This window comes from Pseudomonas sp. F01002, assembly GCF_004402115.1.
In the GTDB taxonomy this organism is placed as follows: Bacteria; Pseudomonadota; Gammaproteobacteria; order Pseudomonadales; family Pseudomonadaceae; genus Aquipseudomonas; species Aquipseudomonas frigoris.
Map to the genome: position 1 here is coordinate 1 of NZ_SOPU01000081.1, position 57,671 is coordinate 57,671.

At 61.2% G+C, this 57,671-nt stretch carries 30 protein-coding genes and 2 pseudogenes (1 of these 32 running past the window's edge); 19 read left to right on the top strand and 13 right to left on the bottom strand.

What is annotated here, in order from left to right:
- Positions 1-171: 171 nt before the first annotated feature.
- Complete coding sequence (locus E3W21_RS30260) at positions 172-1,095, bottom strand: TIGR03571 family LLM class oxidoreductase (protein ID WP_134423363.1); 924 nt, start codon at positions 1,093-1,095, stop codon at positions 172-174.
- Positions 1,096-1,368: 273 nt separating this feature from the next.
- On the opposite strand from E3W21_RS30260, the gene mrdA reads away from it, so the two are divergent.
- Positions 1,369-3,261 carry a penicillin-binding protein 2 gene (gene mrdA / locus E3W21_RS30265; RefSeq protein WP_134423365.1) on the top strand — a complete coding sequence of 631 codons (1,893 nt, stop codon included), beginning with the start codon at positions 1,369-1,371 and terminating at the stop codon, positions 3,259-3,261.
- A gap of 12 nt (positions 3,262-3,273) precedes the next feature.
- Here the strand turns inward: mrdA and E3W21_RS30270 are convergent.
- Positions 3,274-3,729: pseudogene (locus E3W21_RS30270) on the bottom strand (LysR substrate-binding domain-containing protein); the annotation flags it as partial.
- On the opposite strand from E3W21_RS30270, the pseudogene E3W21_RS30275 reads away from it, so the two are divergent.
- From E3W21_RS30275 to E3W21_RS30300, 6 genes and pseudogenes are all read left to right on the top strand, one after another.
- Positions 3,722-4,714, top strand: a pseudogene (locus E3W21_RS30275) (allantoate amidohydrolase); the annotation flags it as partial. The pseudogenes E3W21_RS30270 and E3W21_RS30275 overlap by 8 nt on opposite strands.
- Before the next feature lie 118 nt (positions 4,715-4,832).
- A complete protein-coding gene (locus E3W21_RS30280) occupies positions 4,833-5,858 on the top strand; it encodes a histone deacetylase family protein (protein WP_134423367.1) in 1,026 nt (341 codons plus the stop codon).
- Between the two features lie 249 nt (positions 5,859-6,107).
- A complete protein-coding gene (locus E3W21_RS30285; RefSeq protein ID WP_134423369.1) occupies positions 6,108-8,012 on the top strand; it encodes a sigma-54-dependent Fis family transcriptional regulator in 1,905 nt (634 codons plus the stop codon).
- Positions 8,012-9,730 carry an ABC transporter ATP-binding protein gene (locus tag E3W21_RS30290; RefSeq protein ID WP_134423371.1) on the top strand — a complete coding sequence of 573 codons (1,719 nt, stop codon included), beginning with the start codon at positions 8,012-8,014 and terminating at the stop codon, positions 9,728-9,730. The genes E3W21_RS30285 and E3W21_RS30290 overlap by 1 nt, the downstream gene beginning before the upstream one ends.
- Positions 9,720-10,397: a S8 family serine peptidase gene (locus tag E3W21_RS30295; protein WP_134423373.1), complete on the top strand. Its 678-nt coding sequence runs from the start codon at positions 9,720-9,722 to the stop codon at positions 10,395-10,397. Before E3W21_RS30290 ends, E3W21_RS30295 begins: the two co-directional genes overlap by 11 nt.
- Positions 10,394-11,683, top strand: coding sequence for a tryptophan 7-halogenase (locus E3W21_RS30300; RefSeq protein WP_134423375.1), 1,290 nt, complete (start codon positions 10,394-10,396; stop codon positions 11,681-11,683). Before E3W21_RS30295 ends, E3W21_RS30300 begins: the two co-directional genes overlap by 4 nt.
- A gap of 142 nt (positions 11,684-11,825) precedes the next feature.
- Here E3W21_RS30300 and E3W21_RS30305 read toward each other — a convergent pair whose 3' ends face one another.
- A complete protein-coding gene (locus E3W21_RS30305; protein WP_134423377.1) occupies positions 11,826-13,316 on the bottom strand; it encodes an aldehyde dehydrogenase in 1,491 nt (496 codons plus the stop codon).
- 287 nt (positions 13,317-13,603) lie between these two features.
- Here E3W21_RS30305 and E3W21_RS30310 point away from each other — a divergent pair, with 287 nt between their 5' ends.
- The gene (locus E3W21_RS30310; protein WP_134423379.1) at positions 13,604-13,858 is read left to right on the top strand and encodes a DUF1652 domain-containing protein; all 255 of its coding nucleotides are present in this window, start codon (positions 13,604-13,606) and stop codon (positions 13,856-13,858) included.
- A 50-nt stretch (positions 13,859-13,908) separates the two neighbouring features.
- Here the strand turns inward: E3W21_RS30310 and E3W21_RS30315 are convergent, their stop codons facing one another.
- Positions 13,909-14,265 carry a hypothetical protein gene (locus E3W21_RS30315; RefSeq protein ID WP_134423612.1) on the bottom strand — a complete coding sequence of 119 codons (357 nt, stop codon included), beginning with the start codon at positions 14,263-14,265 and terminating at the stop codon, positions 13,909-13,911.
- A gap of 343 nt (positions 14,266-14,608) precedes the next feature.
- On the opposite strand from E3W21_RS30315, the gene peaA reads away from it, so the two are divergent.
- The 4 genes from peaA to peaD all read left to right on the top strand — a co-directional run bounded on the left by peaA (position 14,609) and on the right by peaD (position 19,170).
- Entirely contained in the window at positions 14,609-16,189 is a 1,581-nt protein-coding gene (peaA, locus tag E3W21_RS30320) for a quinohemoprotein amine dehydrogenase subunit alpha (RefSeq protein ID WP_134423381.1), read from the top strand.
- An 81-nt stretch (positions 16,190-16,270) separates the two neighbouring features.
- The gene (gene peaB / locus E3W21_RS30325) at positions 16,271-17,701 is read left to right on the top strand and encodes a quinohemoprotein amine dehydrogenase maturation protein (protein WP_111452476.1); all 1,431 of its coding nucleotides are present in this window, start codon (positions 16,271-16,273) and stop codon (positions 17,699-17,701) included.
- A 1-nt stretch (position 17,702) separates the two neighbouring features.
- Positions 17,703-18,026 carry a quinohemoprotein amine dehydrogenase subunit gamma gene (gene qhpC, locus E3W21_RS30330; RefSeq protein ID WP_008145336.1) on the top strand — a complete coding sequence of 108 codons (324 nt, stop codon included), beginning with the start codon at positions 17,703-17,705 and terminating at the stop codon, positions 18,024-18,026.
- Between the two features lie 25 nt (positions 18,027-18,051).
- A complete protein-coding gene (gene peaD / locus E3W21_RS30335) occupies positions 18,052-19,170 on the top strand; it encodes a quinohemoprotein amine dehydrogenase subunit beta (protein WP_134423383.1) in 1,119 nt (372 codons plus the stop codon).
- A 153-nt stretch (positions 19,171-19,323) separates the two neighbouring features.
- Here the strand turns inward: peaD and E3W21_RS30340 are convergent, their stop codons facing one another.
- Genes E3W21_RS30340 through E3W21_RS30350 form a run of 3 tightly spaced genes read right to left on the bottom strand, consistent with a single transcriptional unit; the run spans position 19,324 to position 21,108 of the window.
- Complete coding sequence (locus E3W21_RS30340; protein WP_134423385.1) at positions 19,324-19,725, bottom strand: lysozyme inhibitor LprI family protein; 402 nt, start codon at positions 19,723-19,725, stop codon at positions 19,324-19,326.
- Between the two features lie 59 nt (positions 19,726-19,784).
- Positions 19,785-20,183: a GFA family protein gene (locus E3W21_RS30345; RefSeq protein ID WP_134423387.1), complete on the bottom strand. Its 399-nt coding sequence runs from the start codon at positions 20,181-20,183 to the stop codon at positions 19,785-19,787.
- The gene (locus E3W21_RS30350; RefSeq protein ID WP_134423389.1) at positions 20,176-21,108 is read right to left on the bottom strand and encodes an ADP-ribosylglycohydrolase family protein; all 933 of its coding nucleotides are present in this window, start codon (positions 21,106-21,108) and stop codon (positions 20,176-20,178) included. The genes E3W21_RS30345 and E3W21_RS30350 overlap by 8 nt, the downstream gene beginning before the upstream one ends.
- A 196-nt stretch (positions 21,109-21,304) precedes the next feature.
- On the opposite strand from E3W21_RS30350, the gene E3W21_RS30355 reads away from it, so the two are divergent.
- On the top strand, positions 21,305-21,793 hold the full coding sequence (locus tag E3W21_RS30355; protein ID WP_134423391.1) for an SRPBCC family protein: 489 nt from the start codon (positions 21,305-21,307) through the stop codon (positions 21,791-21,793).
- Positions 21,794-22,331: 538 nt separating this feature from the next.
- On the opposite strand, the gene inhA is transcribed toward E3W21_RS30355, so the two are convergent.
- Positions 22,332-23,027 carry an isonitrile hydratase gene (inhA, locus tag E3W21_RS30360; RefSeq protein WP_134423393.1) on the bottom strand — a complete coding sequence of 232 codons (696 nt, stop codon included), beginning with the start codon at positions 23,025-23,027 and terminating at the stop codon, positions 22,332-22,334.
- A 90-nt stretch (positions 23,028-23,117) separates the two neighbouring features.
- Between inhA and E3W21_RS30365 the strand changes: the two genes are divergently transcribed.
- Positions 23,118-24,101, top strand: coding sequence for a GlxA family transcriptional regulator (locus tag E3W21_RS30365; protein ID WP_134423395.1), 984 nt, complete (start codon positions 23,118-23,120; stop codon positions 24,099-24,101).
- On the opposite strand, the gene E3W21_RS30370 is transcribed toward E3W21_RS30365, so the two are convergent.
- From E3W21_RS30370 to E3W21_RS30380, 3 genes are all read right to left on the bottom strand, one after another.
- On the bottom strand, positions 24,070-24,972 hold the full coding sequence (locus E3W21_RS30370) for an alpha/beta fold hydrolase (RefSeq protein WP_134423397.1): 903 nt from the start codon (positions 24,970-24,972) through the stop codon (positions 24,070-24,072). The two genes, E3W21_RS30365 and E3W21_RS30370, sit on opposite strands and share 32 nt — an antisense overlap.
- Before the next feature lie 35 nt (positions 24,973-25,007).
- Positions 25,008-25,397, bottom strand: a complete 390-nt coding sequence (locus E3W21_RS30375) for a hypothetical protein (protein WP_134423399.1) — start codon at positions 25,395-25,397, stop codon at positions 25,008-25,010.
- Positions 25,398-25,565: 168 nt separating this feature from the next.
- A complete protein-coding gene (locus tag E3W21_RS30380) occupies positions 25,566-27,392 on the bottom strand; it encodes a glycoside hydrolase family 15 protein (RefSeq protein ID WP_134423401.1) in 1,827 nt (608 codons plus the stop codon).
- Positions 27,393-27,727: 335 nt separating this feature from the next.
- On the opposite strand from E3W21_RS30380, the gene E3W21_RS30385 reads away from it, so the two are divergent.
- From E3W21_RS30385 to E3W21_RS30405, 5 genes are all read left to right on the top strand, one after another.
- A complete protein-coding gene (locus tag E3W21_RS30385; protein ID WP_134423403.1) occupies positions 27,728-28,900 on the top strand; it encodes an MFS transporter in 1,173 nt (390 codons plus the stop codon).
- 165 nt (positions 28,901-29,065) lie between these two features.
- Positions 29,066-29,800, top strand: a complete 735-nt coding sequence (locus tag E3W21_RS30390; protein ID WP_134423405.1) for a thioesterase II family protein — start codon at positions 29,066-29,068, stop codon at positions 29,798-29,800.
- Between the two features lie 266 nt (positions 29,801-30,066).
- Positions 30,067-41,055, top strand: a complete 10,989-nt coding sequence (locus E3W21_RS30395) for a non-ribosomal peptide synthetase (protein WP_134423407.1) — start codon at positions 30,067-30,069, stop codon at positions 41,053-41,055.
- Entirely contained in the window at positions 41,055-52,817 is an 11,763-nt protein-coding gene (locus E3W21_RS30400; RefSeq protein WP_134423409.1) for a non-ribosomal peptide synthase/polyketide synthase, read from the top strand. Before E3W21_RS30395 ends, E3W21_RS30400 begins: the two co-directional genes overlap by 1 nt.
- A gap of 179 nt (positions 52,818-52,996) precedes the next feature.
- Complete coding sequence (locus tag E3W21_RS30405; protein ID WP_134423411.1) at positions 52,997-53,953, top strand: alpha/beta hydrolase; 957 nt, start codon at positions 52,997-52,999, stop codon at positions 53,951-53,953.
- A 260-nt stretch (positions 53,954-54,213) separates the two neighbouring features.
- On the opposite strand, the gene E3W21_RS30410 is transcribed toward E3W21_RS30405, so the two are convergent.
- On the bottom strand, positions 54,214-56,691 hold the full coding sequence (locus E3W21_RS30410; RefSeq protein ID WP_134423413.1) for a TonB-dependent siderophore receptor: 2,478 nt from the start codon (positions 56,689-56,691) through the stop codon (positions 54,214-54,216).
- Between the two features lie 285 nt (positions 56,692-56,976).
- Positions 56,977-57,671, bottom strand: the 3' end of a protein-coding gene (locus tag E3W21_RS30415; protein WP_134423415.1) for a cyclic peptide export ABC transporter. The gene runs 955 nt beyond the window's last position; only the last 695 of its 1,650 coding nucleotides appear in the window; the start codon falls outside the window, past its right edge — the gene reads right to left on this strand; it ends in the stop codon at positions 56,977-56,979.

Consider the following 57,671-nt stretch of genomic DNA (forward strand, 5'->3'; position numbering starts at 1 on the left):
TGCATCGCCGATGGTAGTGTGGGGTTTCCCCATGTGAGAGTAGGTCATCGTCAAGATTAAATTCCGAAACCCCTATCTGCGTATGCAGGTAGGGGTTTTGTTTTGTCCGCAGGAAAGTGGCATTACGAAAAAGGGATAGTCCATCGGCCATCCCAGGTTCCAGCAGCATCGTTAGTGAAACTTCGGCAGAACGTATTCAGCAATCTCTTCAATAACCTCGGCAACCGGTCGCTCGCTACGACGCAGATGCAAGCCAACGTGCTGCACACCTGCTTCACGCAAAGCCTGAAGCTCATCGATCAATTCCAGTCTCCCGCAGCTGCCGCCAAAACGAACGCGTCGCATCGGTGCATGAGGATTGGCCGCCAGATCCAAGTGAACGAAGCTGACGTAGGGTTTATTACCACCGACCTCCCGCCACAGTCCCACTCGGCGCCGATGCTCATCCGGAGTGCCAGGGTAGGCGAGCCAGCCGTCCATGTGTTGGCCGATCCACGCAGGGGATTGCTGACCAAGACCTGCAACCAGCAATGGCACTGGCTGATCTCGCTCCGGTAACAGGCGAGCACCTTCCGGCAAGCGGCCTTCACCTTGGCTGCGCAACAACTCAACCGTCTCGCGAAAGATCTCGCCCCGCTGATCGTAGTCCACACCAAACAATGGATACTCCATAGGTCGGTCGCCACTGGCCACACCCAGTAGCAGACGTCCATCACTCAGTTCATCAACACTGTTGGCTGCCTTGAGCGTTAGCCAAGGCTGACGCAACGGCAATACAACCGCCGCTGTACCGAGCATGATGTTGTCAGTGATCCCGGCCAGGTAGCCAAGGTACGAAAAGGTTTCGAACACCTGTGCCGCATCACCAAAATCGGGATCATAAACCGGCACATCGCGTACCCACAGAGCGCCGAAACCAGCCTTGTCTGCGAGGTGCGCCATAGCGGCGTGCTGCTTCAGGTCCGGAACTCCAAACGGCCGCTCCTCGGCAATCCGCAGCCGCTGCCCATCGCTGGACCAATCGTTATCCAGGGGCAGTTCCAGCCCAATGGAAAATCCATTGGAGCCCAGTAATCGTTGAAATCGTGGATGCATGAAAAGACTCCAAAAAAACATAACGGAATGACATGCACCCAGTATCTACAGGCCCTTCTTCAAGAAAAATGCATGAATGGGAATATCAATCTTGAGCAAAACGCACTAGTCATAAAGAAACCGAACGTCGTTTTAATCTTCAAGGACAACCGTTAGAGGAAATCGCACTAAAGTGACCGTCCGGTTTTTGGTATGGTGCAGCTCGTTTTTTAGCGGACTGATTTCAAGCCTACGGATCGGCGCCCCCTTTACAGTCAAAGAGCTGCTGCAGAAATGCCCCAACCGATACCGATCAAGGACCACGAAAAAGAGACGCGCCTGGTCAACAAAAGACTGATGGCTTGCGCCCTGTTCGTTGTCGCCATTACCTGCGCGCTGGTCGTGCGCATGTATGTCCTGCAGGTGGTCGAATTTGACTATCACTCGACGATCTCAGAAAACAATCGCGTCCACGTCCTGCCGATCACCCCCACCCGCGGATTGATCTATGACCGCAACGGTGTAGTTCTGGCGGGCAACCGTCCCAGCTTCAACCTGACCATCACCCGCGAACGCGCCTCTGATGTCAAAGAGGAACTGGATGAAGTAGTCACCCTCCTGCACTTGCCGACAGAAGATCGAGCGCTGTTCGACAAGGCAATGAAGCAGGCTCGACATCCATTCGTGCCGGTCACCTTGTTCTATGAGCTCAGCGAAGAACAAATCGCGGTGTTGGCGGTCAACGAGTTCCGCCTGCCGGGGATCGACGTAGAGCCACAATTCGTTCGCCACTACCCGATGGGCGCGCACTTTGCGCACTCCATTGGCTACGTCGGCCGCATCAACGAGAAAGAATCCAAAGCCCTGGACACGGTGGAATACCGTGGCACTCAATCGATCGGCAAGACCGGCATCGAAAAATTCTACGAGTCGCAGTTGCACGGCCAGGTTGGTTACGAAGAAGTCGAAACCAACGCTCAGGGCCGGGTCCTGCGAGTGCTCAAGCACACCGATCCGATCCCCGGCAAAAACATCGTATTGAGCCTCGACGTCAAACTTCAGGAAGCCGCCGAGGAAGCCTTGGGCGATCGTCGCGGTTCGGTGGTCGCTCTCGATCCGTCGACCGGCGAAGTACTCGCGATGGTCAGCAAGCCGAGCTTCGATCCGAACCTGTTCGTCACCGGGATCAGCTTCAAGGAATACGCAGCGCTGCACGACTCGATCGACCGGCCGCTGTTCAACCGCGTACTGCGCGGCCTCTATGCACCGGGTTCGACCATCAAGCCGGAAGTGGCCATTGCCGGCCTCGACGCCGGCGTCGTTACCCCGCAGACCCGCGTCTTCGACCCCGGTTATTACCAACTCCCGGACTTCGATCACAAGTACCGCAACTGGAACCACAGCGGCGATGGCTGGGTGGACATGGACGCGGCGATCATGCGCTCCAACGACACCTACTTCTACGACCTGGCCCACAAGCTGGGCATCGACCGACTGCATGACTACATGGCCATGTTCGGCCTCGGCGAGAAAGTCTCGCTGGACATGTTCGAAGAGTCTGCCGGCCTGATGCCATCGCAAACCTGGAAGCGTGCCACGCGCCGTCAGGCATGGTTCCCGGGCGAGACCGTGATCCTCGGCATCGGCCAGGGCTACATGCAGGTCACGCCCCTGCAGTTGGCCCAGGCCACTGCACTGATCGCCAACAAAGGTGTCTGGAATCGCCCGCACCTGGCCAGGACAGTGGACGGTGTTGCGCCAGTGGATGAGCATCCAATGCCAAACATCCTGTTGAAAGACCCGCGTGACTGGGAGCAGGTCAACCATGGCATGCAAATGGTCATGCACGACGCTCGCGGGATTGCCCGGGCGGCAGCGCAGGGCGCTCAGTACCGCATCGCCGGCAAGAGTGGTACCGCGCAAGTGGTGGCGATCAAGCAGGGCGAGCGTTACAACCGGGCGAAAACCCTGGAGCGTAACCGCGATAACGCCTTGTTCGTCGGTTTTGCCCCGGCCGAACATCCGAAGATTGTCATCTCGGTGATGATCGAAAACGGCGAGGCCGGCGGTCGCGTCGCAGGTCCCGTGGTGCGGCAGATCATGGATGCCTGGCTACTCGATCAGGACGGTCACTTGAAGCCGCAATACGCTACACCGAGCAAAGCACCGGGCGACCCTCACGTCTAATCGATCAAGGCTTCACAGCACAGGCTCACGAATACTGAGCATGTGCTGGAAGCTTTCGAGGAATACGGTTTCGGCCTGACTCATCTTCTGCTCACGATTCCACAACAGCTGGATATCGAAATCCACCACCCCATCTTCCGGCGGCAAACGCCAGAGCAAACCTTGCTCGACCCCTGCGCACCAAGTGCGTCGGCAGACACCCAATGCGGAACCCCGCGCAAATCAAGCGATAAATTTCTTCGAAACTCGTCGATGATGCGACGATCTTGCCGGTAAAGCCTTGCTGGTCACGGAGCAATGTCAAAGGATGCGAATCTTGCCGACCACGTCGTCGTTACGACTCTCCACCACCGTGCTCAGTCGTGAAATATCGCCGTAAATGTCCGCCGCAATGCGCAGGACTTCCTCCCCGGTTTCCGTCAGATCAAAGCGTCGCCCACTGCGGGCAATCAACACACACTCCAATTGTTACACCCAGCCTGAAGGCGGGCGTTTTCGATGGCGTCTATGGCGTACTCGCCGGCCTGGAAGTGGTCCGTTGCCTGAATGACCTCGGCATCCAGACCCGCAAGCCGCTGGAAGTGGCGGTCTGGACCAACGAAGAAGGCGCACGCTTCACCCCGGCGATGTTCGGCTCGGCGGTGTTCACCGGGATCATGCAACTGGACACGGCGCTGGCGGTGCGTGACATCGACGGCATCAGCGTTGCCGAGGCGTTGCAACGCACCGGTTACGCCGGCGAGGCCCCGTTTGGCGGCGCGGTGGATGCGTACTTTGAAGCGCACATTGAGCAAGGTCCGATCCTCGAAGACAACGCCAAAAGCATCGGCGTGGTCAGCGGCGGCCAGGCAATTCGCTGGCTAGATGTACGCGTCGAAGGCATGGCCGCCCACGCCGGTACAACGCCGATGCCGCTGCGCAAAGACGCCTTGTATGGCGTGGCGCGGATGATCCAGGCCATCGAAGGTTTGGCCACCGATTTGCCCCTGAAGGCCTGACCACTGTCGGCGAGTTGAGCATCAACAAATCCTCGCGCAACACCATTCCGGGGCTGGTGAATTTCACCGTCGACCTGCGTCATCACCGCGACGAAGCCATTGAGGCCATGGAGCAGCAGGTCCGTGCGCGACTCCAGTCGATTGCCGATAGCCGTGGCTTGAACCTGACGATTAGGCCTCACTGGATCAGCCCGGCAACACCGTTCGATGCCGATTGCGTGGCGGCCATGCAGCAGGCGGTGGACGCGCTGGGCTACGCTCAGCAATCGATTGTCAGCGGCGCCGGGCATGATGCGATTCATCTGGCGCGGTACTGCCCGACGGCGATGGTGTTCATTCCTTGCGTCGGCGGCTTGAGCCATAACGAAGCCGAAGACGTGTTGCCCGAAGACGTGCGTCAGGGCACCGATGTGTTGCTCAACGCCGTGCTGTCCCGCGCCGGTAAAGTCGAATAAAACGAAATCCATGTGGGAGCGGGCTTGCTCGCGAAGAGGGAGTGTCAGTCGACATCATTGTTGAATGACACACCGCATTCGCGAGCAAGCCCGCTCCCACACTGACAGGTGATAATCCATGCGCAGTTTTTTCCACCCCGAACAATTGCTTCACCATCCACGCAGCTACTACTCCCGTGGGCAGATGCGCACACCACAGGAGGTGCCCGAGCGCGCTCAGCGGTTGGTGCAGGCGTCTCGTTCATTGGGTTTTACGGTTGAGCAACCGGCCGATGCCGGGCTCGATCTGCTGCTGGCGGTGCACGGCGCGCCATACCTGACATTTTTGCAGGAAGCCCATCAGCGCTGGAAGGAAATTCCCGAGGATTGGGGCGACGAGGTGATGTCGAACATCTTCGTGCGCGAGCCCAATGCTCTGCGCGGGATTCTCGCCCAGGCCGCCCGTTATTTGGCCGATGGCAGTTGCCCGGTGGGTGAGCAGACCTGGCGTTCGGCCTATTGGTCGGCGCAAAGCGCCATTGCCGGCGCTCAGGCGTTGCTCGATGGCGAGCCGGCGGCTTACGCCTTGTGCCGTCCACCCGGTCACCACGCCCGGGCCGAGGCGGCGGGCGGTTTCTGTTATGTGAACAATGCGGCAGTGGCCGCGCAGGTATTGCGTGCCGGTTTTGCGCGAGTCGCAGTGCTCGACACCGACATGCACCACGGTCAGGGGATTCAGGAGATTTTCTACGACCGCGATGACGTGATCTACGTCTCGGTGCATGGCGATCCGACCAACTTCTATCCGAGGATTGCCGGGTTCGCTGATGAGCGGGGTGTCGGCAAGGGCGAGGGGTTCAACGTCAACTTGCCGATGACGCATGGCGCCAGTGAGGCTGACTTCCTGGGTCAATTGGACGTGGCATTGGCGGCGGTGAAAGACTTCGGCGCCGAGGTGCTGGTGTTGTCCCTGGGGTTCGATATTTTTGAGCTGGATCCGCAGAGCAAAGTGGCGGTGACTCGTGAGGGGTTTGCGCGGCTTGGGGAGCGGATTCGCAGCCTTGGGTTGCCGTGTTTGATTGTGCAGGAGGGTGGGTATCACCTGGAGAGTCTTGAGGATAATGCGCGGGCGTTTTTTGTGAACTCCGAGGTGTGGAGCCTCTGAGTTCGAGGGTGCCTGGGAGGCCGCTTTCGCGAGCAAGCCCGCTCCCACATTGGGCCGGTGCTGATCACAAATCTGTGGTTCAACTCGGTCAAGTGTGGGAGCGGGCTTGCTCGCGAAGAACGATAACGCGGTCCCCCGGATGAAACACAAGCGCTGTAAGGCACTTGCCATTGCCCTGACGTTAACGTAAAGATTGCGGCAGGGCGCTGAACTTGAAAAAGCGCAGGGCGGACCGATCCGGAGCGCTTGATGACGCTAATAAAAACAACTCCTCCCAAACTGCACCGCGAAGCCCGGCTGGCCCGGGAAAAACTCCATCTCGAGGGCGAAGTCCCGGATGGCGTGTTGCGGGCGGAAATCGATGCGTCGTGGCGGCGTAGCCTGAGCCATGGCGTGCATTTCAATGCCAAGCACGAGCTGGCGCTGGAATCGAGCGCGAGCCTCGACGTGCTGTTGGCGAGCAATCGGCTGCTGATCGACGCGGCATTGCCGGCCATCGATTACCTGGCCGAACGCCAGGGCAAGGATGGGCTGATCATCCTTGCCAATTCCGACGCCACCATCCTCGCTGCCGAAGGTCGCGCCGACCGCTTCAGGGGCAGCGGCCTGCAAGACATCACCCTCGGCGCCTGCTGGAGCGAAGCCGCTCGCGGCACCAACGCGCTGGGCACCGCACTGGTGGAAGCCCGGCCAACGATGATCGATTGCGGCGAACATTACCTCGATCGCCTGACCGATTTCTCCTGCACCTCGGTGCCGATCCATTGCCCCCAAGGCGACATCCTTGGCGTGCTCGACCTGACCCGCGAAGGCCCGCTGGGCCGCGTGCATGACAGCACCGCGTTGCTGGCGATGGCCGTCAGCCAGATCGAAAGCCGGGTGTTCAACGCCAGTTATCCAGACGAGATCGTCCTGGCCTTCCACAGCCGTCGGCAGTACCTCGAATCCCCTTGGCAAGGTCTGTTGGCGGTGAGCCTTGGCGGGCAGATTCTCGCGGTCAGCGCCCAGGCCTGTCAGTTGCTCCACGCCGAGCGCTCGGCGCTGGTCGGTCGACGCTGTGAAGAGTTTCTGGGCGTCGATGGCTTGCAACTTCTGTCGCGTCTGCATGAGGGCGGTGTTGGCAGTCTGCAAACGGCCAAAGGCGAGTTCTTCTACAAAACCCTGCGTGCGCCGCAGCGCTCAATCAATGTCAGCACGCCGCCGCGCAGCACAGCGAAAACCGCCAAAGCACAACCGGATCTCGAATCCCTGGCCGGCAGCAATGTCCGTTATGCCCGAGCCTTGCGCATGGCCCGTCAAGGCCTGGCCAATGAGCTGCCGGTGTTGCTGCTGGGTGAAACCGGCACCGGTAAGGAAGTCATCGCCCGCGCCCTGCACATGGCCGGAACCCGCTGCGACAAACCCTTTGTCGCGGTGAACTGCGCGGCGATCCCCGAAGGCCTGATCGAGTCGGAACTGTTCGGCTACCGCGAAGGCGCGTTCACCGGCTCCCGTCGCGGCGGCATGATCGGTCGTCTGCAACAGGCCCATGGCGGCACCTTGTTTCTCGATGAAATCGGCGACATGCCGCTGGCCTTGCAGGCCCGTCTGTTGCGGGTGTTGCAGGACCGTAAAGTGGCACCGTTAGGCGCTGGCGAAGAGCAAGACATCGACGTCGCATTGATCTGCGCCACGCACCGCGACCTCAAGCGACTGGTCGAAGAAAAGCACTTTCGTGAGGACCTGTTTTATCGGGTCAACGGCATCAGCGTGATGCTCCCGGCATTGCGCGAGCGTGAGGATTTCAGCGGTCTGGTCGCTCGTCTGCTGGCCAAGCTGGATGCGCCGACGATGGTCCTGCATGACGATTTGAACCGCTTGCTCGGCGGCTATCACTGGCCGGGCAACATCCGCCAACTGGAAATGGTTTTACGAACGGCGCTGGCCATGCGCGAGCCGGGGGACACCGTACTCACCCTCGACCACTTGCCCGACAGCATGCTCGACGAACTGACCGCCACCGAACGCCCTCAGGCCGGCAGCATTCGCGAAAACGAACTGGAGCTGATTCGCCAGTCCCTGGACACTCACCAGGGCAACGTCTCGGCCGCCGCCGACGCCTTGGGCATCAGCCGCGCGACCTTGTATCGCAAGCTCAAACAGTTGCGCTCGTGATGCAGCGCCTGATCGTTCGGCTGATCGACAGCCAGAACCCCGAAGCCCTGCAAGCGGCATTGCGCTGGCTCTACAGCTTCGTGCGACCCCATCGACTGGCGATTGCCGGGCTGCTCGGGTTATCGGTCTGCGCCTCGTTGCTGGTGCTGGTCCAGCCTTGGCTGACCAAGCTGCTGATCGACGATGGTTTGCTTGCACGCAACTTTCCGATGCTGGTGCTGATCGCCGGGCTGATGATCGTGGCCGGGTTGCTCGGAACGGGGTTGTCGGGGATCAATCGTTACCTGCACACGCGGCTGTCCGGGCGGATTCTGTTTGCCCTGCGCGACGACCTCTATCGACATCTGCAAACGCTCTCGCCGAGTTTCTACGGACAGCGCCGAATCGGTGACTTGATGTCGCGCCTCGATGGCGACGTCGCGGAGATCCAGCGCTTTGCCGTGGACTCCTTGTTCTCGGCGGTGTCGAGCGTGATCGGTCTGGTCTGTGCCGTGGCGATGCTGCTGACCCTGTCGTGGAAACTCTCGTTGCTGGCGCTGGTGCTGATTCCCCTCGATGTACTCTGGCTGCGCTGGATGCGGCGCAAGGTCGAGCGCGATGTGCGGCAATTGCGTGAGCGCTCGGCGGACATGTCCTCGTTCATGGTCGAGACCTTGCCGGTGATGAAATTCATCCAGTCTGCCGGCCAGCAACAGCGTGAATCGCGACGCCTGGAGACGTTGGGCCAAGGCTACATGAGCCAGTTGCTGCGCCTGCAAGTCACTGAGTTTTTCACCCAGGCGGTGCCGGGCACACTGACTTCTCTGTCCCGCGCCTGTGCGTTTTTGATTGGCGGTTATTGGGTGGTGCAGGGGACCTGGCAATTGGGCGCGCTGATCGCGTTTTCCACCTATCTAGGCATGGCCGTTGGACCGGTGCAGAGCCTGCTGGGGCTCTATGTCGCGGTCCAACGAATGACCGTCAGCCTCGGGCGCGTGATGGAATTGCGCGGCGAAGAACCAACCGTTCTCACACCGGTCACGCCGCAGCCGATCCCGACCTCCGGCGAACTGCGTTTCGACGATGTGCACTTCAGTCATCCCGGTCGCCCGACAACTTTGCGCGGGATCGAAGCGCGAATTCCTTACGGTTTGAAAGTCGCCCTGAGCGGCGGCTCCGGGGTCGGCAAATCGACCCTGATCGACTTGCTGCAACGGCACCACGATCCGCAGTCCGGCCGCGTATTGCTGGGAGAGGTCGATCTGCGCGAACTGGACCTGTTCCAGTTGCGTCGGCGGATTGCCGTGGTCAGTCAGGACATCGTGCTGTTTCGCGGCAGCCTCGCCGACAATCTGGCCTACGCGGTGCCGGACGCCAGTCGTGAAGCGATTACCGAAGTGGCGCGACTGGCGCAACTCGACAGCCTGATCGAGTCTTTGCCCGAAGGCCTCGACAGCCCGTTGGGCGAACGTGGTCAGCAGTTGTCCGGCGGGCAGAAACAACGCATCGCCATCGCCCGGGCGCTGTTGCAGGACCCGTTGATTCTGGTGCTGGACGAAGCGACCTCGGCGGTGGATGAAGCCACCGAGCGCGAAGTCATCGAAGCCATCGATCGACTGTTTGCCGGACGCACGCGGATCCTCATCAGCCACCGTCCTTCAACCTTGGCCGATGCCGATTTGCGCTTCGAATTGCTCGACGGCGTTCTCACTTCAAAAACGGTGCTGCATGAAGCCTGAGCTGCGGATTGGCGTGGTGGACAGCGGTCACTCGGCGGCGCAGCGGGTGCAAGTAGTCGCCGGGCGGCGCTTCTCGTTGCTGGAGGATGGCCTGGCCGAAGGCGACTTGCGCGACGATCCGCTGGGCCACGGCAGCGCGGTGGTCGAGGCCATCGGTCGGCGGGCGCCTTCGGCGGTATTTTGCGTGGCTCAGGTGTTCGATCAGCGTGGCGTCACCAGCGCGTTGCAGATCGCCACGGCAATTGATTGGCTGGTGGCGCAGGATGTTCGGCTGATCAATTTGAGCCTCGGTCTGCGTCAGGATCGCAGCCTGTTGCGTGAAGCCTGTGCCGCGGCGATAGCGCGAGGTGTTTTGCTCTGTGCGTCCAGCCCGGCGCAGGGCGAGGGCGTGTTTCCGGCGAATTATCCACAGGTGCTGCGAGTCACCGGCGATGCCCGTTGTGCCGAACAGGAATGGTCGTGGCTCAACAGCGCTCAAGCGGATTTCGCCGCGTGTGTGCATGGCACCTATCCGGGGCAGTCTGGCGCCAGTCTCGGCTGTGCGGCGTTGAGCGGGCACATCGCAGGTTTCCTGGTTGCTCATCCTGAGGCGAGCAACGAACAGATCATCGAATGGCTGCGGGAGAATGCCCGTTATCGCGGCCCTGAACGGCGCTTCGGACCATGATTTTGATTCTTGGCGCAGGGCCAGCGGGAGCGGCGGTTGCCTTGGGTTTGCGTCGGCTCGGTTATCCCGTGACGCTGGTCAGCGAATGGCGGCGGTTTGCGGCGCTGGAAGGCGTTTCCATTCGGGTGCTGGAGGCCTTGCATGGCGCGGGGCTTCATCAGGCGCTGGCGGATGCGGCGCTGCCGTCTCAACGGCAGGTGTCATGGAACGGTCAGCAGCATGCGCAGAACATCGAATTTTTACTGGATCGCCCGAGCTTTGATCGTGGTTTGCGCGAGGATCTGCGGCTGGCTGGCGTTGAGCTAATCGAAGGCCGAGTGCTGACGGTGCAGACATCGGCTTCGGGGCATCGGATTGAGGTCGAAGGGCGCGAGGCGCTGCTGGCGGATTTTCTGGTTGAGGCGCGGGGGCGTCAGGCTCCTGCGCTCGGCAAAGGTCTGCGCGGGCCGGAGACGGTCAGCCTGCTCAATCGCTGGCAAGGCACGCCGGGCAGCACCGCCAGTGCGGTGGAAAGCCTTGAGGACGGCTGGGCATGGATGGCCCGGCGAGCCGACGGTCAGTGTTACTGGCAATGGACCGTGGACGTGGCCAGTGCTGAATTGCCGGGCAAGGCGCAGTTGCTCGATTACTGTCGTCAACGGCGCCAAGGCTCGGCGTTGGCGCGTGCGTTTTTCGGTGTCGAGCCTGAGATCGATCTACAGCTGCATGCTCGCAGCAGCACGGCGATTCTATGCCCGCAGGTGTGTGGCGATAACTGGATTCGGGTAGGCGATGCGGCGATGGCGGTGGATCCGCTGTCGGGCAACGGGATTTTTCAGTCATTGTCCTCGGCGTTACAGGCGCCGACCGTGATCAACACGTTGTTGCGTAAACCCGAGCGAGCGGCGCTGGCTCAGCGCTTTCATCAGCAACGGGTGGGGCAGTTGTTTTTGCGTTTTGCGCGGATCGGGCGGGATTTTTATGCCGATGAGCAGCGTTGGTTGCAGCAGCCATTCTGGCAGGCGCGGCGGCAGTGGCCGGATGCTGAAGTGGTGCATGCCGAGGCGGATTTTTCCTCGCTGAGAATCGAGCGCGCGCCAGTGCTGCGCGATGGATTTGTGGATGAGGCTGAGGTGGTGATCACGGCGGATCAGCCGATGGGGATCTGGCATGTGCAAGGGGTTGAGTTGGCGCCGTTGGTGCGGCGGTTGGGCAGTGAGCCTGCGGATCAGGTTTTGGCGGGGTTGACGGTGGAGCAGGGAAGGGTGGTTCGCAGTTGGTTGTTGGCTCAGGGGTTCAAACCCTGAAATTCATGTTGTCCGGGCTGGCCCTATCGCGAGCAAGCTCGCTCCCACAGGGAATTGTTGGTGTGACATAGATAGTGTTCACACCACAGAACTACTGTGGGAGCGAGCTTGCTCGCGATGGCGCCCGTGTGGGCGCCGCAGATCAGAGCTTGATCAACACCGACTTCAACTCGGTGTAATGCTCAATCGCCGCATACCCCATCTCCCGCCCAACCCCCGACATCTTGTACCCACCAAACGGCAACGCCGGGTCCAGTGCGCTGTGGCAATTGACCCACACCGAACCCGACTTGATCCGCGGAATCATCCGGTGCACCGCCGCCAAATCGTTCGACCAGATACTCGCCCCAAGCCCATACGGACTGTCATTGGCCATGCGCAACGCATCGGCTTCATCATCGAACGGAATCGCCACCAGCACCGGCCCGAAGATCTCTTCCTGCACCAATGAGTGTTTCTGATCGACATCGACGATCACCGTCGGTTTGACGAAAAAGCCTGGCCCAAACTGCTCACCACCGCAGGCGATCGTCGCACCACTTTTCCGTCCCTTTTCGATGTACCCGTAAACCCGTTCCTGCTGGCGCGCCGAGATCAGCGGCCCCATCTCGACACTTGGGTCCAGGCCGTTACCGAGCTTCATGGCATTGGCGATGTCGGCGATGTCCGCCACCACATTGTCGAAATGCTTACGCTGCACATACAGCCTGGAACCTGCACAGCACACCTGGCCCTGATTAAAGAAAATCGCGCTGGCGGCACCGGCTGCGGCGGTCTTCAGATCGGCATCGGCCATGACGATGGTCGGCGATTTGCCGCCCAGTTCCAGGGTCACCCGGGTCATGGAGTCCATGGCGATCTTGCCGATCTGCTTGCCCACAGCGGTGGAGCCGGTGAAGGTCAGCTTGTCCACCAGCGGATTGTGGGTCAGGGCGGAACCTGCAGTGATGCCGGTGCCGGTGACCACGTTGAACACGCCTTCGGGGTAACCGGCCTCCAGCACCAACTCGGCAAGTTTCAGCGCGGTCAGCGGGGTTTCGTCGGCGGGTTTGAGCACCACGGTGCAACCGGTGGCCAGGGCCGGGCCGAGTTTCCAGCAGGCCAGCAGCAGCGGGAAGTTCCAGGCAACGATGGCGCCGACCACGCCCACCGCTTCGCGGCGGATGAAACTGTGGAATTGATCGTTGGGCATCAACGGTAGCGACACTTCAACGCTGGAACCTTCGATCTTGGTCGCCCAACCGGCCATGTAGCGCAGGAAGTCGATGGACAGTTGCACGTCCATCACCTGGGCCACGGCCGCGCTTTTGCCGTTGTTCAGGCATTCCAGTTGCGCCAGCAGTTCGGCGTCGCGTTCCATCAGGTCGGCGAGTTTCCACAGCAGGTTCTGCCGCTCCCGAGGTCGGGTGCGGGTCCAGGCCGAATCATCAAAGGCCTGACGCGCAGCGAGCACAGCGCGGTCGACATCCTCAGGTGTGGCCCGTGGCACGACGCACAGCACTTCGCCGGTGGCCGGGTTGTGCAGGGGCATGGTCTGGCCGTCGGCGGCCTCGATCCAGTCGCCGCCGATGAGCATGCGCGGGGCGCGCTGAATGAACGCCGAGGTGGCGGGAAGCAAATAAGGGAGGGGCATTTGTCGAGACCTCTTGTTGTTCGTGAAACGTGGCTTTCTTAACGGCTGGCAATGGCTGTGCCAAGTGCCCGAAAAGGCAGAGCCGCTCTTGGCTGGCGGGGTTTTGGGGCACTCAAGGGAATCGCGAGAACGCTGTGAGATTGTTGCAAATTGCGACAACTATGAGACGACGAGCAACCGGGTTGCGACCTTGAGGTACCCATTATTGAGGACTAGAATTTTCAGGATAGGTGGGTGAAATGACGGACCGTTCATCCGGCAATACATCTGGCGTGAGGGAGGTAACGATGTTTCTTTCAACCCTGGAAATTCAAAACATCATTGAACACAGTTTTCTGCCCTCCGTGTGCACCTGCACCATGGCGGCGGACCAGTCCCTGACGATTCGGGTCTGCGACTGCATGACCGGCAAAGTGGATATAGTGGCCACCCACGTTCCCCTGTGGACACTGGACAGTCCCCATGCGATCGCGTCGCTGGTGGCGGACATGCAGCACGAGATCGACGTACACAAAAGCGTTCACCCCACCTATGACATCTGAACCGGCGTCACGCCGCACCGTGGAAAAACGGTGCGGCCCGCGCCGATTATTCAGGCTGCAAATTTCCGGGAAATTTCTTCGAACGTGTTGCCATCCACGGCAGCTAACAGCTTTCTGTCGTCCTTGAGTGTCGCCAAAAAGGTCACTTCGGTTTCCTTGCCGGCCAGCATGAACCCGGCGATTGCGCCGATGGGCCCCAACAGCATGGCCCCGGCCACGCCAAAGCCGATGGCATCCTTGATGTTGTTGATCGAATCCTCGTTGGCCACTTCCACGCACTTGAACGATGAGAGCGGGAGGGTAATGCCAGGCCATGGGTGAAGCGACGTTCTGAGGGTGAAAACGCCGTCTTTGTACTCTCCATCACCCTGCAGAAAGTCCCCCGCCAGGACAGTGATGCTTGCCATTTTTTTATCCCCTGGTGGCAATCGGTGAACGACCATTTCGCGCTTGCAGGGAGGCGGCGTCAATCGTCGGCCGATGAACTGTTCCGGTCTGGCCATCTATGCTGTCTCAGACTGCAACAACTGTCGCGATATTAGACGCAGGCGATCTCGTTCAGCGATGGCGCAAAGCGGTCATCTACACGCAACGGCTTGATTTAAAAGGTAATCGTCAAGCTGGCACGCTCCGTGTATTGCTCATCGCAGACGTTTCTCTTGCCTCCGTCAGCGGTGCGCCGTCGACGGCAGAAACCATAAAAACGATAAGCCACAAAAATAAGAAAGCACCGTGCGAGGTTCGACGTTGATGAAGAGAAAACTCCGATCAGGCCTGAGTGCCAGTCTGCTGGCCGTGGCCGCTTGTGTGGCGCTGCATTCGCCTTACAGCCTGGCAGCCCGCGACGCTCAGACCATCCTCAAGGAAACCTGTCAGGGCTGTCATACCCCCGAAGCCGATAACGCCCTGAGCCGTATAAGCCACCAGCGCAAAACCCCTGAAGGCTGGCTGATGAGCATCGCCCGCATGCAAACCATGCACGGTTTGCAGATCAGCGATGACGACCGCCGAACCCTGGTCAAATACCTGGCCGACACCCAGGGCCTGGCCCCAAGCGAGACCGATGGCGTGCGTTATGCGCTGGAACGTCGACTCAATACCGTCGAGAAATTCGACGACCAGACCAGCCAGATGTGCGGCCGCTGCCACTCCGGTGCGCGGGTCGCCCTGCAACGGCGTCCGGCCGAGGAATGGGAGCGTCTGGTGAACTTCCACCTCGGCCAATGGCCGTCTCTGGAATACCAAGCCCTGGCCCGTGACCGTGACTGGTTCGACCTGGCCCGCAAAGACATGGTGCCGCTGCTGGCCAAGCGTTACCCGCTGGACAATCCGGCCTGGAAAAAATGGCTGAGCACCGCGCCGAAAGCTGATGTTCTGGTCGGTGACTGGAGCTTCAGCGGCCACTTGCCGGGCAAGGGTGAAGTGGCCGGTGTGATGAGCGTCATGGCCGATGGCAGCGACACGTTCAAGGTCAGCGTCAAAGGCCAATACGCCGACGACAGCCCGTTCAACGGCGACGGCAGCGCGATTCTGTACACCGGTTACGAATGGCGCGGCAACGTGACCATCGACGGCGTGACCATGCGCCAGGTGTTCGCCGCCCAAGGCAATGCGATGCAGGGCCGGATGTTCGAGGCCGAGCACGATGAGCGTGGTCTGGACTTCGTCGCCGCCAAGCAGGGCAGTAGTCGTTTGCTGGCGGTGCAGCCGGGTTATCTGAAGGCTGGCGCTGAAACTGAAGTCACGCTTGTCGGCAGCGGTCTCACCGGCAAACCGAACTTCGGCAAAGGCGTGGAAGTGGTCGAAGTGCTGGAGCAAACGCCAGAGCGCCTGCGCGTCAAGATCAAGGCCGCGGCCAATGCCCAGCCTGGTTTGCGCGCTGTCACGATCGGCACACTGAAAGGCCCGACCCTGTCGGTCTACAGCAAGATCGCCGAAGTCAAAGTCGTGCCCGAGTTCTCGGTGGCGCGGATTGGCGAGGGCGGTGGTTCGACGCCGAAAGTCCAGGGCCGTTTTGATGCCGAAGCCTGGGGCAAGGGCGCTGACGGCAAGCCGTATCGCATCGGCGTGTTCCCGGCGCAGTGGTCGGTCGAAGCCTTCGACGACCGCGCCAAGGAAGACGAGGACGTCAAGTTCGCCGGCACCATGCAGGCTGACAGCGGCGTGTTCACACCGGGCGATGCCGGGCCGAACCCGCAGCGCAAAATGTCCACCAACAATGCCGGCAACCTCAAGGTGATCGCCGCCGTCGACGACGCAGGGAAATCCCTGACCGGCGAAGGCCACATGATCGTCACCGTGCAACGCTGGAACAATCCACCCATTCCATGAGTTGGCTGATTCGTAGGGTTCCAGACACTTTTTCGGAATGACCGCAGGCCCCGTAGAACGGGGTTTGCACAGGAGGTTGCAATGGGCGCTATTTTGAATCTGGTTGAGCGGAACCTGCACGAAGTGCACGTCGATGCCGACCGCATGCTGTTTCACATTCCCAGCAGTTCGCTGTTCGCCAGCGATGAGCTGACGGGCACCATCATCGACACCTTGCGCGGACCTGGCTGTTCCTCGGAGGACCTGATCCAGCGCCTGGCCGCTCGTTTCAACGGCGAAGAAATCACCGAGACCCTCCGTGAGCTGATGGCCCTGGAACTGGTCAGCGACGGCTCGCCGCTGACCCCCGACATCGGCACCAAGCGGGTCGAGCGCACGGCGATCAACACCGTGGTGCTCAACGTCAACACCGGCTGCAATCTGAGCTGCACCTACTGCTACAAGGAAGACCTGGACAAGCCATCGGCCGGCAAGAAAATGGACGTCGAAACGGCGGTCGCCTCAGTGGAAATGCTGCTGCGCGAATCCCCGGACGAAGAGCGTTTCACCGTGGTGTTTTTCGGCGGTGAGCCGCTGAGCAATCGCAAGCTGATCGAGTACATGGTCGACTATTGCGAGAAACGTTTCCGCGAGGCGGGCAAGTTCGTCGAGTTCGTCATGACCACCAACGCGACGCTGCTTACCGAAGAGACCGTCGACTACCTCAACGCCCACCGCTTCGGCCTGTCAGTCAGTATCGACGGACCGAAAACCGTGCACGACCGCAACCGCATCACCGTGGGCGGGCAGGGCACGTACGACGTGGTGCGGCGCAAGGCTGAAATGCTGCTGTCACGCTACAACAGTCGTCCGGTCGGTGCTCGGGTGACCCTGACCACCGGCGTCACCGACGTCGAAACCATCTGGGATCACCTGTTCAACGAACTGGGTTTTGCCGAGGTTGGCTTTGCCCCGGTGACCTCCGGCGACATCAGCACCTTCAACCTGTCCAGCGACGAGCTGATCGAAGTCTTCGCCAACATGAAGAAACTCGGCCGGCGTTATCTGGAAGCGGCGCTGGAGCACCGCAACATCGGTTTCTCCAACCTGCACCAGCTGATCACCGACATCCACGAAGGCCACAAAAAAGCCCTGCCTTGCGGCGCGGGCCTGAAGATGCTGGCGGTGGATCACAAGGGTGAATTGAACCTGTGCCACCGCTTTACCGGCTCATCGTTGCCGACCTTCGGCAACGTCCACAGTGGGGTGAAACAGGTCGAGTTGAACGACTTCCTGTCCCAGCGCCTGGACCGCACCAACACCGGCTGCGAAGACTGCCAGATCCGCAATCTCTGCTCCGGCGGCTGCTACCACGAGAGCTATGCCCGTTACGGCGACCCGACCCACCCGACCTATCACTACTGCGAACTGATGCGTGACTGGGTCGACTTCGGCATCGAGGTCTACACCCGGATCATGGCCCACAACCCTGCGTTTATCAGCAGCTACATCACTCCGCGCAAGGCTCACTGATATGAAACATCTCAAGGCAATCAATAATAAAGCGCTGAAACTCGATGAGGCCGCGGCCGAAAACCGCATCGAAGAAGTGGTGGCGATGAGTTCCGTCGCCGGCTGCGCCTCGACCACCGACCCGGGTTGGGAAATCGATGCGTTTGGCGGTGTGTCGTCGCTGTGCCAGCCGATGGAAGCCGACCTTTACGGCTGCTCCGACCCTTGCTGGTGGCCGGCCCAGGTGCCCGACATGATGAGCACCTACCCGGACTGGAACAAGGATGCCCAGGCGTCCAATGAAAACTGGCGCAACCTCGGGACTGTCTTTCCAAAAGACAAGTAATCGGACAGAGAAGAAGGATTCCAGCATGCATCGCATCAAAGCCTGCGGCCTGACCGCGTTCGCCGTCCTGAGCGTGTGTTCGCTCACTGTTCTGGCCGATGAAAACACTGCTCTACAAGATGGTCACGAGTACATGTTGACCACCAATTACCCGAACAACCTGCACGTCATCGACGTGGTCACCGACACCTTGTTCAAGACCTGCAAAATGCCGGATGCCTTCGGTCCCGGCGCCGTGCAGTTGTCGCCGGACCGCAAGACCGCTTACGTGCTGAACAACCACTACGCGGATGTCTATGGCGTCGAACTCGACAGCTGTAAACAGGTGTTCCACGCCAGCATCACCCAGAAACCGGGGGAGAAAGCGAGGTCCATGTTCGCCTTCACCCTCAGCCACGACGGTAAGGAGTTGTTCACCATCGCCAACCCGACGTTGATGCTCAACGACCGTTATGAAGTGCAGCAGCCTCGGCTTGATGTTTACGCCACCGACGCCGGCATGGACGCCAAACCCGTGCGCAGTTTCCCGGCGCCACGGCAATTGACGATCATGCAGAGCGGTGACGACGGCACGCTGTATGTGGCGGGGGCGGACGTCTACAAGGTCGATGTGAAAACCGGCAAGTTCGACGTGCTGATCCCCAGCCGTCATTGGAAACGCCCGGGCTACAGCGCACCGGACGTGCTTTACGTGTGGAACCAGCAGACTTATCGCCATGACTTCTCGCTGCTCTACACCGCCGCGAAATTCAAGGACAAGAATCAGGACCCGTTGACCGCCGAGTACCTCTATGGGCTGTTCAGCATCGACCTGAAAACCGGCAAGACCGAAACCACCGACTTCGGCCCGCTGACGGAAATCTACTTCAGCGGCATGCGCTCACCGAAGGACCCGAACCTGATGTTTGGCGTGCTCAACCGTTTGGCGAAGTACGACATCAAGGAGAAGAAAATGCTCCAGGCGGCGACGCTGGATCATTCCTACTACTGCATTTCGTTCAACAAGGACGGCAGCAAGATTTATCTGGCGGGGACGTTTAACGATGTGGCGATCTTTGATCCCGAGAGCATGAAGCAGATTGGCAGCATCAAGTTGCCGGGTGGGGATATGGCGATCACGACCGCGCAGATATTTGTTCGATAACCTCGGTGCCTGAACTGGCGCCTTCGTCGGATCGCCGCCCGGAGCAAGCCCGCTCCCACAGTAGGTCGTCGGTGAACACACAATTTGTGTATGACCGAAAACCACTGTGGGAGCGAGCTTGCTCGCGATGAGGCCCTTACAAGCACTGAATCATCAAGCCCCAGGCACCGGACAAGTCAAATCCCCCTCCTGACACTTCAAATAATTCTTGAAAGTCTCCACCCGTGCCTTGGTCAACTCAGTAACACAGTTGCTGTAGATCAGCGGATACACACTCCCGCCTTCCACTCCGACGCTCGAGAACTTGCACTCGGCATCCCGAAACGCAATCCACGAACGCTGCGCCCCGATCAGCAGCTTTTTACTTTCGGGGTTGCTCTTCAAACGCTCGTTGATCTGCTGGTAAAGCGCATTCAACTCCTTGTCCGCCGTCTTGTGCTGTTGCGCCGCGCACTGATTCATCGTCGCCTGATCGGCGGCGTTGTCGCAGTCCACCGCATAAGCGGCAGTAGTGAACAGCAGAGGCGTCAGTGCCAGAAGAAAGCGTGGGTGCATGGGGATTCTCGCTTTGACGTGGAAAGTTGGGGGCAGTGTAGCGCTACGTATTGGCCTGGCTATGCCTGCCATTCAGGGTAATTTTCGATCGAGTCGTATTTGAGCCACGGCACATCATGTGACGTCCAGATATGCGCTTGCGGCGTCATTTTCGGGTCATCGTCCAATGTCGCCACACGAACAATGACGTGGGGTTGGACCAGGCGCTCAGCCATCAAGTGTGAACCGCAAACCGAACAGAAATACCGAAGCTTGCCCGGCGACGATTCGTAGCTATTCAGATGGCCCTGACCTTTGGTCCAGCGAAAATGTTCACGCATGACCCCGGCTGTCGAGGCGAATGCCGCAGCGTGTGCCTTGCGACAGGTTTGGCAGTGACAATGACTGATGGGCATGTCGAGGCTATCGACTTCGTATTCGATGGCTTTACACAAACAGCTGCCATGCAGGCTATTCATCGCGTGCTCCTGATTGCGTGAGGGTGGCTGCCCGCAGTAAAGCGTCAGCCGTGGCTTCGATGTCTTCACGCAAATGTAACTTCTCCAGCCAACTGTCGGGAATGCCCTGCACACCGTAATGAGCCCCGGCCAACTGGCCAACGATGGCGGCAGTGGTATCGGCATCGTCGCCCAGGTTGGCAGCTTTCAGGATGGCGGCTTCAAAGCTGTCAGTCCGATGAAAGCACCACAGGGCCGCTTCCAGTGAAGCCACGCAGTAACCGCTGCCTTGGATATCGGCTTCAGGTTTACCGAGATAATCGCCCCGCGCGATGGCAGCCACTTCAGGTTCCTGGAATGTTGTTTCTGACAATCTGAGCACCTGTGCTTTGGACGCGCCTTGCAAGGCATGGTGGATCAGCTCAGCGAACAACTGACAGCATTCGACCGCTTCCGGTGCGGCGTGGGTGGTTCGCGAGCTGTTGGCGGAAAACGCCAGTATTCGGTCGCGATCGGGAAAGTAATACAGCACCACCGGTACCAGGCGCATCAGCGAGCCGTTGCCTGCCGTGCGGGGATCGGTGGAGCCGGCGAACGGTTCGCCGGTTTCCTGATAACGCGTCAGGGCGTCGCGTACGGTCATGCCAATGTCGAAGCATTCACCCGTTGAGCTCAGATAACCCCATTGCCACCAATTCAAGTAACGACCCATCTGATCGGCCGCCTCGAAGCCGTTTTTGCTCAGCAAGCTTTCGGCCAGGCACAGCGCCATCGAGGTGTCATCGGTCCATTGCCCGGCTTCCAGATTGAAAGGGCCGCCACCCACCATGTCGGTCAGGGGCTTGAACGAGCCGCGTGGCTGGAACTCGACGCTGGTGCCAACGGCATCACCGCAGGCCAGGCCCAGCAGGGCTCCGCGATAACGTTGCTTAAGTGAAAGCTGCATGAATCATCCTTGTCTGAGTCAACTTCGCCCTAACGTTAGCAGTTTCGGTCTTCTGGTTTTTGTCTTCAAACCAGGCGTTACACTTGGACATGCAGCCGAATATTTCAGGTAGGGTTGATTGCGATACCCGATTGATACAACTTTAGGGTTGGTCTTGTGGTCTTACAGGCCTACTGTTCAGTACAGGAGGTGACTTATGAATCCAGCATCAGATCGCATCGAAAGGAAGATCCTGCTCAAAACGCCGCGCTCGCAGGTCTGGCGTGTGCTGGCCAATGCCGAAGCCTTCGGACAGTGGTTTGGCGTGGCGCTGGAGGGCAAGCGTTTTGTCGCCGGTGAATGGACCCAGGGGCAGATTACATACCCGGGTTATGAGCACTTGCTGTGGAACGTACTGGTGGAGCGGGTCGAGCCCGAGCGGGTATTTTCGTTTCGCTGGCACCCGTATGCCGTGGAACCTGAGCTCGATTACTCCCTGGAACCCACCACGCTGGTGAAGTTCGAGCTCGAAGACATGGTTGAAGGCACGTTACTCAAGGTCACCGAGTCCGGTTTCGATCACATCCCTCAGACGCGCCGGCTCAAGGCGTTCCGCATGGACAGCCGCGGTTGGGATGAACAGATGAACAACATCGAAGAGTTTCTCAAAGTCAGTGCCAAGGCGCGCGAGCGTCAGGAAGAGTGATGGCTGCCTGTCTAACCTTGGCTGAAACGGCCTCTATGCGTGATACCTGAGTGACCTAAGGGTTTTCGGAAGGGCTGGTATAGCGAATGTCTTACACGCGATGGTAGCTATGTCTTCTATTGCGGATTGGATCCGAAGCGTAATCTAGCCTCATCAACCGAAGCACAGGAAGTGCTCGGGATCATGGATGATCGACCATAAGCAAGGAATCGCTGCCGACAGGGAGTCGTAATGGTCTTGGGAAAACCCGCTTCGGCGGGTTTTTTTTCGCCTGCTGAAATTCGCTTCAGGACTCGAGTGGCCAAAGGCTTACACCCGTTGACGGGTATGTCGTCTTTTGATGCGTCACCGATGTGTTTAATCTGGCTCCATCAACTGAGTCGCAGGACGCACTCAGGATCACGGATGATCGACCATAGGCCCGGATGGCTGCTGACAGGATGTCGCAATGGTCTTGAGAAACCCGCTTAGGCGGGTTTTTTTGTGGGCGATGGAAAGTCCTCGATGCAGCCGGCCGCTGGCTGCGCCGAGGAATGGATCAACGTACTGACGCCCGGTCGAGTTTCGCCGCTACACGCTCGGTGATTTCCGAGCGCAGTTTCAATGACCCGGCGGCACGTTTGCGGGCTTCCTCCAGCACACTGACCGGAGCCGTCTCAGGGCTGCCCGACGCAAACGGCGGCGCCGGGGCATATTCCAGCTGCAACTGCACCAGCTCTGCCGTGTCCTTATCGAACAACTCCGCGGCCAGGGTCAGGGCAAAATCGATGCCCGCCGTGATCCCGCCACCGGTCAGCAGATTGCCGTCGCGCACCACCCGATCATTCACCGGGATCGCCCCCAAAGGCACCAGCAATTCGTGATAAGCCCAGTGAGTGGTGGCGCGTTTACCTTTCAGCAGACCCGCCGCACCGAGCACCAGCGCGCCGGTACACACCGACGTGACGTAACGCGCTTTGGCGGCTTGCTCCTTGATGAAGGCCAGCGTCTCTTCATCTTCCATCAACGGCCCGACGCCACTGCCGCCGGGAATGCAGATGACATCCAGCGGCGGGCAATCGTCGAACGTGGTGGTCGGTTTCAGCACCAGGCCCGTGCTTGCGGTAACGGGCATCAGGTCCTTCCAGATCAAATGCACCTTCACGTCCGGCAGCGAGGCCAGTACGTCGTAAGGGCCGGTGAGGTCCAGTTGCTGAACCTGTGGAAACAACAGAAAACCGATCTGCAACGCCATGGCATTTTTCTCATGAAGTGGGTGGACGACTTCACTTTAGGCTCGTAGGATTTGGCGTATACGCCAATAACCCCACGAATTACGCCAATCATGCCGAAAACCATTCACGTGCTCGCCTTTGCCAATGTGCAACTGCTCGACGTCACCGGGCCATTGCAGGTGTTCGCCTCGGCCAACGATATTTCCCGCCAGCAAGGTTTTCCGCCACCTTATGCGCCGTCGGTGATTGCCAGCGGTGGCGGGGCGGTGATGTCGTCGGCGGGGCTGGCGCTGTTGGCCGAGCCGTTGCCTGAAGAGGGTAGTGACACCTTGATCATTGCCGGTGGCTGGGGCGTTTACGACGCGGCGCAAGACGAACCGCTGGTGGCGTGGGTACGTGAACACGCGACGGGGTGTCGGCGAGTATCGTCGGTGTGCACCGGGGCATTTTTGCTGGCGGCCAGCGGCTGGCTCGATGGCCGGCGGGTGGTCACTCACTGGACTCGTTGCGAGCAGTTGGCGCAGCAGCATCCGCGGCTGCAGGTTGAGCCCAATCCGATTTTCATCAATGACGGCCCGGTCTGGACCTCGGCCGGGGTCACCGCTGGCATCGACCTTGCGCTGGCCATGGTCGAAGAAGATCTTGGCCGCACGATGGCCCTGGAAGTCGCGCGGCAACTGGTAGTGTTCCTGAAACGCCCCGGCGGCCAGTCGCAGTTCAGCGTCACCCTTTCTTTGCAAAAGGAAGGCAACCGTTTCGACGAACTTCATGCCTGGATCAGTGAAAACCTCACCAAGGACTTGGGCATCCCGACCCTGGCCTTGCAGGCCGGCATGAGCGAACGCAGCTTCGTCCGCCATTACCGCGCTGACACCGGCCAGACTCCGGCCCGGGCCATCGAACTGATTCGGGTCGAGACCGCCCGACGTTTGCTCAGCGATACCGGCGTGCCGATCAAACGGGTGGCGGTGCAATGCGGTTTCGGCAGCGAAGAGACGCTTCGACGCAGTTTTCTGCGGGCCATGGGCGTGACCCCGCAGGCCTACCGCGAGCGTTTCAGCGTCAGCCCTCCAGCAGATCCAGTAGTGCTCTGAGCGTTGCCTCGGGCGCTTCTTCGGGAATGTTGTGCCCGACGCCCGCCAGCACTCGCCGCTCATAACGCCCGGTGAAATGGGCGATGTCTTCGTCTATCTCCGGTGCCGGTCCGACGCCATCGTCGGCCCCGCACAGGGAAATCGTCGGTACGCTGATCGGCGGCTGTCGGGTCAGCGCTTCTTCGATCCACTCCAGCGCCGGGTCGCCGGGCGCGTACATGAACCGGTGGCGGTAGGAGTGAATCACCACCTCGACGAAATCCGGATTATCGAAGGCCGGTGCACTTAACGGATACAACTCAGGGCCTTTGGTCCAGGTGGGTGACCACAACTTCCAGAGCAGTTCGCACAAGGCCCGGCGATTTTTCGTCAGGCCTTCGACCCCGCGTGGCGTGTGGAAGTAATACTGATACCAGAGTCGGTGCTCGGTTTCCGGGTCCAACGGCTCGGTGGAATGGGGAATGTCCTGAAGGTTGTAACCGTCGCCGGTCACCAGGCAACGAACCCGCTCGGGCCATAGCGCCGCCACAATACACGCCGCCCGACCGCCCCAGTCGTAGCCGCACAGGGCGGCTTGTTGAATGGCCAACGCATCCATCAGCTCCAGCAAATCCTGAGCGAGGGCGGCTTGTTGTCCGGAGCGCAGGGTGTCGGGGTGGTTGAAGCGGGTCGGGCCGTAACCGCGCAGGTACGGGACGATGACGCGGTAGCCCTTGGCGGCGAGGGTCGGGGCGATTTCGTCGTAGGCGCGGGGGGAGTAGGGGAAGCCGTGGAGGAGGATGATCGGGTCGCCGGTGGTGGGGCCGTGTTCTTCGTAGGCGAGTGACAAGCCTGGAGTTTGGATGAAGTGGATCAGCGCTTCATTGTTCATTCGACACTCCAGAAAGGGTTGTTTTTGCCTATTTTCTAGGCTTCGACTTCCGCCACTTGATTGAAGTACTTCGACCGATCCGGCGTAAACGTCACCACCATGTTGGTCCGCGAACAGGTCAACGCCCGTTCTTCACCCAAATCAACATCCAGATCTTCCCCGCGTAACCCTTGCCACTGAGCGAGGTACTTGAGGGATCCGTATTTTTCGAGTTTCTTCAGGCTGCGGCTGACGCCACCTTTCCAGCCCAGAACCGGAAGTTCGCCGGCAAGGCAGCGTTGGGTGAGTTCGGGGAAACGGGCGGCGCGTTGGCGGCCGATCTCCCAGCACTTGATCAGGCCCTTGTCCTGGCCTTCCCACAATTCATCTCGGTTCAGACCTGACCGGAGTGGGGCGTCGATGCTGCGGTGGATGCGCTGGGTCATTCTGGTTCCTTGAATTCGGGTTTTGTTGGACAGCTCCGCTGTACCCGTTGACGGTGGATGGTAGGGATGGATGTAACGGCTGGCAACAAAGGATTTTCCGGCGGTGGATGCAGGTTTTGTTTAAGCAGTGCAGGACTTCGGACTACACAAACCTGTGGCGAGGTGCTCTCACGGCTGCCAGAAACTCTTCTCCCCACTCAATTTCCGATCCAGGAAACTGGCCGCACTGATCAGTGCCAAATGCGTCAGCGCTTGCGGCGTATTCCCCAGATGCCGCGCATGGCTGTCGAACTCTTCGGCGTACAACCCCAGTGGGTTGGCGTACCTCAGCAACTGTTCAAATTCCAGATGCGCCTTTTCCACCCGGCCGGCGCGGGCCAGGCATTCGACGTACCAGAATGAGCACGCGGCGAAGGCGCCTTCGGTGCCGTCGAGGCCGTCGATTCGGGTGTCGTCATTGCGATAGCGGTAAACCATGCCGTCGCGTACCAGATTCTTTTCGATGGCGTCGAGGGTCGCGAGCCAGCGCGGGTCTTTGGCGCTGACGAAGCGCACCAGCGGCATCAGCAGCATCGAGCCATCCAGCGCGGTGCCGCCGATGTGCTGGACGAAGTGCCCGCGTTCTTCGTTCCAGAAGTTTTCCCAGATGTCAGCGTAGATCGCCTGTCGGGTCTGGTCCCAGCGGGCGAACGGGGCGGGCAGTGAGCGTTTTGAGGCGAGGCGAATGGCTCGGTCCAGTGCGACCCAGCACATCAGCCGCGAGTGCAGGAAGTGATGCTGCTCGCCGCGCATTTCCCAGATGCCGACGTCCTTTTGCTCCCAGGTTTCGCAGACCTGATCGACCACTTCCACGGTATGTTTCCAGCCTTCGTGGGAGATGGCGTCGCCATATTTGTTGACCAGGTACACCGCGTCCATCAACTCGCCGAAGATGTCGAGCTGGACCTGGTCGTAAGCCTGATTGCCGATCCGTACCGGTGTCGCGTCGCCATGACCGGAGAGGTGCGAGAGTTCGGTTTCCGGCAATTCCTGGCGGCCATCGATGGCATAGAGGATGTTCAGTTTCATCGGTTTTCCGTGGCAATCGCTGACTCTCCCGCGTAGCCAGCGCATGTAATCATTGGCTTCCTGAACGAAGCCCAGGCGCATGAACGCGTAGACGGTGAACGAAGCGTCGCGAATCCAGGTGTAGCGATAATCCCAGTTGCGCTCGCCGCCAGGCGTTTCCGGCAGGCCGAAGGTTGCGGCGGCGAGGATTGCGCCATGCTTGCGCGAGGTCAGCAGCTTCAGCGCCAGGGCCGAGCGATTGACCATCTCCCGCCAGCGGCCGCGATAGTTGGATTGGCCGATCCAGTCGCGCCAGAACTTCAGGGTCCGTTCCAGGCAGATGGTGGCGGCGCCTTCCTTGAATCGCGGATCGTCGATACCGCCAAGCATGAACTCGGCGCTCTGGTCCTGTTCGAGGGTGAATTCGGCGACTGCCGCATGGCCGTCGATACGTAGAACCTGGTCCGAAGACAGGCGCAGGGACGGCTGATTGGCGGCCTCGAAGGTCACGTCCTTTTCATCCATGCGTGCGCGGGTCTTGGCGCGAGCGTAGTCATGGCGCACGGCGCAACGCATATGAAACGTCGCCTGGCCGCTGACTACACGAACCCGGCGCATCAGCACCGACGTGTCATCTTCGCTGTCGCCAATGGGCAGCAGGTCGGTGACTTCGACGACCGCGCGGTCGCTGAGCCAACGGGTTTGCAGCACATTGGTGTCAGGCAGGTAAATCTGCTCGCGGCGAGCGTCGGGTAAATCCGGTGACAGTTGGAAAATCCCGGCCTCGGGCGTGTCCAGCAGCGAGCAGAAGATCGACGGACTGTCGAATTCCGGCCAGCAGAAAAAATCCACGCTGCCCTTGTCATTGACCAGTGCCGCGCTGCGCATGTCGCCGATGATGCCGTGGGCATCGATAGCGCTTTGTCGTTCGGGATGATGATCAGCCATTGCCGCGAAACTCCGGATAAAGGCTCAGGGCTACTTGTTGGGCGAGGGAAATCTGCATGAGGATTAAGGCCTCGAGTAAAGGGCTTAACTAGCTGACTGGTTTGAGCGGTAGAGAGTTCATTTGGCGGAAAAGGAGGTCGTCTCTGCGGGCCCCTTCGCGAGCAAGCCCGCTCCCACAATATATTTTTGGTGTACACAAATTTTATGCATGGCCGAGAACCCATGTGGGAGCGGGCTTGCTCGCGAAGGGGCCTTCACATTCAACCAACAATTAGCCGCTTTCCCCTCTGTCAGCGTTTATGGCAACTTGCAGGCCCTTGTTGAGACCTGCACCTATGGCTAACCCCTACCGCGAGCTGTTCAAAGCCCCAGGCAGCAGCGCTTTTGTGCTGGCCGGGATGATCGCGCGCATGCCGATTTCCATGACCGGCATCGGCCTGATCACCATGCTCTCGCAATTGCAGGGTGGCTATGGACTGGCCGGCGCCGTGACGGCGACGTTTGCCCTGGCCACGGCGTTTTGTGCGCCGCAGGTTTCGCGGCTGGTGGACCGTTTCGGGCAGCGTCGGATCTTGCCGGTGTCGGCACTGATCGGTGGCGGGGCGTTGTTGCTGGTGTTGCTTTGCACTCGCTTGCAGGCGCCGCAGTGGACGTTATTTGTGTTCGCAGCGTTAGCCGGTTGCATGCCGAGCATGTCGGCGATGGTGCGGGCGCGCTGGACCGAGGTGTATCGCGGCCAGCCAGCGCTGCAAACCGCTTATGCGCTGGAGTCAGTGCTGGACGAGGTCTGTTTTATTGTCGGGCCGCCACTGTCAGTGGGGTTGTGCGTGGTGGCGTTCCCCGAGGCTGGGCCGTTGGCGGCGTTGCTGATGCTGGCGATCGGGGTGACGGCGTTTGTGCTGCAACGTGACACCGAGCCGGCGATTCATCCTCATGAAGACCATCATCAGGCCTCGATCATTCGTTCCAGCGAGATTCAGTTACTGATGCTGTTGATGGTCGCCATGGGCACCATCGTCGGCGTGGTGGATGTGGTCAGCGTGGCGTTCGCCCAGCAGCAGGGCCAGCCGGCGGCGGCGAGCATTGTGTTGTCGGTGTATGCCATCGGTTCGTGCCTGGCCGGTTTGGCGTTCGGGGCGTTGCGCTCGAAACTGCCGTTGCCGCAACTGTTCCTGTACGGCGGGGTGGCGACGGCGGTGACCACGCTGCCGTTGCTGCTGGCGACGAACATTCTCGGGCTGTCGCTGGCGGTGTTCGTCGCCGGGTTGTTCTTTGCGCCGACGCTGATTGTGGCGATGGCGTTGGTGGAGCGCATCGTGCCGCCGGCCAAACTCACTGAAGGCCTGACTTGGCTGGTGACCGGGTTGAGCATTGGTGTGGCGATTGGTGCGGCCAGTTCCGGGTGGCTGGTGGATGCATTTGGAGCGCGTAGCGGGTTCTGGGTGGCGATTACGGCTGGTGCCGTGGTCCTCGGATCGGCGGTGCAAAGCTTCCGCCACTTGAAATGATGAATAAATGTGCGGGCTTGCTCGCGAATGCGGTGGGTCAAACAACATCAACGTTGACTGACACACCGCATTCGCGAGTAAGCCCGCTCCCACATTTGGATCTTCGACTAATTCAAGACCGACCTCATCCGTTCTCTTAACAGACAACTTTTCGAGGTAAACCCGGTGACCCAGCTGACATTGCTCTGCCTGCCCTATTCGGGCGCGAGCGCCATGGTCTATAGCCGCTGGCGACGCAAACTGCCGGAGTGGCTCAAGCTGCAACCCGTGGAACTTCCGGGGCGTGGCGCCCGGTTTGGCGAACCCTTGCACACCGACATGCGACGCCTGGCGCTGCAACTCGCGCAAGAACAAAAAGCCACGCTCAAGGCGCCGTATGCGCTGTTTGGCCATAGCCTTGGTGCGTTGCTCGCCTGCGAGATGGCCCATGCGTTTCGCTCGCTCGGCTGCCCGGAACCGGTGGCGCTGTTCGCTTCGGGCACCGCCGCACCGACCCTGCGTGCCGACTACGATCGGGGTTTCGCCGAGCCCAAAACCGATGCCGAACTGATCGAACAATTGCGCACCCTCAACGGCACCAGTGAAGAGGTGCTGGCCAACGAAGAGCTGATGAGCCTGACGCTGCCAGTGCTGCGCGCGGACTTTCTATTGTGCGGACGTTTCGAGTCGCAACAGCGTCCGTTGCTCAAGTGCCCAATTCACGTGCTTGGCGGCAAGGCTGATCGCGCCACCACCGAACAGTTGATCGGCTGGAGCAAGGAAACCCACGGTAGCTTTTCGGTGGACATGCTCGCTGGCGGACACTTCTTTATCCACGAGCACGAAGCCAAGGTGTTGCGGGTGATCAAGGATCAGCTGGACGTTCATCATCGGCGGCATGGGTTGATGGCGGTCAGCTAAACCCGAACATCACTCATCCCCTGTGGGAGCGAGCTTGCTCCGGGCGGCGTTCCGACGATGGCTGCCGGATAGTCAACATCTATGTCGCCTGTCATGGCCCTATCGCGAGCAAGCTCGCTCCCACAGGGGTCATGGGTCACCTCACTATCCTCGCCATACCCTTCCTTTCTGATACTTGTTCTCATTCGCTAATTTTTCCGGTCTGCATTCGTTTTATAGGGACGACGTGCCTTTGTGCTTCCCGCCACTGATCCGGATGCTAAGAAATGAATGCTGAAGACTCCTTGAAACTTGCTCGCCGGTTTATCGGGTTGCCCCTGGAAAAGCGCCAGATGTTCCTTGCGGCCTTGCAAAAGGAAGGCGTTGATTTCGCCCGGTTCCCCATTCCTGCCGGCGTCGAAGCCGACGATCGCCAGGCGCTGTCGTACGCCCAGCAGCGCATGTGGTTTCTCTGGCAGCTGGACCCGCAAAGCGGCGCCTACAACCTGCCGGGCGCGGTGCGTCTGACCGGACGTTTGAACCTGTCAGCGCTGGAGCAAGCGTTCGCCAGCCTCGTTGAACGTCACGAAACCCTGCGCACCGTGTTCCAGCGCCAGGCCGACGACACGTTGCTGCAAGTACCGGCCAGCGCGCCGCTGGTCATCGATCAGGTGGATTTCAGCGCGTTGCCGGTCATTGAACGCGAGCAAGCAGTCGCCCAAGCGGCCGAGCAGCAATCGGTGCTGCCGTTTGATCTGGCAACCGGCCCATTGCTGCGCGTCACCTTGCTCAAACTCGCCGAGCAGGAACACGTCCTCTTGCTGACCTTGCACCACATCGTTTCCGATGGCTGGTCGATGAACGTGCTGATCGACGAGTTCATCCGCTGCTACGACGCCTTTGAAGCGGGCGCACAACCGCAACTCGCGCCATTGCCGATCCAGTACAGCGACTACGCGTTGTGGCAACGCCGATGGCTGGAGGCCGGCGAGCAGGCGCGTCAACTCGACTACTGGCAGACGCAACTGGGCGACGAGCACCCGGTGCTGGAACTGCCCACCGATCATCCGCGCCCGGCGATGCCGAGCTATCGCGGCACCCGTTACGAGTTCGCCGTCGACGGTCAGTTGGCCGAACAACTGCGGGCCACGGCGCAGAAACACAACATCACCCTGTTCATGCTGTTGCTCGGCGCCTTCAACGCGCTGCTGCACCGTTACACCGGGCAGACCGACATTCGCGTCGGCGTGCCGATCGCCAACCGTAACCGCGCCGAAATCGAAGGCCTGATCGGCTTCTTCGTCAACACCCAGGTGCTGCGCACCCAGCTCGACGGCCAGACCCGCGTCGACGATTTGCTGCGCGCCATCAAGGAAACCGCCCTCGGTGCCCAGGCCCATCAGGATTTGCCGTTCGAGCGCCTGGTCGAGGCGCTGAAACTGGAGCGCAGCCTCAGCCACACGCCGCTGTTCCAGGTGATGTACAACCACCAGCCGCAGGTCGCGGACATTTCCTCGGTCAGCACCGCATCCGGTCTGGCGCTGGGGGTGATCGAGTGGGAAGGGCGCACCACCCAGTTTGATCTGACCCTCGATACTTATGACCTCAACACCAATGAAAAGCGCGGCAAGCTGCACGCCGCGCTGACTTACGCCAATGACCTGTTCGACGCCGCGACCATCGCGCGCATGGCGCAGCACTGGACGCATTTGCTGCGCGGGATGGTCAGTGATTCGCAGCAACGCATCAGTGATTTGCCGCTGCTTGAGCGCGCGGAATACAAGCGCATCGTGCATGACTGGAACCGTGCTGACGAAAGCTTCCCGCAAGACCTGTGCATTCATGAGCTGATCAGCCAGCAAGTCGCCGCGAACCCGACGGCATTGGCGGTGACCTTTGCCACGAAGCAGCTGACTTACGCCGAGCTCGACAATCAGGCCAATCGCCTGGCCCACAGGCTGATCGAATTGGGTGTCGGCCCGGAAGTCCGGGTCGGCGTGGCGATGCAGCGTTCCGACAGCTTGTTGGTCGCGTTGCTCGCGGTACTCAAGGCCGGTGGTGCTTATGTGCCGCTGGACCCGGACTACCCGGCCGAACGTGTTGCCTACATGCTCGAAGACAGCCGCGCCCTGGTGCTGCTGACCGAGCAAGCTGTCGCCGCAACATTGACCGACACCGCCGACACCCAAGTGTTGCTGATGGACGATAGGGCGTGGGCCGCTTACCCAGGCAGCGCGCCGGTGACCCGCGTCACGCCGGATAACCTCGCCTACGTGATCTACACCTCCGGCTCGACCGGCAAACCCAAAGGCGTGGCCATTGCCCATCGCAACGTGCTGGCGCTGATCGACTGGTCGAAATCGGTCTACAGCCGCGAAGACATTCAAGGCGTATTGGCCTCGACGTCGGTGTGCTTCGACCTGTCGGTGTGGGAACTGTTTGTCACCCTGGCCAGTGGCGGCTCGGTGATCATCGCCCGCAATGCCCTGGAATTACCGCAGCTGCCGGCCCGGGATCAGGTGCGTCTGATCAACACCGTGCCGTCGGCGATCAATGCCTTGCAGCGCGACAGGCAGATCCCGCCGAGCGTGCGCATCATCAACCTCGCCGGCGAGCCGCTGAAGCAGAGCCTGGTGGACGCGTTGTATCAGCAGTCGACGGTCGAGCATGTCTACGATTTGTACGGTCCGTCGGAAGACACCACCTATTCGACCTGGACCCGCCGCGAGGCCGCTGGCCGTGCAAACATCGGCCGGCCACTCAAGCACACCGCCAGCTATTTGCTCGATGCTGACCTGCAACCGGTGCCGCAAGGCGTGTCCGCCGAGCTGTTCCTGTCAGGCGCCGGCATCACCCGCGGTTACCTGGCGCGTCCGGGCATGACCGCCGAAAAGTATGTGCCAAACCTGTTTTCCAGCAATGGCGAGCGCCTGTACCGCACCGGCGACCTGACCCGTTATCAGGCCGACGGTACGTTGCAATACGTCGGGCGCATCGACCATCAGGCCAAGGTCCGTGGCTTCCGTATCGAACTCGGTGAAATCGAAGCGCGGTTGTTGCAGCAGGACACTGTGCGCGAACTGGCGGTGCTGGCGCAGGACGGTGTCAACGGTCAGCAACTGGTCGCGTACATCGTGCCGGCCGATCCGGCATTGCTGGAAGATGTCGATGCTCAAACGACTCTGCGTGACACCCTGAAAGCTGCACTGCGTCAGCATCTGCCGGACTACATGGTCCCGGCGTTTTTGCTGTTCCTCGAGCTCCTGCCGCTGACCCCCAACGGCAAACTCGACCGCAAGGCCTTGCCGGCGATTGACGGCTCGCAGCAACAACGCGAACACGTCGCGCCGCGCACTGAGATGGAAAAATCCCTCGCGGCGATTTGGCAGGACGTGTTGGCGATCGACAACGTCGGTCTTGAAGACAACTTCTTCGAGCTGGGCGGTGACTCCATCGTTTCCATGCAAGTGGTAAGCCGTGCGCGTCAGGCCGGGATCGTGTTGAGCCCCAAAGACCTGTTTCAGCACCAGACCATTCGCAGCCTGGCCCAGGCCGCCCGCAGCGGCGAGCAGCCACTGATCGATCAAGGCCCGGCGGTTGGCGCGGTGGCGTTGGCGCCGGTACAGCAGTGGTTCTTCGAGCAAGTGATTCCTGAGCGTCAGCACTGGAACCAGTCGCTGCTGCTGGTGCCGCGTGAAGCGTTGAACGTAGAGATGCTGGATCGCGCGGTTGAGCAACTGCTGACCCATCACGACAGCTTGCGTCTGCGATACGAACAGACCGCTGAAGGTTGGCAGCAAGCCTACGCAGCGCCGACCACGGAGTCGGTGTTGTGGCAGCGTCAGGCACAATCGGTCGAAGAACTCAACGCCCTGTGCGACGAAGCCCAGCGCAGTCTCGATTTGCAAAATGGCCCGCTGATGCGCGCGCTGCTGGTCTCGATGGCCGACGATACCCAGCGTTTGCTGCTGGTTATTCATCACCTGGCGGTGGACGGTGTTTCCTGGCGCGTGCTGCTGGAAGATCTTCAGCAGTTCTATAGCGGCAGCCATGCTTCGGTGGCGAAAACCAGCACCTATCAACGCTGGGTCGCCCGTCTGCAAGCTCACCTTCCAGCCTTTGAAAACAGCCTCGGTCACTGGCAAACCCAACTGCGCGACGCACTGAGTGATCTGCCGTGCGACCGCCCAACCGGCGCGCTGGAAAACCGCTTCGAACACAAACTCGAACTCAAACTCGACGCCGAGCAAACCCGCAAACTACTGCAACAGGCCCCGGCGGCCTATCGCACCCAGGTCAACGACCTGCTGCTGACCGCCCTGGCGCGGGCGGTTTGCCGCTGGAGCGGGCAGGGCAGCACGCTGATTCAGCTTGAAGGCCATGGTCGCGAAGACCTGTTCGACGGCATCGACCTGACCCGTACCGTCGGTTGGTTTACCAGCCTGTTCCCGGTCAATCTGATGCCGTGCGCCGATCTATCGGCGTCGATCAAAACCATCAAGGAACAACTGCGCGCAGTGCCGGACAAAGGCCTCGGCTATGGCGCGCTGCGCTACCTCGGCACACCGGAGATTCGCGCCGAACTGGCGGCGTTGCCGCAACCGCGCATCACCTTCAACTATCTGGGCCAGTTCGACCGCCAGTTCGACGATGCCGCGATGTTTGTGCCGTCCACCGAAGGCAACGGCGTGGCGCAGGATCCATCGGCCCCGCTGGGCAACTGGCTGACGGTCGAAGGCCAGGTCTATGGCGGCGAGTTGTCGCTGAGCTGGGGCTTCAGCCGTGAGATGTTCGACACCGCGACGATTCAGCGTCTGGCGGACGATTACGCGCTGGAACTCAACGCGCTGATCGATCACTGCTGTGCCGTTGAAGTGCCGCAAGCCACACCGTCGGACTTCCCGTTGGCGCGCATCAGTCAGGCGCAACTCGATGCACTGCCGGTTGCTGTTTCGACCCTCGAAGACCTTTATCCACTGTCGCCGATGCAGCAGGGCATGCTGTTCCACACCCTCTACGAACCCGAAGTCGGCGCCTACATCAGCCAGCTGCGCCTCGACATTCAGGGCCTCGATCCGCAGCGATTCGCTCAGGCTTGGCAAACCGCGCTGGAACGTCACGACATCCTGCGCAGCAGCTTCCACTGGCAAGGCCTCGACACCGCGCACCAGGCTATTGTCCGCCACGTCGCGTTGCCGCTTGAAGTGCTTGACGCGACCGACACCGATGCGCTGGCCGACGCTGAACGTGCCCTGGGTTTCGAACTGGGCACCGCGCCGCTGTTCCGCTTGAACCTCGTCCGCACGGGCGCCAATGACTGGCACCTGATCTACACCAGCCACCACATTTTGATGGACGGCTGGAGCAACGCGCAGTTGCTGGCCGAAGTGATCCAGCACTACGCCGCCGGGCAATCGCTGCCGGCACCGACCGGGCAATACCGCGATTATCTGGGCTGGTTGCAGCAGCAATCGGCTGCCGCGGGCGAGCAGTTCTGGAAAGCGTCATTGGCGCCGCTGGAAGCGCCGACGTTGCTGGCCGAAGCCTTGCGGCCACCGGTGGGCGCCGAGGGCAGTGAGGAATATCGCGTAGCACTCGACAGCCGCGCGACCCAGTGTCTGGCCGAGTTCGCCCGTCAGCAGAAAGTCACCCTCAACACCCTGCTGCAAGCGGCCTGGAGCCTGTTGCTGCAACGCTACACCGGCCAGGACTGCGTGGTGTTCGGTGCCACGGTCGCCGGTCGATCCGCGCCGCTGCCGGGGATCGAAGAGCAGCTCGGCTTGTTCATCAACACACTGCCGCTGGTGTGCGCGATGAAGCCGGATCAAACCGTCAGTCAATGGCTGGGCGAGTTGCAAGGGCTGAACCTGGCCATGCGCGAGTTCGAGCACGTGCCGCTTTACGACATTCAGGGCTGGGCGGGGCAGCAGGGTTCGGCGCTGTTCGACAGCCTGCTGGTGTTCGAAAACTTCCCGGTGGCCGAGGCGCTGAAACAGGGCGCGCCGGCCGGGTTGTCGTTCGGCAACCTGCACAACCACGAGCGCACGCACTATCCGCTGACCTTGGGCATCGAACTGGGCGAAGGCCTTAGCCTGGACTTCAGCTATGACGCGGCGCGGTTCAGTGCGGCGCAGGTCGCTGAGTTGTCGGCCAGTTTGCAGCACCTGCTGGTGCAATTGGTGGCGCTGCCGGACGCGGCATTGGGCACGCTGGAGTTACTCGATGAGGCCGGAAAAAATACGGTGCTCTCTGTCAGCCAACCGGCGGCAGTTGAGTTATCCACAGCACTTTTGGCGCACGAACAAATCGCGGCTCAGGCCGCCGCTACCCCAGACGCGATGGCGTTGCAGGTCGACGGTCAATCCCTGAGCTACGGTCAACTGAACGCGCAGGCCAACCGTCTGGCCCATCGTCTGATTGAAAACGGCGCCGGTCCCGGCAAGCGCGTCGGTCTGGCGCTGAAGCGTGGTCCGCAACTGATCATCAGCCTGCTGGCGGTGCTCAAAACCGGCGCGGCTTATGTGCCTTTGGACCCGAAATACCCGGCTGAACGCCTGGCCTACATGATCGACGACAGCCGCCTCGACGTGCTGCTGTGCGAGTCCGGTCTGCTGGAAGACGTGCCAGGCGTGCTACGTCTCAGCCTCGAAGACAACGTCGGCTACTCCGACAGCGATCCCCAAAACCACGCGCTCGCCGACGACCTGGCCTACATCATCTACACCTCCGGTTCCACCGGCCAACCCAAAGGCGTGGCCATCGCCCATGCCGCGCTGCGCGAGTTCTGCCGGACCGCCGCCGACTATTCGCGGCTGTCGGCGTCGGACCGCGTGTTGCAGTTCGCGACCTTCAGTTTCGATGGCTTCGTCGAGCAGTGCTTCCCGGCGCTGTGTGTCGGCGCGGCGTTGATCATGCGTGGCGATGATGTGTGGGATGCCGGCCGCCTCGCCGCCGAAATCGTCCAGCAAGGCGTGACCGTGGCGGATTTGCCGGCGGCTTACTGGTACTTGCTGGCCCGGGAATGTGCGAGCGGTGTGGTACGCAACCTGGGTGATTTGCGCCAGGTTCACGTCGGCGGCGAAGCGATGTCGGTCGAAGGTCTGCGTTTGTGGCATCAGGCGGGTTTGAGCCATGTGCGACTGCTCAACACCTACGGCCCGACCGAGGCGACTGTGGTGTCCAGCATTCATGAATGCCATCTCGAAGATGCCAGCGACGCGTTTGGCATCCCGATCGGTCGAGCCATCGCTGGTCGCGCGCTGTATGTGCTGGACGCGGCCGGTCAGTTGTTGCCCAACGGTGGCGTCGGTGAACTGTGCATCGGCGCGCCGGCCAGCCTCGCTCAGAGCTACTTCGACCGCCCGGCGCTGACCGCTGAACGCTTCCTGCCGGACCCGTTCGCCCGTGAACCGGGCGTGCGGCTGTACCGCAGCGGCGATCTGGCGCGCTACAACGCTGAAGGGAATCTGGAATACGTCGGCCGCATCGACCATCAAGTGAAGATTCGCGGTTTCCGCATTGAAATGGGCGAGATCGAAGCCTGCCTGCAAGCCCGGGAGGACGTGCGCGAAGCGGCGGTCATCGCTCAGGACGGCACGCAACTGGTGGCGTATGTCGTGGCCAGCGGCGCGATGGTTTCTCAGGCCGAATATCTGGAAGGACTCAAAGCCGTTCTGCGTCAGTCGTTGCCGGAATACATGGTGCCGAATCACCTGATCCTGCTAGCCAAACTGCCGCTCAACAACAATGGCAAACTCGACCGCAAAGCCCTGCCGCGTGCTGAAGCGGGCGATGCGAAACGCGAATTCGTGACCCCCGCCGAAGGGCTGGAAACGCAACTCGCACTGATCTGGCAGGACGTGTTGCAGGTCGAACGCGTGGGACGTGACGACAACTTCTTCGAACTGGGCGGGCACTCGTTGCTGGTGCTTCAGGTGATCTCTCGGGTGCGTCAGCAATTGCAGCTAGAACTGTCGGTGAGCAGCCTGTTCTGCGCCGCGAATCTGGCGGAATTTGCCGAGCGTGCAGCACTGGCGAACGTCAGCGACCAACCGGTGCTGCAACGTGCAACGGTCGGTCAGCCGCAGATCCTGTCTTACGCCCAACAGCGCCAATGGATTCTCTGGCAGCTGGACCCACAAAGCTCGGCCTACAACATTCCCGCCGCGCTACGCCTCAAGGGCTCGCTGAACCGCGAAGCCCTGCGCGAAGCCTTTGCGCAATTGCAGGCCCGTCACCAAACCCTGCTCACAACCTTCGAACAGGACGGCCAGCAGGCGCGTCCGGTGCTGCACGACAATCTGGCGCTGCAACTGGATGAACGCACACTCGATCAGTCATCGATCGACAATGCCGTAGCCGAAGAAATCGCCCGGCCGTTCGACCTGCGCAACGGCCCGCTGTGGCGCGTGTTGCTGCTGCAAGTGAACACCGACGAACACGTGCTGGTGCTCACCGTGCACCACATCGCTGCCGATGGCTGGTCGATGCAGGTCATGGTCGATGAATTCAGCGCGCTGTATCAGGCTGCCGTCGAAGGCAAGGCTGCGAACCTGTCGAGTCTGCCGGTGAACTACAGCGACTACGCCCGTTGGCAGCGCGACTGGCTGGAAGCAGGCGAGGGCGCACGCCAACTGACGTGGTGGAGCGAGCAATTGGCTGGTAGCCAGACACCGCTGGAATTGCCGAGTGAACTGACCCGTTCGGCCCGTCGCACCGAGCGCGGCGCCAGCCTGGTGCTGAACGTTGATCGCGAGTTGTTGGTCGGTTTGCGTGAACGTGCCCAGGAGCAACAAGTGACGTTGTTCATGCTGTTGCTGGCGAGTTTCCAGGCCTTGCTGCATCGCCAGAGCGGGCAGCCCCGCATCAGCGTCGGCGTGCCGAGCGCCGGGCGTTCGCGTCTGGAAACCGAAGGCCTGATTGGCTTCTTCATCAACACTCAAGTGCTGCGTGCCGAGATCGATGGTCAGCAGTCCTTCAGCACCTTGCTGCAACAGGTCAAGCGCGTGGCATTGGGCGCGCAAGCCAATCAGGACTTGCCGTTCGAGCAGTTGGTCGACGTCTTGCAGCCCGACCGCAGCCTCAATCACAGCCCATTGTTCCAGGTGCTCTACAACCACCAGCAACAACTGGGCGCGAGCGTCGAGCGCACTGTCGCCGACTTGCAGGTCGAGCGTCTGCACTGGCAGCAACACACCACGCAATTCGATCTGGTGCTGGATACTCAGGAGCAGGGCGAAACGCTGGACGCCAGCCTGACCTACGCCACTGATTTGTACGACGAAGCGTCGATGAACCGCCTGGCCGAGCAGTGGCTGAACCTGCTGCGAGCGGTGGTCGAAGATCCGCAGCAGCGCGTCGCCGAACTGCCATTGCTCAAAGCAACACAACGCGATGCGCTGATCCAGCACTGGAACCCGACGTTCCAGGCGCAACCGCCGTCGCCAACCTTGCACTACTTGTTCGAAGTTCAAGCCGCACAACGGCCGAACGCAATCGCACTGGTCTACGAAGGCGAGCAACTGACCTACGCCGCGCTCAACGCTCAGGCCAACCGACTGGCGCGCAAACTGCGTGAACAGGGCGTCGGCCCCGAAGTCCGGGTTGGCATCGCCACCGAACGGGCGATGCCGCTGGTGGTCGGGTTGCTGGCGATTCTCAAGGCCGGTGGCGCCTATGTACCGCTCGACCCGCAATACCCGGCCGAGCGCCTGAGTTACATGATCGAAGACAGCGGCATCACGTTGCTGCTGACCCAACAACACTTGATCGATGGCTTACCGGCCCACCACGGCGTGCAAGTGCTGAGCCTGGAGTCGTTGCAACTGGAGGCCTTCAGCGACGACAACTTGCCAGCGCTAGCCTCCGCGGAAAACCTCGCCTACGTGATCTACACCTCCGGTTCCACCGGTCGGCCGAAGGGCGCATTGCTCAGCCATGGCAACGTCGGGCGTCTGCTCATGGCCACCGCTGCCGAGTTCAACTTCGGCCCGGACGATGTCTGGACGCTGTTCCACTCCTACGCGTTCGATTTCTCGGTGTGGGAGCTGTTCGGTTCGCTGTGCACCGGCGGGCGTCTGGTGATCGTGCCGTATTACATCAGCCGCGAGCCGCAAGAGTTCCATCGCTTGCTCTGTGATGAAGGCGTGACGGTGTTGAACCAGACCCCGACTGCGTTCCGCCAGTTGTTGCCGATTGCCTGCGCCAGCCCACGAAACATTGCCCTGCGTCAGGTGATTTTCGGCGGCGAAGCGTTGGAAGTCGCGAGCCTGCGTCCATGGTTCGAACGCTTCGGCGACCAGCAGCCAACCCTGGTCAACATGTACGGCATCACCGAAACCACGGTGCACGTGACCTACCGCGCCATCCGCCTGGCCGACCTCGACGGCAAGGCCCAAAGCCCGATTGGCCTGCCGATCCGCGACCTGCGCTGGTATTTGCTCGACAGCCAGTTGCAACCGGTGCCGGTGGGCGTGGAGGGCGAGTTGTACATCGCCGGCGCTGGTTTGGCCCGTGGTTATCACGGGCGTTTCGGCCTGACTGCCGAGCGTTTCGTACCGAGTCCGTTCGACGCATCACAGCGTCTCTATCGCAGTGGCGACCTGGCGCGTCAGCGTGCCGACGGCAGCATCGATTACCTCGGGCGGATTGACCAGCAAGTGAAGATCCGTGGCTTCCGCATCGAACTGGGTGAAATCGAAGCCGCGCTGCTGGCGCAACCGGGCGTGCGCCAAGCCGTGTTGAGCGTGCATACCGGCGATGGCGGTCCGCAACTGTGCGCCTACGTGGTCGCCGAGCAAACCCCGCATGATCCAATCGCCTGGCGCGACAACTTGCGCGCCGCGCTCAAGGTGGATCTGCCGGACTACATGGTGCCGAGCCACTGGCTGCTGCTGGATGCCTTGCCGTTGACCGGCAACGGCAAGCTCGACCGCAAGGCCTTGCCGGTGCCTGACGCGCAGGAATGGCAGCGCCCGTTCGAAGCCCCCGAAGGCGACCTCGAACGGCAACTGGCAGATATCTGGGCCAGCGTGCTGGGCGTGGCGCAGATCGGCCGACGCGACAACTTCTTTGAATTGGGCGGGCACTCGCTGCTCGCCGCCCAGGCCAGTGCCCGCGTGGAACTGGAACTGGGCATCGAGCTGCCGCTGCGCGCGCTGTTCGAATCCACCGACCTTCAGGCTTATGCCGCCATGGCCGGGCAACACGCACCGGCTGACAACGATGCACGTCTTGATGCGCTTGAGTCGCTTCTCGACGAGATGGAGATCAATTAATGGAACACACCACTGCCCAGCGTATCGCCACCCGCTTCGCCGGCCTGCCTGCCGACAAGCGCCGCGAGTTTCTGCAACGCATGCAAGAGCAGGGCGTGAGTTTTGGCCAACTACCGATTCCGCCCGCTGCTGAGCCGCAAGCGACGTTCGAACTGTCGTATGCGCAGCAGCGCCAATGGTTCCTCTGGCAGCTTGATCCGCAAAGCTCGGCGTACAACATTCCGGCCGCCTTGCGTTTGCATGGCCCGCTGAATGGAGCGGCGTTGCAGCAGAGCTTCGACGTGCTGCTGGAGCGTCATCAGAGCCTGCGCAGCCGTTTCGTCGAGGATGATGGTCAAGTGGTGCAGACACTGGCGGGGTTCACTTCGCTGCCGATCGAACAGATCGACCTGCGCGATGAACCTCAGGAACTACGACTCGATGTGGCCATGAAAGCGGTCGAGCAGGACATCGCCCGGCCGTTCGATCTGCAGCACGGTCCGCTGTTGCGGGTCAGCCTGTTGCAGCTCGACATCGAAGACCATGTGCTGTTGCTGACCTTGCACCACATCGTCACTGACGGCTGGTCGATGGGCGTATTGGTGGAGGAGTTTTCCCGGCTCTACGCCGCGCATTGCCAAGGGCAAAACGTTGCGCTGGAAGCGTTGCCGATCCAGTATTCCGACTACGCCCAGTGGCAACGCCGCTGGATGGAAGCGGGGGAGCTGGAGCGTCAACTCAACTGGTGGCGTGAAACACTGGGCAGCGAACAACCGCTGCTGGAATTGCCGACAGACCGTCCGCGTCCGGCGCAACCGAGTCAGCGCGGTGCGCGTCTGGATTTCGCCCTCGATGCGACCTTGGCCGGCGGTCTGATGAGCCTGGCCAAACAGCGCGGCGTCACGCCGTTCATGCTGTTGCTGGCGAGCTTCCAGGCCTTGCTCTATCGCTACAGCGGCCAGTCCGACCTGCGGGTCGGCGTGCCGATTGCCAACCGTAATCGTGCGGAAACCCGTGGCCTGATCGGTTTCTTCGTCAACACCCAGGTGATGCGTGCTGAACTGGACGGACGTCTGCCATTCAGCCAATTGCTCGACCAGACCCGCGCTGCTTCGCTGGATGCCCAGGATTATCAGGACTTACCGTTCGAGCGTCTGGTGCAGGCGCTGCAAAGTGAGCGCAGCCTCAGCCACAGCCCATTGTTCCAGGTGATGTTCAACCACCAGCAAGCCAAACCGGCGGCGGTCAGCGGTTTGCTCGCCGGTCTGCGCGTCGAAGCGCTGAACGCCACGGCGCACACCACGCAATTCGACCTGCAACTGGACACTCAGGAAGAGGGCGACAAGCTGTTCGCCAGCCTGACGTACGCCACCGATTTGTTCGATGCCGAGCGCATCGAGCATTTAGCGCGTCATTGGCGGAATTTGTTGGCCGGTGTGCTGGCGAACCCGAAGTGCCCGCTTGCCGAGTTGCCATTGCTGGAGGCCGACGAGCGTCTGCGCATCCTCGACGACCTCAACGACACAGCTCAAACCTATCCGGGCGAAGTCTGCGTGCAGCGGCATTTTGAAGCGCGCGCGATTGAAAACGGTGAGGCGACAGCGCTGGTGTTCCAGGGCCACAGCCTGAGTTACGCCGAGCTGAATTTGCGCGCCAACCGCTTGGCCCATCACTTGCGCGCCCAGGGCGTTGGCCCGGAAGTGCTGGTGGGGATTGCCTGCGACCGCTCGTTTGAAATGGTCGTCGGCCTGCTGGCGATTCTCAAGGCCGGTGGCGCCTATGTGCCGCTGGACCCGGAATACCCGATTGATCGCCTGAGCTACATGATCGACGACAGCGGCATTTCGTTGTTGCTGACTCAGGAACATCTGCTGGCGCAACTGCCGACCCCGGACAACGTGCGCACCTTGTGCCTGCACGCCGACGCCGATTGGCTGAGCGACTTGCCAAGTTCCGATCTGCCCAACCTTGCTGTCGCAGAAAACCTCGCCTATGTGATTTACACCTCCGGTTCCACCGGCAAACCCAAGGGCGCGGGCAACCGCCATGTGGCGCTGCATAACCGTCTGGAGTGGATGCAGGAAGCCTACAACCTGCTGCCGACTGACCGCGTGCTGCAAAAAACGCCGTTCAGTTTCGACGTGTCGGTGTGGGAGTTTTTCTGGCCGCTGATGAAGGGCGCAACGCTGGTCATCGCCGCCCCCGGCGAGCACCGCGATCCGCAACGCCTTGCTGCGTTGATCGTCGAACAGGCGATCACCACGCTGCACTTCGTGCCGTCGATGCTCTCCGCATTCATCGGTGCCGACGAGGCGCTGGCCTGCACGTCTTTGCAACGGATCATCTGCAGCGGTGAAGCGCTGCCGATGGAACTGCAACGCCAGACCTTGCGCAGCCTGCCGCAAGCCAATCTCTACAACCTCTATGGCCCGACCGAAGCGGCCATCGACGTGACCCACTGGACCTGCGTGGAAGAGGGCCGCGACAGCGTGCCGATCGGCCGCCCGATCGCCAACCTGCGCACCTGCATCCTCGACAGCGAACTGCAACTGTTGCCGCTGGGCGCGGTGGGCGAGTTGTACTTGGGCGGTGTCGGTCTGGCTCGCGGTTATCACCGCCGTGGCGCGCTGACCGCCGAGCGTTTCGTGGTCGACCCGTTCGGCAGTGGCGAGCGCCTGTACCGCACCGGTGACCTGGCGCGTTATCGCGCTGATGGCGCCATCGACTACTGCGGGCGTATTGACCATCAAGTGAAGATTCGCGGTTTGCGCATCGAACTGGGGGAAATCGAAGCGCGCCTGCAAGAACATGCCGACGTGCAGGAAGCCGTGGTGCTGGCCCTCGATGGCCCGAGCGGTAAGCAATTGGTCGCGTACCTGGTGCCGCAAAATCGCGCACTGCTGGACGTCGATGCCGAGCAACAAGGTGTGTGGCGCGAAACCCTGAAAAGCCATTTGCTCGCCAGCCTGCCGGATTACATGGTGCCGGCGCAGACCGTGCTGATCGAGCAGATGCCGCTGAGCCCTAACGGCAAACTCGACCGCAAACGCCTGCCGGCGCCAACCGCGCAAGTCAGCCAACGCGCCTTCGAAGCGCCACGCAGCGAACACGAACAGGTGCTGGCGCAGATCTGGCAGGACGTGTTGGGCGTGGAGCAGGTCGGGCGTCAGGACAACTTCTTTGAGCTGGGCGGCGACTCGATCATTTCGATTCAAGTGGTCAGCCGTGCCCGTCGTGCCGGCCTGAGCCTGCAACCGCGCGACCTGTTCCAGCAGCAGACCTTGCAAGCGCTGGCTGCGGTAGTGAAAGAACAGGCGGCACCGTTGGCGCAACAAGGGCCGGTGGACGGTGTGCAAATACTCACTCCGATCCAGCGTTGGTTCTTCGACGAGCCGATTCCGCAGCGTGCGCACTGGAACCAGGCGGTGCTGCTGACTCCACGCGAAACCCTCGAATTGCCGCGCCTGCAAGCCGCGCTGCAACGTCTTCTCAAGCAACACGACGCGCTGCGTTTGCGCTTCAGTCAGGTCGACGGCCAATGGTCGGCGCGTTATGTCGGGGCCGACAGCTGCGATGTGATCGACATGCTCTGGACCGCCCGCGTGGCCAGCGACGCGTCGCTGAAATCGGTGTGCGATGAAGCGCAACGCAGCCTCAGTCTGCAAGACGGTCCGCTGCTGCGCGTGGCGTTGATCGCTCAGGCCGATGGCTCGCAGCGGTTGCTGTTGGTGATCCACCACTTGGCGGTGGACGGTGTGTCCTGGCGGGTGTTGCTGGAAGATTTGCAGGCCGCTTACCAAGGGCAAGACCTGCCGCCGAAGACCAGCGCCTTCCAGGCCTGGGCCGACAAGCTTGACGCCTATGCCCGTTCCGAAACCGCCGCTGGCGAACTGAACTGGTGGCAGGCGCAACTGAGCGTCGCCAATGATTCGCTGCCAGCCGCCAACGCTCAAGCCAGTCAGGCCGGGCATCTGCGCCAAGGTGTGAGCATCGGTCTTGACCGCGAGCAGACTCGCCAGTTGCTGCAACAGGCCCCGGCGATCTATCGCACGCAAGTCAACGACCTGCTGCTGACCGCACTGGCCCGTACCCTCAGCCGCTGGACCGGCCACGCATCGGCGCTGATTCAACTCGAAGGCCATGGCCGCGAAGAGCTGTTCGACGACATCGACCTGACCCGCACCGTCGGCTGGTTCTCCAGCCTGTTCCCGGTACGCCTGACGCCGACCGCCGACCTCTCGGGTTCGATCAAGGCGATCAAGCAGCAACTGCGCGAAATCCCCGGCAAAGGCATGGGCTACGGCCTGTTGCGCTACATGGGCGATGCCGCGACCCAAGCGACGCTGGCAGCGTTGCCGCAAGCACGCGTGACCTTCAACTACCTCGGCCAGTTCGACCAGAGCTTTGCCGACGACGCACTGTTCACCCCGGCTCGCGAATCCAGCGGTGCCGCGCAATCGGCGGACGCACCGTTGCCGAACTGGCTATCGGTGGACGGTCAGGTCTATGGCGGTGAACTGAAACTCGACTGGACCTTCAGCCGCGAATGCTTCGACCTGCGCGAGATCGAAGCGCTGGCGGCGGATTTCCGCGGTGAGTTGCTGGCGTTGATCGCCCATTGCCTGAGCGATGGCGCGGGCGGCGTGACCCCGGCGGACTTCCCGTTGGCGCGTCTGACTCAAGCGCAACTCGATGGTCTGTCAGTGCCTCCGGCGCAAATCGAGGACCTGTATCCGCTGTCGCCGATGCAGGCCGGTTTGCTGTTCCACAGCCTGTACGAGTCGGAGTCCGGCGCCTACGTGAACCAGCTCAGCGTCGAAGCCCGCGGCCTGGATGCCGATCGACTGGGTCGCGCCTGGCAAGCGGTGCTCGACACCCATCCGATCCTGCGCAGCAGCTTCCACTTCCCTGACGGTTTTGAAGCGCCGGTGCAATTGGTGCATCGTCACCTGCAATTGCCGCTGACTTGCCTCGACTGGCGCAGCCGCAGCGATCAGGCCGAAGCGTTGGTTCAACTGATCGACAGCGACCGCTTGCAGCTCGATTCGACTCGCGCGCCGTTGATGCGTTTGACCCTGGTACGACTCGACGATGAGCGTCAGCAACTGATCTACACCCACCATCACTTGTTGCTCGATGGCTGGAGTAATTCGCTGCTGTTGAGCGAAGTCCTGCAGCGTTATGCCGGGCAAGACGTGCAGGCACCGATCGGGCGTTTTGCCGATTACATTGGCTGGTTGCAGCGTCAGGATGCGCAAGCCGACGAGTTGTTCTGGCGCGAGCAATTGTCGACCCTCGACAACCCGACCCTGTTGGCGCAGAGCCTGGCCCACGGCGATAGTAAAAACCTGTCGACGGCAGAGTTCGCCGACCACCGCCAGACCTTCGATGTCGCCACCAGCAAACGCTTCAGCGAGTTTGCCCGTCAGCAAAAAGTGACGCTCAACACCTTGGTCCAAGGCGCCTGGGCGCTGCTGTTGCAACGCTACAGCGGCCAACGCAGCGTCGCGTTCGGCGCGACCGTTGCCGGGCGTCCGGTGGACTTGCCGGGTGCTGAAAGCCAACTCGGCCTGTTCATCAACACCTTGCCGGTGATCAGCTCGCCGGACGCGGTTGAAAGCGTCGGTCAATGGCTAACCCGTTTGCAGGCGCAGAATCTGGAACTGCGTGAGCATGAATTCACCGCATTGGGTGACATTCAGCGCTGGGCCGGACGTGCCGGCGAGCCGCTGTTCGACAGCCTGCTGGTGTTCGAAAACTTCCCGGTGGCTGAAGCCTTGCAGCAGGGTGCGCCGGCCGGTTTGAGCTTCTCGATTCCACAGAACCACGAACGCACCAACTTCCCGCTGACGCTGGCGGCCACTGCCGAAAGCCAGCTCAGCCTGAACTGGAGCTACCAGTGCGCCCACTTCAGCGGCGAGGCGATTGCCCGCATGAGCGAGCATCTGGCCGCGTTGCTGGCGGCGATGGTCGCCGCGCCCCAGGCTGCGTTGAGTGAACTGGACCTGCTGACCGCACCGGAACGTGCCCAACAGTTAGTGGAGTGGAACCCGGCATTCACCACGACGGAAAACCCGCTCTGCGTGCATCAGTTGATCGAGGCCCAGGCCGTTGTTCGACCGGACGCCACGGCGCTGATCTTCAACGATCTGGAATTGAGCTTCGACCAACTCAACCGTCGCGCCAACCAATTGGCCCATCGCTTGCGCGCACTGGGCATCGGCCCGGAAGTGCGGGTTGGCCTGGCGATGCAGCGTTCGCCGGAGATGATCATTGGTCTGCTGGCGATCCTCAAGGCGGGCGGCGCCTACGTGCCGCTGGACCCGACGTACCCGGCCGAACGCCTGCGCTATTTGATGGAAGACAGCGGCATTTCGCTGCTGATCAGTCAATCGTGGCTGCGGGAAAAACTGCCCTTGCCGGAAGGCCTGTCGGTGCTGGAAGTCGACCGTGAGCCGCTGGACTCGATGGCTGAAACCAACCCGGTCAACCTGACCTGCGGCGAAAACCTCGCGTACCTGATTTACACCTCGGGCTCCACCGGGCGGCCGAAAGGCGTCAGCGTGGCCCATGGTCCGCTGGCCATGCATTGCCTGTCGATCGGCGAGTTGTACGGCATGACCCCGGACGATCGCGAGCTGCAATTTGCTTCGATCAGCTTCGACGGCGCTCACGAGCGCTGGCTGACGCCGCTGGTGTTCGGTTCGGCAGTGATGCCGCGCGATGACGAGTTGTGGAGCGTGGAACGCACCTGCGCCGAGATTGAAAAGCACGGCATCACCATCGCCTGCTTCACCCCGACCTATCTGTCGCAGATCGCCGATTTCATGGGCGAAGCGGGGCGTGATCTGCCGATCCGTTCCTACACCCCGTGCGGTGAAGGCATGGCCAAACATGCGTTCGACGAGGTCCAGCAGGTGCTGCAACCCAAGCGCCTGATCAACGGCTATGGCCCGACCGAAACGGTGATCACGCCGCTGATCTGGCTGGCGTATCCGGATACCGAATTCGACTCGGCGTTCATGCCGATTGGCCGGCCGGTCGGCAACCGTAGCGCCTATATTCTGGACGGCGGCTTGCAGCCGTTGCCGGTTGGCGTGGCGGGTGAGTTGTACCTGGGCGGCGAGGGCGTCGCGCGGGGTTACCATCAACGTCCGGACCTGACCGCTGAACGCTTCGTGCCGGATCCATTTGTGCCGGGCGCACGTTTGTACCGCAGTGGCGACCTCGCGCGGTTCCGCGCCGACGGCGTTGTTGAATACCTCGGTCGTATCGATCAGCAAGTGAAGATTCGCGGGTTCCGTATTGAACTCGGCGAAATCGAAGCCTGCCTGCTGGAACACGAAGGCGTGCGTGAAGCGTTCGTGATCGATCGCGAAGGCCCGGTCAGTCGCCAGTTGGTTGGCTACGTGGTGCCCCGCGATCCGCTCGCCGATGAGCATGATTTGCGTGAAGCGCTGACGTTGCACCTGCGCAGCCGTCTGCCGGCGCACATGCTGCCGGCGCATTTGATGTGCCTGGCCGCGTTGCCGCTGACGCCGAACGGCAAGCTTGATCGCCAGGGCCTGCCAGCGCCTGAAGCCACTCGGCAGAACCACGATCAGGTGGCCGCTGCGTCGCCAGCCGAAGCGTTGCTGGTGGCGATCTGGCAAGAGCTGTTGGGGCTGGAGTCGGTGGGTGTTACCGAGAACTTCTTCGAGCTCGGCGGTGACTCGATCATCTCGCTGCAAGCGGTGAGTCGTGCCGGTCAGCGCGGGCTGGTGTTCAGTCCGAAGCAACTGTTCGAACAGCAAACCATTCGTGCACTCGCTACGGTGGCGACCAGCCGTGAAGCGGCGTTGGTTGAAGCGCCGAAAGTCCCTGCTTTTGCGCTGGTGCCGCACATCGACATCGCCGCCCGCAACGGTCTGCAAGACCTGTATCCGCTGTCGCCGATGCAGCAAGGCATGCTTTTCCATTGCCTCGATTCGCCGGAGCTGAACCCCTACGTCAACCAGTTGAGCGTGGCGGTCGACGGTTTGCAGGTGCCGCGTTTCCGCGCGGCGTGGCAAACGCTGGTCGAGCGTCATGAAGTGCTGCGCGCGGCGTTCCGTTGGCGCGATGGGTTGGCCGATCCGCTGCAAGCGGTGTTCGCTGACGTCGAGTTGCCGATCCAAGAACTCGACTGGCGCGAGCGTACCGATACTGAGCAGGCGCTGAGTGAACTGGCCGAAGCGGAACAAGCCAAAGGCTTCGACCTGAGCTGCCCGCCATTGATGCGTTTCATCCTGGTTCGCCTGGGTGATGACCGTTACCAGATGATCTGGATCTACCATCACCTGTTGCTGGACGGCTGGAGTGCCTCGCGCCTGTTGGGCGACATGTTGCGCCTGTACCACAACGACAGCCTGCCGGCCCTGACCGGTCGTTACGCCGACTACATCGCCTGGCTGCAACGTCAGGACGGTGCGCAGGCGCAAGGGTTCTGGCGCGAGCGCCTGGCGTTGCTCGAAGAACCGACCATTCTGGCCAAGGCTTCCGGTGCGACAGGCTCCGGTCACGGCGTGATGTACAGTAACCTCGACGCCGAGGCGACGCGCAAACTGCACAGCTTCGCCAAGCGTCAGCGCGTGACGTTGAACACGCTGGTGCAAGGCGCGTGGTTGTTGCTGTTGCAGCGCCACAGCGGCCAACGCAGCGTCGCGTTCGGCGCCACGGTGGCGGGGCGTCCGACCGGGTTGGCCGGCGCGCAGGACATGCTCGGCCTGTTCATCAACACCTTGCCGGTGATCCAGACCCTCGATCCGCAACAGCCGCTGGGTGAGTGGCTGCGTGACTTGCAGGATTACAACCTGATGGTCCGCGACTACGAACACACGCCGTTGTCGGACATCCAGCGCTGGGCCGGGCAGGGTGGTCAGGGCTTGTTCGATAGCATTATCGTGTTCGAAAACCATCCGGTGGACCGCGCCTTGAAAGGAGGTGAGGAAGGTGAGCTGCGCTTTGCCGAAGTCGGCAGCGGCGGGGTGACCAACTTCCCGATGGACTTGATGGTCAGCACCAACGAAGAAGGCCTGGAAGTTGAGTACCTGTTCCTGCGTGATCGCTTCAGTGACGTGGAAGTAGAGCGGATTCGTGCGCAGCTCGAAGGTTTGTTGCGTGCGTTACCGGAGGATGCCACGCGCCTGCTTGGCAACATTGGCTTGCCTGAGGCGCGTTTGAGTCTGCCGCAGGTGTCCGACGACAACGCCGATTTGCTGCACGCGTTCAATCAACACGTAAAAGCGCAGCCGCAGAAAATCGCCTTGATCTGTGAAGATCGGGAAGTCAGTTATGCGCAACTTGAGGCGCAGGCCCATGGGTTGGCGCAACAATTGATTGGTCGCGGCATCGGTCCGGAAAGTCTGGTGGCGGTGGCGTTGCCGCGTTCCGAGCGCACCATCGTTGCGTTCCTCGCGGTGCTCAAGGCGGGGGCGGCTTATCTGCCTTTGGACCTGGCGTACCCGGCCGAGCGACTGGCCTACATGCTCAGCGATTCGGCCGCCAGCCTGTTGCTTTGCAACAGTGATCTGGGCGAACGACTGACCCTGGCTAACAGCCCGCCACGTCTGTTGCTCGATCAGCTGGCCGTTGCTGGCAACACCGAATGCCCGGTTTCCAAACCGTTGCCGGGGCACCTGGCGTACCTGATTTACACCTCCGGTTCCACCGGCCAACCGAAGGGCGTGGCCGTGGCGCGTGGTCCGATTGCCCGGCATTGCCGCGGCATCGTCGAGCTCTACGAACTGGCGCCGCGCAGCCGCGAGCTGCACTTCATGTCGTTCGCTTTCGACGGCGCTCAGGAGCGTTGGCTGAGCGTGTTGTTGGCCGGCGGCAGTCTGGTAATCCGCGATGACAGTTTGTGGACGCCGGAACAAACCCTGGAAGTGTTGCATCGTCACGGCGTCACCGTGGCCTGCTTCCCGCCGGCGTACCTGCAACAGATGGCCGAGGTGGCTGAACGTTTGGGCAATCCACCGGCGGTCGAGGTGTATTGCTTTGGCGGTGATGCGGTGCCGGAGGCCAGTTTCGAGCAGGTCAAACGCGCCTTGCGTCCGCAGCGTCTGGTCAACGGTTACGGTCCGACCGAGACCGTGGTCACGCCTCTGTTGTGGCGTGCCGAGGTAAGCGAAACCTGCGACGCGGCGTATGCGCCGATTGGTCGTGGTGTGGCCGGGCGTGGCTTGTACGTGCTGGATGCCGACCTCAATCCGTTACCGGTCGGTGTCAGCGGCGAGTTGTACCTGGGCGGAGAATGCCTGGCGCGTGGTTATCACCAGCGTCCCGGCATGAGCGCCGAGCGTTTCATCCCTGACCCGTTCGAGGCCGGTGGCCGCATGTACCGCACCGGCGACCTGGTGCGCCAGCGCGAGTGCGGGTTGATCGACTACCTGGGGCGTCTCGACCAGCAAGTGAAGATCCGTGGTTTCCGCATCGAACTGGGCGAAATCGAAGCCCGCCTGCGCGACTGCGCCGGGGTGCAGGATGCCGCCGTGGTGGTGCACGACACGCCGACCGGCAAGCAATTGGTGGGTTATGTGGTGGCTGCCGGTGTTGTTGGGCTTGATCGCCGCTTGAAATCTGAGCTGCAAGCGCAACTGCCGGACTACATGGTGCCGGCGCGAATCCTGGTGCTGGAACGCTTCCCGCTGTCGGCCAACGGCAAGCTCGACCGTCGCGCACTGCCTACGCCTGAATGGGCGCTCGGCGGCTATCGTGCGCCGCGCAACGCACTGGAAACGGCGCTGACCGCGATCTGGCAAGAGGTGCTGGGCGTGCCGCAAGTGGGCATCGACGACAACTTCTTTGAACTGGGCGGCGACTCGTTGCAGGTGCTCAAAGTGATCTCGCGGGTGCGCAGCCAGCCGCAACTGGGCTTTGAATTGAAGCTGCGGGATCTGATGCAGAAGCCGTGCATCGCCGAACTCAGCGGCTATCAGGCGGCCGAGCCGGCGTCTGCGCCGGACCCGTTGCTGGCGCTGAATGCGCGGATCCCGAACGTGCCGGCGCTGTTCTGCCTGCACGCCGGTTTCGGCACGGTGTTCGACTACGAACCGCTGGCCCGTCGACTGGAAGGACGGCGCACGGTCTACGGCGTGCAATGCCGCATGCTGCTCGACCCGCACTGGCAGGACGAATCACTGCTGGCGATGGCGCAGGCCTATGCGCAACGGATTCGCAGTCAGCAGGCCAAGGGGCCGTATTACTTGCTGGGTTGGTCGTTGGGCGGGGCGTTGACGCAACTGGTTGCTCACGAACTGGAAACTCAGGGTGAGACGGTCGCGTTTGCCGGACTGGTCGACAGTTACGTGGCGGGCACCGCAGAGGCGGGGGACTGGCGCGAGGACCTGGGCGACTTCCTGAAATTTGTGCTCGGTCTGCCGGCCGATGAGGCTCAGGCGCTGATTGCGCTGAAAGCCGCTGACTTGAATGAGCGCGAAGGTTCCACGGCGGTGATCGAGGCGGCCATGCACGGTTCCAATGAGCAAGCGGCGTTGGGGGCTGGGGAACTCACGCAGATCTTCGCCACCGGCTCACGCCTCAAGCAACTGGCGCTGGCGCATCGGCAACTGCCGGCGATCCAGGTCACGGCGCATCGCTGGTGGGTGGCCGAGCGCGACGACGAACGTCGTGTGTTCGAGGCCCAGGTTGGCAGCCACGGCGTTGATCGCTTGTTGGCGGGTGGGCATTACGAGTTGCTGCGCGGTGATGAACTGCTCGATGAGCTTGAAGACCTGTTGGAACGCCGTTTGGCAATCGCATAAACGGGAGCACCACGGTCCCCTGTAGGAGCTGTCGAGTGAAACGAGGCTGCGATCTTTTGATCTTGTTTTTTAAGATCAAGATCAAAAGATCGCAGCCTCGTTTCACTCGACAGCTCCTACTCAAGCGTCGTTCGTATCAGGATTTTGTATTGACCTCTTTGTGTAGAAGGATTCGTCCCATGTCCGTGTTGCCAGAACTTGAAGCATTTCTAGAACTCGCCGAGTTCGGCCGGATGACCGGTAAAAGTCGCGCGATGCATGAACAGTCGCCGCAACAGGCGCGGATCGATTTCGAAGCGTCATCGGGATTTCTCGATGTGCCGCTGGACAGCGTTGCCTGCGAGGACTTCACCATCGCCGCGCGAGATGGCCACAGTTTGTCGGCAAGGGTGTATCGCGATGGGCAATCGGTCGATGGGCTGCAACCGGTGGTGTTGTATTTCCATGGCGGCGGGTATGTGGTCGGCAGTCTCGATTCCCATGATGCGCTGTGCCGGCGGCTGGCCTCCCAAGGCGGTTTTGCCTTGTTGACGGTGGATTATCGCCTGGCCCCGGAATGGCGGTTCCCGACGCCGGTGCAGGATGCCTGCGATGCGGGGAGCTGGCTGGTGCGCGAGGGCGCGGCACATGGCCTGGACGCAACGCGAGTGGCCGTGGCCGGTGATAGCGTGGGTGCGACGCTGGCGACGGTGTTGTCGATCATGGCCGTGCGTGAACCTGAGGAACTGGCGTTGAAACCGAAGGCGCAACTGTTGGTGTACCCGGTGACGGATGCCACGACCAAGCGCGCGTCGCATTGGGATTTCGCCGAGGGTTATTTGCTGGAGACGCCGACGCTGGATTGGTTCTATGCGCATTACGGGCGCACGCCGCAGGATCTGGCTGATTGGCGCTGCTCGCCGTTGCTGGCGGAGGATCTGTCAGGCGTGGCGCCAGCACTGGTGTACTTGGCCGGGCATGATCCGTTGCATGACGAAGGGTTGGCGTATGCCGAGCGGCTGCGTGCTGCCGGGAATGAGGTGACGTTGCTGGAACAGCCTGGGATGACCCATGACTTTTTGCGCATGGCGGGGTTGTTGGGGGAGGTTGAGGGGATTCATGCGGAAGTGGCGGAGTGGGTGCGTTCGCGGCTTTGATCTGAAGTCTGATTGCTCTGCCTGGGAATGATCCAGACTAGCCAGCACCACCGTGTCATCGTTCTTCGCGAGCAAGTCGAATCGTCGCACCGCCGCTCCCACATTTGATCTCGGTGTACGCAGGTTTTGTATCCACCACAGATCCACTGTGGGAGCGAGCTTGCTCGCGATGACGGCATCACAGTCGACACAAATCTCACAGCCATAAAAAAAATGCCCGCATCTCACGATACGGGCATTTTTCATTTCAGCTCAGCCACTCAGAAATCATACTTCGCGGTGATCTGCAGGTTACGCGGCTCGCCGTAGAACGTGGTGCCGAAGTTGCCCAGGCCCGTCAGGTACTTCTTGTCGAAGATGTTGTAGGCATTGGCGGTGAAGCTCAGGTGTTCGTCGTACTGATAACGGGTCATCAGGTCCACGAGGGTGTAGCCGCCTTGTTTGAGAGAGGTGCTGCCGCCCTCGCCACCGCCCACGTTGGGGCTGTAGCTCTGGCCGTAAAACGCGCTCTGCCAGCTGACACCGCCACCGACGGTGAACTGGTCCAGCGCGCCGGGCAGACGGTAGGTGGTGAACGTACGAATCACGTGTTCCGGTTTGCTGGTGGCCAGCGGGAAACCGAAGATGCGTTGTTCGTCCTTGTCACGGGTGCGGGCGTAGGTGTAGCCGGCAGACACGTTCCAGTCCTGTGCCAGTTCGCCGGCCAGTTCCAGTTCCACTCCGTTGGTGGTGGCGCCGTCGGTGGCTTTGAAAATGCCATCGCCGGTATTCACATCGGTGCCGACCGATTGAGCGACGTTGTCCTGCTCAATGCGGAAGAATGCCAGGCTGGCGTTCAGTTTGCCTTCGAAGTAGGCCGCTTTCAGGCCGGTTTCGTAGCTGTCGCCTTCGACCGGTGCCAGGGTCGCACCGTTGATGTCCTTGTTGATCTGAGGCTGGTAGATCTTGGTGTAGCTGGCGTAGACCGAATAGGTATCGTCCAGGTCATAGACCACACCGGCGTAAGGCGTGACAACGCCGTGTTCCTTGTAGCTGGCGTGGGTGTCGGTGAGGGTGCCGCCCGGATAGTACGAGTAGTCTTCGTTGTATTTGAAGGTGCTCAGACGGCTGCCGAGGATGAACGACAGGTCGTCGGTCGGACGCAGGCGCGTGGCCAGGTAAAGACCGTTCTGGCTCTGGGTGCGTTCGTACTTGCCGTTTTTCGGGAAGTCCTGTTTCGGCAGGCTACCGTTCCAGTCATAGATGCTGCCCGGCACCAGTTCGAAGGCGCTGGTGTCGTACGTTGCGCCGGTCTGGCGCGAGTGCGATGCCATGAAGCCGGCTACCAGTTCATGCTCGCGACCGCCCAGTGAGAACGGACCGGAGACGTTCACGTCAGCCGTGTTCTGCACGCGATGACCTTCCCAGCGCCCCCAGTAAAGGAAATTGCCTTCGCCCGTGGCGCGGTCCGCAGAACCCCCGCTGGCCGAGGCCAGTCGGGTGTCATGATCGGTGGTTTTCTGGTCGAAGCTGGCCTTGAATTTCCAGTCATTGGCCAGTGCTTGTTCCAGCGACGAGAAGTAGGTGACGCTGTCGAAATCACGACGGCTCCAGTCGGCACCCGGGTTGAAACTGCGAGAGAAGTCGGTGCGGCCACCGTCGGTGAAGTACGGCGCGTTACCGGTCCAGGAACTGCCGCGCGGGGTGGCACTGGACTTGTCGACGCCCAGGGTCAACAGGGTGTCATCGGTCAGGTCAGCTTCGAGGATGCCGTAGTACAGGTCTTTCTTCTGGCTGTAATGATCGATGTACGAATCTTTGTCCTGCAAGGCACCGACGAAGCGGCCGCGCACGCTGCCGGAATCGTTCAGCGAACCGGAGATGTCGCCTTCGGTGCGGTAGTTGTCCCAGGAGCCAGCGGTGGCGCTGACCGATGCCTTGAAGTCCTTGGTCGGTTTCTTGCGCACCAGGTTGACGGTGGCAGACGGGTCGCCCGCGCCGGTCATCAGGCCGGTGGCGCCTTTGATGACTTCGACGCGATCGAGGCTGGCGGCGTCGTCGCTGTTGTTAGGGTTTTCACCGTAAACGCCGTCGTACGGGATGTTGACGCCATCGTACTGAAAGTTGGTGATGGCAAAGCCACGGGCGGAAAACTCGGTACGGTCACTGTCGTACTTCTGCGCCGTGATGCCGGGGGTGTTGCGCAATACGTCGCCGACGCTCTTGGCGCCGCGATCGTCCATTTGCTGACGCGTCACCACGGTCACCGATTGCGGTGTTTCGCGAAGGGTCAGCGGCAGTTTGGTCGCGGTGGTGGTGGCGCCGGTGGTGTAGGAACCGGTGTCTTCAGTGGTCAGGCCCAGGGCCTGGCCGGAAATGGTGGTTGCGCCCAGTTGCAGGCTCGAGCCGCCGCCGGACACCAGGGTGACGGTATTACCGCTGATCTGGAACGAAATACCAGTGCCTTTCAGCAGGGCGGCGAGGGCATCGGACGGTTCCAGTGAACCGGATACCGCGCGAGACTTGATCCCTGCAACCTGATCCGGGCTGTAGAGGATTTGCAGGTTGGTCTGCATGCCCAGTTCGGTCAGCGCGTTGGAAAGCGATTGACCTGCAATGTTCACTTTTACAGGTGCAGCATTGGCCATCGAGCTCCCCAGCAAGGTGGCGGTCAGCAGTACGCTAGTGAACAGGGTGCGATGCAAAGTCGGGCGCTGTACGGCCAGCGCGAGAGGTGTGCGGCGTGTTTGAGGTCGCATTACTTACCTGAGCTCCTGAAAAAGTGTTGTGCAGAGTTTTTGTTAATAGGAATGATTATTAGACGCAGCACGAGCGTAAAACCGGAAAGAAACCCGTTAAATAAATTTATGAAGGCCGCCGCAACGCGATCTATGTAGCAGCTGGCGAAGCCTGCGTTCGGCTGCGAAGCAGTCGTAAAACCAGAATCCGCGGTGAATCAGGAAAACCTCGCGAGCCGAATTGGCGACTGCTTCGCAGCCGAACGCAGGCTTCGCCAGCTGCTACACAGACCGCGGTTTTCTGTTTCAGGCGGGAGCCAGTTCCGTGACGACCCGTCCGCTTTCCATACGCACCAGTTGGTCCGCCACGTCGAAATAACGGTCATCGTGGGAGATCACGATGATGGTCTTGCCCAGACGCTTGAGGTCCGGCAGCAGCTCGGTGTAGAAGATCCGTCGGAAGGTCGGGTCCTGGTCGGCCGCCCATTCATCGAACACCAGCACTGGACGTTCCTCCAGCCACGCATTGACCAATGCCAGGCGTTTGCGCTGGCCGGTGGAGAGGTCGGTGGTGGTGAAGTTGCCGTCCTTGACGCTGACCTTGTGCGCGATCTCCAGCCGTTGCAGGTATTTGTTGGCGTCTTCGGGGAGGTGTGTATCGCCCTGGACCACGTCGTCGAACAGGTAATAGTCGGCAAAAATGGTGGTGAACAACTGGCGATAGTCATCGCGGTTGGCGGCGTCGATCACTTCGCCGTTGACGTGGATTGCACCCTGCTGCGGCGTGTACAGGCCCAGCAGCAGTTTGATCAGCGTGGTCTTGCCGCACCCGTTCTCGCCGACAATAAAGGTGATGTCGCCTTGCTTGATCGTCAGGTTGACCGGCCCTAGCTGGAACGGTGCAGCACCTTCGGCAGCCGGGAAGCTGAAACGTACATCGGCCAGTTTCAGTTCGTGTACCGCTTGCTTGACGTTGCCTTTATCGCTCAGCAACAGATGAG

What these genes read in the sequence shown, in the direction of transcription:
- E3W21_RS30260 (WP_134423363.1), bottom strand. Translation starts at nt 1,095, where the DNA reads ATGCATCCACGATTTCAACGATTACTGGGCTCCAATGGATTTTCCATT.
- mrdA (WP_134423365.1), top strand. Translation starts at nt 1,369, where the DNA reads ATGCCCCAACCGATACCGATCAAGGACCACGAAAAAGAGACGCGCCTG.
- E3W21_RS30280 (WP_134423367.1), top strand. Translation starts at nt 4,833, where the DNA reads ATGCGCAGTTTTTTCCACCCCGAACAATTGCTTCACCATCCACGCAGC.
- E3W21_RS30285 (WP_134423369.1), top strand. Translation starts at nt 6,108, where the DNA reads ATGACGCTAATAAAAACAACTCCTCCCAAACTGCACCGCGAAGCCCGG.
- E3W21_RS30290 (WP_134423371.1), top strand. Translation starts at nt 8,012, where the DNA reads ATGCAGCGCCTGATCGTTCGGCTGATCGACAGCCAGAACCCCGAAGCC.
- E3W21_RS30295 (WP_134423373.1), top strand. Translation starts at nt 9,720, where the DNA reads ATGAAGCCTGAGCTGCGGATTGGCGTGGTGGACAGCGGTCACTCGGCG.
- E3W21_RS30300 (WP_134423375.1), top strand. Translation starts at nt 10,394, where the DNA reads ATGATTTTGATTCTTGGCGCAGGGCCAGCGGGAGCGGCGGTTGCCTTG.
- E3W21_RS30305 (WP_134423377.1), bottom strand. Translation starts at nt 13,316, where the DNA reads ATGCCCCTCCCTTATTTGCTTCCCGCCACCTCGGCGTTCATTCAGCGC.
- E3W21_RS30310 (WP_134423379.1), top strand. Translation starts at nt 13,604, where the DNA reads ATGTTTCTTTCAACCCTGGAAATTCAAAACATCATTGAACACAGTTTT.
- E3W21_RS30315 (WP_134423612.1), bottom strand. Translation starts at nt 14,265, where the DNA reads ATGGCAAGCATCACTGTCCTGGCGGGGGACTTTCTGCAGGGTGATGGA.
- peaA (WP_134423381.1), top strand. Translation starts at nt 14,609, where the DNA reads ATGAAGAGAAAACTCCGATCAGGCCTGAGTGCCAGTCTGCTGGCCGTG.
- peaB (WP_111452476.1), top strand. Translation starts at nt 16,271, where the DNA reads ATGGGCGCTATTTTGAATCTGGTTGAGCGGAACCTGCACGAAGTGCAC.
- qhpC (WP_008145336.1), top strand. Translation starts at nt 17,703, where the DNA reads ATGAAACATCTCAAGGCAATCAATAATAAAGCGCTGAAACTCGATGAG.
- peaD (WP_134423383.1), top strand. Translation starts at nt 18,052, where the DNA reads ATGCATCGCATCAAAGCCTGCGGCCTGACCGCGTTCGCCGTCCTGAGC.
- E3W21_RS30340 (WP_134423385.1), bottom strand. Translation starts at nt 19,725, where the DNA reads ATGCACCCACGCTTTCTTCTGGCACTGACGCCTCTGCTGTTCACTACT.
- E3W21_RS30345 (WP_134423387.1), bottom strand. Translation starts at nt 20,183, where the DNA reads ATGAATAGCCTGCATGGCAGCTGTTTGTGTAAAGCCATCGAATACGAA.
- E3W21_RS30350 (WP_134423389.1), bottom strand. Translation starts at nt 21,108, where the DNA reads ATGCAGCTTTCACTTAAGCAACGTTATCGCGGAGCCCTGCTGGGCCTG.
- E3W21_RS30355 (WP_134423391.1), top strand. Translation starts at nt 21,305, where the DNA reads ATGAATCCAGCATCAGATCGCATCGAAAGGAAGATCCTGCTCAAAACG.
- inhA (WP_134423393.1), bottom strand. Translation starts at nt 23,027, where the DNA reads ATGGCGTTGCAGATCGGTTTTCTGTTGTTTCCACAGGTTCAGCAACTG.
- E3W21_RS30365 (WP_134423395.1), top strand. Translation starts at nt 23,118, where the DNA reads ATGCCGAAAACCATTCACGTGCTCGCCTTTGCCAATGTGCAACTGCTC.
- E3W21_RS30370 (WP_134423397.1), bottom strand. Translation starts at nt 24,972, where the DNA reads ATGAACAATGAAGCGCTGATCCACTTCATCCAAACTCCAGGCTTGTCA.
- E3W21_RS30375 (WP_134423399.1), bottom strand. Translation starts at nt 25,397, where the DNA reads ATGACCCAGCGCATCCACCGCAGCATCGACGCCCCACTCCGGTCAGGT.
- E3W21_RS30380 (WP_134423401.1), bottom strand. Translation starts at nt 27,392, where the DNA reads ATGGCTGATCATCATCCCGAACGACAAAGCGCTATCGATGCCCACGGC.
- E3W21_RS30385 (WP_134423403.1), top strand. Translation starts at nt 27,728, where the DNA reads ATGGCTAACCCCTACCGCGAGCTGTTCAAAGCCCCAGGCAGCAGCGCT.
- E3W21_RS30395 (WP_134423407.1), top strand. Translation starts at nt 30,067, where the DNA reads ATGAATGCTGAAGACTCCTTGAAACTTGCTCGCCGGTTTATCGGGTTG.
- E3W21_RS30400 (WP_134423409.1), top strand. Translation starts at nt 41,055, where the DNA reads ATGGAACACACCACTGCCCAGCGTATCGCCACCCGCTTCGCCGGCCTG.
- E3W21_RS30405 (WP_134423411.1), top strand. Translation starts at nt 52,997, where the DNA reads ATGTCCGTGTTGCCAGAACTTGAAGCATTTCTAGAACTCGCCGAGTTC.
- E3W21_RS30410 (WP_134423413.1), bottom strand. Translation starts at nt 56,691, where the DNA reads ATGCGACCTCAAACACGCCGCACACCTCTCGCGCTGGCCGTACAGCGC.